The 57185-nt window shown below is 61.7% G+C and carries 55 protein-coding genes and 2 riboswitches (2 of these 57 cut by a window edge); of the genes, 36 read left to right on the top strand and 19 right to left on the bottom strand.

Annotated features, from left to right (window positions below; translation table 11 throughout):
• Nucleotides 1-1121 carry the 5' portion of a DNA recombination protein RmuC gene (gene rmuC / locus ESZ53_RS13355; RefSeq protein WP_129073273.1) on the bottom strand. It extends 193 nt beyond the left edge of the window, so the window shows 1121 of its 1314 coding nt (coding positions 1-1121); the start codon lies at nt 1119-1121; its stop codon lies off the left edge, out of view.
• 168 nt (nt 1122-1289) lie between these two features.
• On the opposite strand from rmuC, the gene ESZ53_RS13360 reads away from it, so the two are divergent.
• From ESZ53_RS13360 to ychF, 3 genes are all read left to right on the top strand, one after another.
• Nucleotides 1290-2210: a LysR family transcriptional regulator gene (locus tag ESZ53_RS13360; RefSeq protein ID WP_129073274.1), complete on the top strand. Its 921-nt coding sequence runs from the start codon at nt 1290-1292 to the stop codon at nt 2208-2210.
• A 131-nt stretch (nt 2211-2341) separates the two neighbouring features.
• Complete coding sequence (locus tag ESZ53_RS13365) at nt 2342-3838, top strand: CoA-acylating methylmalonate-semialdehyde dehydrogenase (protein ID WP_129073275.1); 1497 nt, start codon at nt 2342-2344, stop codon at nt 3836-3838.
• A 73-nt stretch (nt 3839-3911) separates the two neighbouring features.
• The gene (gene ychF / locus ESZ53_RS13370; protein ID WP_129073276.1) at nt 3912-4988 is read left to right on the top strand and encodes a redox-regulated ATPase YchF; all 1077 of its coding nucleotides are present in this window, start codon (nt 3912-3914) and stop codon (nt 4986-4988) included.
• A gap of 54 nt (nt 4989-5042) precedes the next feature.
• On the opposite strand, the gene ESZ53_RS13375 is transcribed toward ychF, so the two are convergent.
• Entirely contained in the window at nt 5043-5999 is a 957-nt protein-coding gene (locus ESZ53_RS13375) for a class II glutamine amidotransferase (protein WP_129073277.1), read from the bottom strand.
• A gap of 131 nt (nt 6000-6130) precedes the next feature.
• Nucleotides 6131-6583: a GNAT family N-acetyltransferase gene (locus ESZ53_RS13380; protein ID WP_129073278.1), complete on the bottom strand. Its 453-nt coding sequence runs from the start codon at nt 6581-6583 to the stop codon at nt 6131-6133.
• Between the two features lie 56 nt (nt 6584-6639).
• On the opposite strand from ESZ53_RS13380, the gene ESZ53_RS13385 reads away from it, so the two are divergent.
• The 4 genes from ESZ53_RS13385 (at nt 6640) to ESZ53_RS13400 (ending at nt 9010) form a co-directional block, all read left to right on the top strand.
• Nucleotides 6640-6873, top strand: coding sequence for a type II toxin-antitoxin system ParD family antitoxin (locus ESZ53_RS13385; RefSeq protein WP_129073279.1), 234 nt, complete (start codon nt 6640-6642; stop codon nt 6871-6873).
• Nucleotides 6870-7160, top strand: a complete 291-nt coding sequence (locus ESZ53_RS13390) for a type II toxin-antitoxin system RelE/ParE family toxin (RefSeq protein WP_129073280.1) — start codon at nt 6870-6872, stop codon at nt 7158-7160. The genes ESZ53_RS13385 and ESZ53_RS13390 overlap by 4 nt, the downstream gene beginning before the upstream one ends.
• Before the next feature lie 97 nt (nt 7161-7257).
• Complete coding sequence (locus ESZ53_RS13395; protein WP_129073281.1) at nt 7258-7932, top strand: SDR family NAD(P)-dependent oxidoreductase; 675 nt, start codon at nt 7258-7260, stop codon at nt 7930-7932.
• Between the two features lie 55 nt (nt 7933-7987).
• Nucleotides 7988-9010 (top strand): hypothetical protein, encoded by a 1023-nt coding sequence (locus tag ESZ53_RS13400; RefSeq protein WP_129073282.1) that lies wholly within the window; start codon nt 7988-7990, stop codon nt 9008-9010.
• 98 nt (nt 9011-9108) lie between these two features.
• Here ESZ53_RS13400 and ESZ53_RS13405 read toward each other — a convergent pair whose 3' ends face one another.
• The gene (locus ESZ53_RS13405) at nt 9109-9693 is read right to left on the bottom strand and encodes a nitroreductase family protein (protein ID WP_129073283.1); all 585 of its coding nucleotides are present in this window, start codon (nt 9691-9693) and stop codon (nt 9109-9111) included.
• A gap of 182 nt (nt 9694-9875) precedes the next feature.
• Between ESZ53_RS13405 and ESZ53_RS13410 the strand changes: the two genes are divergently transcribed.
• The 6 genes from ESZ53_RS13410 (at nt 9876) to ESZ53_RS13435 (ending at nt 13798) form a co-directional block, all read left to right on the top strand.
• A complete protein-coding gene (locus ESZ53_RS13410; RefSeq protein WP_129073284.1) occupies nt 9876-10235 on the top strand; it encodes a zinc ribbon domain-containing protein YjdM in 360 nt (119 codons plus the stop codon).
• Between the two features lie 120 nt (nt 10236-10355).
• Complete coding sequence (locus ESZ53_RS13415; protein ID WP_129073285.1) at nt 10356-10844, top strand: heme-binding protein; 489 nt, start codon at nt 10356-10358, stop codon at nt 10842-10844.
• Between the two features lie 67 nt (nt 10845-10911).
• Nucleotides 10912-11916, top strand: coding sequence for a Ppx/GppA phosphatase family protein (locus ESZ53_RS13420; protein ID WP_129073286.1), 1005 nt, complete (start codon nt 10912-10914; stop codon nt 11914-11916).
• The gene (locus tag ESZ53_RS13425; protein WP_129073287.1) at nt 11913-12950 is read left to right on the top strand and encodes an LLM class flavin-dependent oxidoreductase; all 1038 of its coding nucleotides are present in this window, start codon (nt 11913-11915) and stop codon (nt 12948-12950) included. Before ESZ53_RS13420 ends, ESZ53_RS13425 begins: the two co-directional genes overlap by 4 nt.
• Nucleotides 12951-13094: 144 nt before the next feature.
• On the top strand, nt 13095-13277 hold the full coding sequence (locus ESZ53_RS13430; RefSeq protein ID WP_129073288.1) for a DUF4177 domain-containing protein: 183 nt from the start codon (nt 13095-13097) through the stop codon (nt 13275-13277).
• A 5-nt stretch (nt 13278-13282) separates the two neighbouring features.
• A complete protein-coding gene (locus tag ESZ53_RS13435; protein ID WP_129073289.1) occupies nt 13283-13798 on the top strand; it encodes a DUF2165 family protein in 516 nt (171 codons plus the stop codon).
• Between the two features lie 108 nt (nt 13799-13906).
• Here ESZ53_RS13435 and ESZ53_RS13440 read toward each other — a convergent pair whose 3' ends face one another.
• Nucleotides 13907-15253: an MFS transporter gene (locus ESZ53_RS13440; protein ID WP_129073290.1), complete on the bottom strand. Its 1347-nt coding sequence runs from the start codon at nt 15251-15253 to the stop codon at nt 13907-13909.
• A riboswitch (TPP riboswitch) is annotated at nt 15244-15353 on the bottom strand. Its footprint overlaps the gene before it by 10 nt.
• Before the next feature lie 188 nt (nt 15354-15541).
• Here ESZ53_RS13440 and ESZ53_RS13445 point away from each other — a divergent pair.
• The 4 genes from ESZ53_RS13445 (at nt 15542) to ESZ53_RS13460 (ending at nt 19385) form a co-directional block, all read left to right on the top strand.
• Complete coding sequence (locus ESZ53_RS13445) at nt 15542-16738, top strand: iron-containing redox enzyme family protein (RefSeq protein ID WP_246837325.1); 1197 nt, start codon at nt 15542-15544, stop codon at nt 16736-16738.
• A complete protein-coding gene (locus ESZ53_RS13450; RefSeq protein ID WP_129073291.1) occupies nt 16735-16941 on the top strand; it encodes a CDGSH iron-sulfur domain-containing protein in 207 nt (68 codons plus the stop codon). The genes ESZ53_RS13445 and ESZ53_RS13450 overlap by 4 nt, the downstream gene beginning before the upstream one ends.
• Nucleotides 16942-16961: 20 nt before the next feature.
• Nucleotides 16962-17351 (top strand): PPOX class F420-dependent oxidoreductase, encoded by a 390-nt coding sequence (locus tag ESZ53_RS13455; RefSeq protein WP_129073292.1) that lies wholly within the window; start codon nt 16962-16964, stop codon nt 17349-17351.
• 288 nt (nt 17352-17639) lie between these two features.
• A complete protein-coding gene (locus tag ESZ53_RS13460) occupies nt 17640-19385 on the top strand; it encodes a VWA domain-containing protein (protein ID WP_246837326.1) in 1746 nt (581 codons plus the stop codon).
• Between the two features lie 10 nt (nt 19386-19395).
• Here ESZ53_RS13460 and ctlX read toward each other — a convergent pair whose 3' ends face one another.
• Nucleotides 19396-20388: a citrulline utilization hydrolase CtlX gene (gene ctlX, locus ESZ53_RS13465; protein WP_129073293.1), complete on the bottom strand. Its 993-nt coding sequence runs from the start codon at nt 20386-20388 to the stop codon at nt 19396-19398.
• Nucleotides 20389-20394: 6 nt separating this feature from the next.
• On the bottom strand, nt 20395-21426 hold the full coding sequence (locus tag ESZ53_RS13470; protein WP_129073294.1) for an ornithine cyclodeaminase: 1032 nt from the start codon (nt 21424-21426) through the stop codon (nt 20395-20397).
• Nucleotides 21427-21557: 131 nt separating this feature from the next.
• Between ESZ53_RS13470 and ESZ53_RS13475 the strand changes: the two genes are divergently transcribed.
• The 5 genes from ESZ53_RS13475 (at nt 21558) to ESZ53_RS13495 (ending at nt 28827) form a co-directional block, all read left to right on the top strand.
• Nucleotides 21558-21989, top strand: coding sequence for an Lrp/AsnC family transcriptional regulator (locus ESZ53_RS13475; protein WP_129073295.1), 432 nt, complete (start codon nt 21558-21560; stop codon nt 21987-21989).
• Between the two features lie 115 nt (nt 21990-22104).
• Nucleotides 22105-22226: riboswitch (glycine riboswitch) on the top strand.
• 139 nt (nt 22227-22365) lie between these two features.
• Nucleotides 22366-23523 (top strand): glycine cleavage system aminomethyltransferase GcvT, encoded by a 1158-nt coding sequence (gene gcvT, locus ESZ53_RS13480; RefSeq protein ID WP_129073296.1) that lies wholly within the window; start codon nt 22366-22368, stop codon nt 23521-23523.
• Nucleotides 23524-23525: 2 nt separating this feature from the next.
• Nucleotides 23526-23897, top strand: a complete 372-nt coding sequence (gcvH, locus tag ESZ53_RS13485; protein WP_100389727.1) for a glycine cleavage system protein GcvH — start codon at nt 23526-23528, stop codon at nt 23895-23897.
• Nucleotides 23897-26821, top strand: a complete 2925-nt coding sequence (gene gcvP / locus ESZ53_RS13490; RefSeq protein WP_129073297.1) for an aminomethyl-transferring glycine dehydrogenase — start codon at nt 23897-23899, stop codon at nt 26819-26821. The genes gcvH and gcvP overlap by 1 nt, the downstream gene beginning before the upstream one ends.
• 257 nt (nt 26822-27078) lie before the next feature.
• Entirely contained in the window at nt 27079-28827 is a 1749-nt protein-coding gene (locus ESZ53_RS13495) for a VWA domain-containing protein (protein WP_168187253.1), read from the top strand.
• Nucleotides 28828-28855: 28 nt separating this feature from the next.
• Here ESZ53_RS13495 and ESZ53_RS13500 read toward each other — a convergent pair whose 3' ends face one another.
• The 6 genes from ESZ53_RS13500 to ESZ53_RS14410 form a co-directional block, all read right to left on the bottom strand.
• Nucleotides 28856-29278 (bottom strand): VOC family protein, encoded by a 423-nt coding sequence (locus ESZ53_RS13500; protein WP_129073299.1) that lies wholly within the window; start codon nt 29276-29278, stop codon nt 28856-28858.
• Between the two features lie 44 nt (nt 29279-29322).
• Nucleotides 29323-29799 (bottom strand): GyrI-like domain-containing protein, encoded by a 477-nt coding sequence (locus ESZ53_RS13505; RefSeq protein WP_129073300.1) that lies wholly within the window; start codon nt 29797-29799, stop codon nt 29323-29325.
• A 139-nt stretch (nt 29800-29938) separates the two neighbouring features.
• Nucleotides 29939-31501, bottom strand: a complete 1563-nt coding sequence (locus tag ESZ53_RS13510) for an APC family permease (protein ID WP_129073301.1) — start codon at nt 31499-31501, stop codon at nt 29939-29941.
• Entirely contained in the window at nt 31501-32385 is an 885-nt protein-coding gene (locus tag ESZ53_RS13515) for a universal stress protein (protein ID WP_129073302.1), read from the bottom strand. Before ESZ53_RS13515 ends, ESZ53_RS13510 begins: the two co-directional genes overlap by 1 nt.
• Before the next feature lie 219 nt (nt 32386-32604).
• Nucleotides 32605-33393 carry a CPBP family intramembrane glutamic endopeptidase gene (locus ESZ53_RS13520; protein ID WP_210403901.1) on the bottom strand — a complete coding sequence of 263 codons (789 nt, stop codon included), beginning with the start codon at nt 33391-33393 and terminating at the stop codon, nt 32605-32607.
• The gene (locus tag ESZ53_RS14410) at nt 33390-33791 is read right to left on the bottom strand and encodes a thiol-disulfide oxidoreductase DCC family protein (RefSeq protein WP_129073304.1); all 402 of its coding nucleotides are present in this window, start codon (nt 33789-33791) and stop codon (nt 33390-33392) included. The genes ESZ53_RS13520 and ESZ53_RS14410 overlap by 4 nt, the downstream gene beginning before the upstream one ends.
• 249 nt (nt 33792-34040) lie before the next feature.
• Here ESZ53_RS14410 and ESZ53_RS13530 point away from each other — a divergent pair, with 249 nt between their 5' ends.
• The 7 genes from ESZ53_RS13530 to ESZ53_RS13560 all read left to right on the top strand — a co-directional run bounded on the left by ESZ53_RS13530 (nt 34041) and on the right by ESZ53_RS13560 (nt 44049).
• Complete coding sequence (locus ESZ53_RS13530) at nt 34041-35648, top strand: ABC transporter substrate-binding protein (protein ID WP_129073305.1); 1608 nt, start codon at nt 34041-34043, stop codon at nt 35646-35648.
• Nucleotides 35649-35786: 138 nt separating this feature from the next.
• The gene (locus ESZ53_RS13535) at nt 35787-36716 is read left to right on the top strand and encodes an ABC transporter permease (protein WP_129073306.1); all 930 of its coding nucleotides are present in this window, start codon (nt 35787-35789) and stop codon (nt 36714-36716) included.
• On the top strand, nt 36706-37665 hold the full coding sequence (locus tag ESZ53_RS13540; RefSeq protein WP_129073307.1) for an ABC transporter permease: 960 nt from the start codon (nt 36706-36708) through the stop codon (nt 37663-37665). Before ESZ53_RS13535 ends, ESZ53_RS13540 begins: the two co-directional genes overlap by 11 nt.
• Complete coding sequence (locus ESZ53_RS13545) at nt 37662-39413, top strand: ABC transporter ATP-binding protein (RefSeq protein WP_129073308.1); 1752 nt, start codon at nt 37662-37664, stop codon at nt 39411-39413. The genes ESZ53_RS13540 and ESZ53_RS13545 overlap by 4 nt, the downstream gene beginning before the upstream one ends.
• Nucleotides 39414-39518: 105 nt before the next feature.
• Nucleotides 39519-41321: an ABC transporter family substrate-binding protein gene (locus tag ESZ53_RS13550; RefSeq protein ID WP_246837327.1), complete on the top strand. Its 1803-nt coding sequence runs from the start codon at nt 39519-39521 to the stop codon at nt 41319-41321.
• A gap of 222 nt (nt 41322-41543) precedes the next feature.
• Nucleotides 41544-43451, top strand: a complete 1908-nt coding sequence (gene typA, locus ESZ53_RS13555; protein WP_129073309.1) for a translational GTPase TypA — start codon at nt 41544-41546, stop codon at nt 43449-43451.
• Between the two features lie 136 nt (nt 43452-43587).
• A complete protein-coding gene (locus ESZ53_RS13560; RefSeq protein ID WP_129073310.1) occupies nt 43588-44049 on the top strand; it encodes a hypothetical protein in 462 nt (153 codons plus the stop codon).
• 9 nt (nt 44050-44058) lie between these two features.
• Here ESZ53_RS13560 and efeB read toward each other — a convergent pair whose 3' ends face one another.
• From efeB to efeU, 3 genes are read right to left on the bottom strand one after another with little or no spacing between them, the layout of a single operon-like run.
• Complete coding sequence (gene efeB / locus ESZ53_RS13565; protein ID WP_129073311.1) at nt 44059-45327, bottom strand: iron uptake transporter deferrochelatase/peroxidase subunit; 1269 nt, start codon at nt 45325-45327, stop codon at nt 44059-44061.
• A 43-nt stretch (nt 45328-45370) separates the two neighbouring features.
• Entirely contained in the window at nt 45371-46546 is a 1176-nt protein-coding gene (efeO, locus tag ESZ53_RS13570; RefSeq protein WP_129073312.1) for an iron uptake system protein EfeO, read from the bottom strand.
• Nucleotides 46546-47403, bottom strand: a complete 858-nt coding sequence (gene efeU, locus ESZ53_RS13575; RefSeq protein WP_129073313.1) for an iron uptake transporter permease EfeU — start codon at nt 47401-47403, stop codon at nt 46546-46548. The genes efeO and efeU overlap by 1 nt, the downstream gene beginning before the upstream one ends.
• Before the next feature lie 116 nt (nt 47404-47519).
• Between efeU and ESZ53_RS13580 the strand changes: the two genes are divergently transcribed.
• From ESZ53_RS13580 to ESZ53_RS13595, 4 genes are all read left to right on the top strand, one after another.
• Nucleotides 47520-48644, top strand: coding sequence for a PIG-L family deacetylase (locus tag ESZ53_RS13580; RefSeq protein WP_129073314.1), 1125 nt, complete (start codon nt 47520-47522; stop codon nt 48642-48644).
• Nucleotides 48641-48976, top strand: a complete 336-nt coding sequence (gene fdxA / locus ESZ53_RS13585; protein WP_129073315.1) for a ferredoxin — start codon at nt 48641-48643, stop codon at nt 48974-48976. Before ESZ53_RS13580 ends, fdxA begins: the two co-directional genes overlap by 4 nt.
• Nucleotides 48976-50082, top strand: coding sequence for a succinyldiaminopimelate transaminase (dapC, locus tag ESZ53_RS13590; protein WP_129073316.1), 1107 nt, complete (start codon nt 48976-48978; stop codon nt 50080-50082). The genes fdxA and dapC overlap by 1 nt, the downstream gene beginning before the upstream one ends.
• A 99-nt stretch (nt 50083-50181) precedes the next feature.
• Nucleotides 50182-51477, top strand: a complete 1296-nt coding sequence (locus tag ESZ53_RS13595; protein ID WP_129073317.1) for a citrate synthase — start codon at nt 50182-50184, stop codon at nt 51475-51477.
• Between the two features lie 76 nt (nt 51478-51553).
• Here the strand turns inward: ESZ53_RS13595 and ESZ53_RS13600 are convergent, their stop codons facing one another.
• Complete coding sequence (locus tag ESZ53_RS13600; RefSeq protein WP_129073318.1) at nt 51554-52867, bottom strand: hypothetical protein; 1314 nt, start codon at nt 52865-52867, stop codon at nt 51554-51556.
• A 37-nt stretch (nt 52868-52904) separates the two neighbouring features.
• On the bottom strand, nt 52905-53846 hold the full coding sequence (gene dapD / locus ESZ53_RS13605) for a 2,3,4,5-tetrahydropyridine-2,6-dicarboxylate N-succinyltransferase (protein ID WP_129073319.1): 942 nt from the start codon (nt 53844-53846) through the stop codon (nt 52905-52907).
• A gap of 26 nt (nt 53847-53872) precedes the next feature.
• Here dapD and dapE point away from each other — a divergent pair, with 26 nt between their 5' ends.
• The 3 genes from dapE to ESZ53_RS13620 all read left to right on the top strand — a co-directional run bounded on the left by dapE (nt 53873) and on the right by ESZ53_RS13620 (nt 56449).
• Nucleotides 53873-54970 carry a succinyl-diaminopimelate desuccinylase gene (gene dapE, locus ESZ53_RS13610; RefSeq protein ID WP_129073320.1) on the top strand — a complete coding sequence of 366 codons (1098 nt, stop codon included), beginning with the start codon at nt 53873-53875 and terminating at the stop codon, nt 54968-54970.
• Nucleotides 54952-56181: a mannosyltransferase family protein gene (locus tag ESZ53_RS13615; RefSeq protein ID WP_129073321.1), complete on the top strand. Its 1230-nt coding sequence runs from the start codon at nt 54952-54954 to the stop codon at nt 56179-56181. The genes dapE and ESZ53_RS13615 overlap by 19 nt, the downstream gene beginning before the upstream one ends.
• Before the next feature lie 94 nt (nt 56182-56275).
• Nucleotides 56276-56449 (top strand): DUF3117 domain-containing protein, encoded by a 174-nt coding sequence (locus tag ESZ53_RS13620; protein WP_129073322.1) that lies wholly within the window; start codon nt 56276-56278, stop codon nt 56447-56449.
• 96 nt (nt 56450-56545) lie between these two features.
• On the opposite strand, the gene uvrA is transcribed toward ESZ53_RS13620, so the two are convergent.
• On the bottom strand, nt 56546-57185 hold the 3' portion of the coding sequence (gene uvrA / locus ESZ53_RS13625) for an excinuclease ABC subunit UvrA (RefSeq protein WP_129073323.1). Its footprint extends 1838 nt past the window's final position; only the last 640 of its 2478 coding nucleotides appear in the window; its start codon lies off the right edge, out of view — the gene reads right to left on this strand; its stop codon occupies nt 56546-56548.

Raw genomic sequence — 57185 nt, forward strand, 5'->3', positions numbered from 1 at the left:
ATCGAACGACGCAGTTTGTCGGCGTGCTCGGCGAGCGTCGCGAGGCGCTGGTAGAGCTCCTTACTGAGGTCGAACAGCGTCTTGGCTTGATCTGTGAGCACGTCTTGCTGCCACGAGAACGCGACTGTCTTGAGCACCGACCACAGGGTGACGGGTGAAGCGAGAGCGACGCGCTTGTTGAAGGCGTAATCCATGATCGAGGGGTCAGCTTCCATCGCCGACGACACGAGGGACTCACTCGGAATGAATGCGATCACGAGCTCGGGGGAGGCATCGAGCCCGGCCCAGTAGGCCTTGCTCGCGAGAGTGTCGATGTGGCCCCGCATCACCTTGACGTGCTGCTTAATAAGGGCTTCGCGGCGCGCACCTTCTTCTCCCGTTGCAGTGACGGAGATCTGGCTCGCCTCCAAGAAAGCGGTGAAAGGCACCTTGGCGTCGACCGCGATGTTCTTACCGCCGGGAAGGTGAACGACCATGTCGGGGCGGCCGGCACCAGCATCCGACGTGATGCTCGATTGCACATCGAAGTCGACGCGCTCGATGAGGCCGGCAGCCTGCACGACGTTGCGCAACTGGGTTTCGCCCCAGACACCGCGGGTGGAATTATTGCGCAGGGCCGACGCCAACGACTCGGCGGTGCTACGCAGGCGCTCTTCGGATTCCGTGGCCGACTTGAGCTGCTGGCTCAACTCGCCGTGCTGCAGACTCCGCTGCGATTCGAGCTCGGTGACCTTGTTTTGCATGGTGCGCAGTGTTTCTTGCACGGGAGTAAGGGCCTGCAGCACCTTCGACTCGCGGCGCTCGCGTTCGGCAAGAGCCGCTGCCTCGTCACGCTGGCGATCGAGAGTTTCGCGGTACTGCAACTGCAGCGACGCAACCTGCTCGTTCAGCGCATCCGCTCGGGCGGACACGGAGGCCAACTCCGCCGCCAGTCGAGACTGCTGTTCGCGCTCGGCGGCGGTCACGTTCGCGATCGCGGCTTGATGGCGGGCTTCGAGAACCTCGGGCGGCACCTGGCCGGAGGGCGCAGTCGCCCGCACGCGAGCAATCAGCAGGCCGATAACAACACCGAGCACGGCACCAACAAGCAGGCCAACGACGAAAGCAACAACAGGATCCATGCCGTCAGTGTGCCAGCCAGCAACGACATTGTCGGGAGGACAGCGCGAGCGGGGCGGAGAGCAGCGCTCGCGCGGCGCGGAGGGTTACGGGCCACGAACGCGATCCACGAGTGCGAGCGCGAGCCACGCTCGCAGTGCTCATCCCCAACCGCCCCTACAGTTAAGGGCATGGCCAGCGACTCCGTGCATCCGCTCGATGTGAGCACCGACGATCTGCGCTACCTCATTGCCGTGGCGCGGGCCGGCCGGATGGTGTCGGCAGCCACTTTGCTCGGCGTCGACCACACCACCGTGCGTCGCCGCATCGATCGCCTTGAGGCTGCCCTCGGCGTGCGCCTGCTCGACCGCGGTGCCGATGGCTGGGAACTCACCGCCATCGGTAAAGAAGTAGCCACTCGCGCCGCGGGCCTCGAGAACATTGTCGAAAACGTTGTCGGGGCGACTAGCGGCAGCGCCGACGAGGTGCGCGGCACCGTGCGCATCGTGGCGCCCGACGGCTTCGGGGCCACGTTTGTCACCGCAGCGCTCGCAGCGGTGCAGGCGGAGCATCCGGCGATCAGAGTTGAACTTGTCACCTCGACTCGACCGCTGAGTCTGCGCGGTGCTGGCTTCGACCTCGCGATCACGATCGGTACCACGGCGACCTCGCGCCTCGCATCCGAACCCCTTGCCGCCTACGCGCTGCGCCTGTATGCCTCGCCCGGTTATGTGGCTTCTCATCCAGCGATCCGTTCGGTGGCTGACCTCGACGCGCATCCGCTGGTCTTCTATGTGGATGCCCTGCTCACGGTTCGCGAGCTCGACCTTGCTCCGGTGCTCGGCGGTATGCGCGTGGGATTCGGTTCCACGAGTGTGTTTGCGCAGCTCGAGGCCACGCGTCAGGGAGCCGGAATTGGGCTGCTGCACGCCTTCATGGCCGAGCCCGAACCGGGCCTCGTGGCCGTGCTGCCCGAGGAGGTCAGCTTCCGTCTGGAATTCGCGCTGTCAGTGCGCAAAGAGGCCGCGGATATTGAGGCAGTTCAGCTGGTCAGAGCCGCTTTACATCGCGAAGTTGCGCGTCGCAGTTCGGAGTTATTGCCCCTCGAATAGTGCGGCGCTAAGCCGGCCGATGGGGCCCCCGCACGGTCTGTGCGTTTTTGCAGATTGCCCGTGCACTAATAGGTCTTGATTGCAGATTTCAAAGGCTGCAGACTGGGGCTAATTCCGACGAAAGTAGGCCCATGTACTCCACGATTCCCCACTGGATCAACGGCGCCGCTACCGAGGGCGACTCGCCCAACCGTGGCGATGTCTTCAACCCCGCAACCGGTGCTGTCGCTCGCACGGTTCCGCTCGCATCCGTCGCTGACGTCAACGCTGGTGTTGCCGCTGCGAAGGCCGCGTTCCCCGCCTGGGGAAACACCTCACTTGCTAAGCGCACCGCCGTGATGTTTGCCTTCCGTGAGCTCTTCAACGCTCGCAAGGATGAGCTCGCTGCCATCATCACCGCCGAACACGGCAAGGTTCTTTCGGATGCTGCTGGCGAGATCGCTCGTGGCCTCGAAGTTCTCGACTTCGCCTGTGGCATCGCTCAGCTCAGCAAGGGCGAGTACAGCGAGAACGTGTCGACCGGTGTTGACGTGTACTCGTTGCAGCAGCCGCTTGGTGTTGTCTCGATCATCAGCCCCTTCAACTTCCCGGCCATGGTGCCGATGTGGTTCTTCCCGATGGCTGTTGCCGCGGGTAACACCGTTGTGTTGAAGCCCAGCGAGAAGGACCCGTCCGCATCGCTCTGGATGGCAGAACTCTTCACTGAGGCTGGCCTTCCCGATGGTGTCTTCAACGTGGTTCACGGTGACAAGGTCGCCGTTGACACTCTTCTCGAGCATCCGGATGTCGCTAGCGTTTCGTTCGTTGGTTCCACCCCGATCGCTAAGTACATTTACGAAACCGCTGCCCACCACGGCAAGCGCGTTCAGGCTCTCGGTGGCGCCAAGAACCACATGCTGGTGCTTCCGGATGCCGACCTCGACCTCGTTGCCGACTCTGCCGTCAATGCCGGTTTCGGTTCCGCTGGCGAGCGCTGCATGGCAGTCTCGGTCGTCGTAGCTGTTGAGCCTGTTGCTGATGAACTCATTGCCAAGGTCAGCGAGCGCATGGCGACGCTGCGTACCGGTGACGGCACGCGCGGCTGCGACATGGGCCCGCTCATCACGGCCCAGCACCGCGACAAGGTTGCCAGCTACATCGAGATTGCGGAGACCGACGGCGCGACGGTTGTTGTTGATGGTCGCGGCATCGAGATCGATGGCGACGCTAACGGCTTCTGGCTCGGCCCGACGCTGATCGACAACGTATCGACCGACTCCGACGTCTACAAGCACGAGATCTTCGGACCGGTACTCAGCGTCATTCGCGTCGCCACCTATGAAGAGGGTCTCGAGCTGATCAACTCCTCGCAGTACGGGAACGGCACCGCGATCTTCACGAACGATGGCGGAGCGGCTCGTCGCTTCCAGCGCGAAGTTGAGGTCGGCATGGTCGGCATCAACGTTCCGATCCCCGTTCCCGTGGCGTACTTCTCCTTCGGTGGCTGGAAAGACTCCGCGTTTGGTGACACGAAGGCCTATGGTCCCGACGCCATCCGTTTCTTCACGCGTCAGAAGGCTGTCACCAGCCGCTGGCTCGACCCCAGCCACGGTGGAATCAACCTCGGCTTCCCGCAGAACAACGGCTAATAACTAGCCTGCTTTACCTTCGCGATGGCGGTCCCGTTCCTCGGGGCCGCCATCGCCGGTAGGATTGACTCCCGTGGCTCTCACTATTGCAATCGTTGGACTCCCGAATGTCGGCAAGTCCACCCTCTTTAACGCTCTGACCAAGAACTCGGTGCTCGCCGCGAACTACCCGTTCGCAACCATCGAACCTAACGTGGGCATCGTCAACCTGCCCGACCCGCGCCTTAAGGTGCTTGCGGGCATCTTCAACAGTGAGCGCATTCTGCCTGCTCCTGTTTCCTTCGTTGACATCGCCGGCATTGTGCAGGGCGCCAGCGAGGGCGAAGGCCTGGGCAACAAGTTCTTGGCGAACATCCGCGAGGCTGACGCTATCGCTCAGGTCGTGCGCGGCTTTAGCGACCCGGATGTTATTCACGTCGACGGCAAGGTTGATGCGGCATCCGACATGGAGACCATTAACACCGAGCTGATCCTCGCCGACCTGCAGACCCTCGAAAAGGCTGTCGCTCGCTACGAGAAGGAACTCAAGACCAAGCGTGTGGAGCCCGCCGTTCTCGAGGCCGCGCTCGCTGCGCAGGCGTTCCTCAACGAGGGCAAGCCGCTCTCTGAGGCCACCAAAATTGAACTGGAGCTGATCCGCGAACTGGGTCTGCTTACTTCCAAGCCGTTCATTTACGTTTTCAACGTGGATGAAGCGGTGCTGGGCAGCACCGAGAAGCTCGCCGAATTGGCGGCCCTGGTTGCCCCCGCGAAGGCCATCTTCCTCGACGCTAAGTTGGAGGCCGAACTCATCGACCTCGACGACGAGGATGCCGCGGAGCTTCTCGCGAGCACCGGTCAAGACGAGAGCGGTCTCGACCAGCTCGCCCGCATCGGCTTCGACACTCTCGGTCTGCAGACCTACCTCACGGCCGGACCGAAAGAGACTCGCGCCTGGACGATCCCGAAGGGTGCCAAGGCACCTCAGGCTGCCGGCGTCATCCACACTGACTTCGAAAAGGGCTTCATCAAGGCCGAGGTCATCGGCTTCGACGACCTCGTCGAGACCGGCTCTATCGCGGAGGCTCGCTCCAAGGGCAAGGCTCGCGTCGAGGGCAAGGAATACGTCATGAGCGACGGCGACGTGGTGGAGTTCCGCTTCAACAACTAGGGGTTTTCGTCTTCCGTCACGCCAAGCTGGTCACAATCTCCGTGAGAAGAACACCTAGCGCGCTGAGACCTTCAGCGTGTTGGTGGTTCTGGTGATGCGCTCCCCGTCGTTCTCGAGGAAGACGATCTCGCCGAACTCGAGAAGCGACCAGTCGTCACCCTCGGTCAAGGGCTCGGAGGCGAATATGACACCGGTCGCGTCATCCTCGCTGCTCTCCTCAAAATCGTAGGTCGTTGCGTCGTCCTCGAAGTTGCGCCCCATCAGTAGGTACATCGGTTCGAGGAGCATCGAGAGCGCGAAGTCGTCACTGTCGGGGGCTGACTTCCGCAGCTCCTTCCAGTCACCAGCGGGGTTGGACTCACCGTGGTGACCGAGGCCGACGTTGACACCGATGATGCGGTCGGCTGACACGAGGGCCATTTTCAGCTTGGTCAGAGCGCCAAGGTCGAGGTCCTTCATCGCCTGGGCGATCAGCTCGATGAGCTTCTCGATCGCTCGTTGGACGTCCTCGTTGCTGTCTCCCTCGAGCAGCGAGAGGAGTAGCACGTAGATGAACTCGGTGTCCGTGTTTCCGCGCATCTGTTCGAGATGCCGATCCTCGCAGTGCTGCAGCAGCTCGCGCTGCAGGAGCTGCCAGTTCGGCAGGTAGCCATTTTGGGCGACGATCCACGGGGTCTCCTCGAAAGAGAATGGGTGGCAGTTCTCGTCGACCATCACGACCTTCGAGTCGTACGCCGCGGCTCGCACATGCGCCAACATCGTGCTGGCCTGGAGGCTGGGGATCATCCGGCTGGCGTTGTCGTCGTAAAAGGCCGCCATGGGTCGGCGGTAGATGAAGGGTTCTTCGGGCTTCAGCAGGTGCTCGCCCCAGATCCCGAATCCCCATCCGGCCAGCTGGAGCTCGGGGTGCCGTTCGGGGTCGAGTGCCTGGTTAATCAGGCTGTTCTCTGGCTTGAGGAGGAGATTCTCCAGTGGTGTCTCAGGACCGAGGTAGGCGAGCACGCGGCACATATATCTCCTTCGTTGGGCTCCTGCCATTCTATTGTCGTTGCACTGAGTCGGTGCTGGTAGCAGTGGCGGTCCGCTCCAACAACTAGCCGCGCCTCAGCCTTTGATCCCGCGGTCTCGCGGTCGCTGCAGGGTCAAGCGAACTTCGTGAAAACCGAGGTTCGGTGCTCAAGGTTACGCACCTCGGTAAACCCCATCGCGCGGTAGAAGGCGATCTGTCCCGGCTCGTCATCCGTGACAAGAAGTTTTTGCCGCACGTCTCCAAATGGCTGGAAGACTCGAAGGAAGAGTTCGCGACCGATTCCGCTGCGGTGGTACTCCGGCACGACCAGAATGTCTTGCAGGTAGACAATCGTCAGCCCGTCGCCGACGACACGTGCGAGCCCGACTAACTGGATGCCATCCCAAGCGGTCACGACTCTTAGCGATGCGGCGATGGCGGCCATGAGCCGATCGGGGTCGAGGGTGTAGGCCGTCCACTGCACTGCGGCGTACAGATTGATGATTGCGTCGCGACCGAGTGGCGCGTCAACACGGTAGGTGGTGCTCCTCCCGCGATCATAGCTGCGGAGGCTAACCGCGTTCATAAGCAATTGCTCACATCGCAGCGCGCAGAATTACCAATCCTTGGTACTCTGACCACATGGCTCAAAACACTTCGATCAGTCTGGATGACCACTTCGCGGAGTTCCTTTCTCGCGAGGTCGAAACCGGACGGTACCGCTCTGCTAGCGAAGTCGTTCGTGCCGCTCTGCGATTGTTGGAAGATCAAGAGACCCAGATGGCCGGGTTGAGATCAGCGCTCGTGGCGGGTGAAGACAGTGGCGAGCCGCGAGAATTCGACTTCGACGCCTTCGTTGCCTCGAAGAAGCAGTGACGGGCTATCGCCTCACCCCGGCAGCCCAGCGAGACCTGTCCGCGATCTGGGACTACACGCAGGAGCGCTGGGACGCGACACAAGCGGAGACCTATCTATTCGAGATGAGGGCGGCGATCGAGAGAATCGCCGCTGACCCTCAGCGCGGACGTACATGCGACGACATTCGCGAGGGCTACCGCCGCTACAGCATCGGTAGTCACCTGATTTTCTATACCCAAGGATTCGACAGCGTGGACGTGATCCGCATTCTCCATCAGCGGATGGATCCGACGCGGCACTTCTAGAAACGTCAACGGTGGCCTAGTCATGGTCACTGATTTTCGGTGCCGGTAGGATTTTCACACAGCACGGCCCGCCGAACGCTTCGATCGAAGGAACTTCATGCCCGTCATCGCCATCATCGGAGCAGGCCCAGGACTCGGCGCAGCAGTCGCCCGCAGGTTCGGACGCGAAGGTTTCGCGGTTGCGCTCATCTCGCGGGATCAGTCGAATCTCGATGCGCTCGCCGCTGAACTCGCGGCGGATGGCGTCAGCGCTCGCGGTTTTGCCGCCGACGTGCGCGAGCCCGCCCAGCTGGAGGCCGCTCTCACCAGTGCCGCGTCCGAGCTCGGGCCGATCACGGCTGTGCAATACAGCCCGCTTCCGTCGCGCGATTATCTGAAGCCAGTGCTCGATCTGACTCCCGAACTGGCACAAGAAGCGCTCCAGTTCTCTGCGCTCGGCCTCATCCACACCGTACGCACGCTGCTGCCCGCCATGCGCGAGGCAGGTCACGGCAGCATCATCCTGATCAATGGCGGCACCTCGGTGAAGTCGCGCGCCGGTTTCGCGGGGACATCGCTCGCCTTCCCCGCCGAGAGCGCGTACGGGGAGATGCTGCACGAGGCGCTCGAAAGCGAGGGGATCCGCGTTCGTCAGCTGGTCATCCCCGGCGGCATCCCGAAGCTTCAGTTGCCCAACGGCATCGACGACGTCGCGTCACGCATCTGGGACATCCACGCTGCAGAAGGCGAATTCCGCACCATGCTCATTCCGCTCGAAGACGGCCGCGAATAACGCGCTGCTCCGCTCTTAGCGACACCACCCGATGCCTTCGAAAAGGACCCGATTCGTGACTGCAGTAGACGACTACCTCCGCGACATCCCCGCCGGCCATCGCGCGGCGACCGACACCATCGCGGCCAAGCTGTCGCTGTGGACAGCCGATCTCGACGCCGAGCTGCAGCAGGTGGTGTTTCGTCACAACCATGCGAATCATCCCGTGTTCGACGATGCCGCCCAAGTGTTCGAGGATGCCGTCGAGCAGCTGCTGTTGGCGGATGCCCCGCGAACCCACGAGGTGCCGCTGCTGTTCGTCGGCTACCACGCCATGAATCGCTTTACTCGCAAGCGCCAAACGATGGGTTTTCTGGTGACCGACCAGCGGCTTATCGTTCAAGAAAACTTCGGGGGAGTCTTCGGCCGGGAACTGCCGAACTACCGGATGCTGCCCCTCACTTCTGCAGATCCGGTCGCCGCGAGCCACGCCCTGACAGCCTCGGTGGCCAGCGCCTATGACTGGTCAGACCTCGTAAAACTCTTCGGCACCGAGTCAGCGGAAGGCCACTCGCCAGAGTTTCGGCTCACCCAGCTGCTGACGGATGCGGTCACGAGCGTCGTGCAACTCTCGCAAGCGCTCGGGCTTGCTGTTGCCGGCGCACCAGGCGCCGACGAGGAAGAGGAGAAGTCGACCGCCGCGGAGTTGGTTCCCCGGCTGGCCGAGCTTGGCATCCGGAGCGAAGTGATGTTGGCGGATGACCCGCGTCTCGCGAAGATGCTCAAGAAGTTTGGCCCGAAGGTTGGCCTCGGCGGCGACGAGACGATTGCGTTTGCCTCGCTCGATAAGACCTTCGCCGGGGTGTACGGCATCGTGGTAACCGACATCGCTGTTCGTTCGTGCGACCTCATGGAAGAGCCGATCGTATCGCTGCGGAGCGCGATTGATCCGGCCGCGATCAAGCTCGACGAGCAGGCGAAGGCGATCATCACCGAACCCGGCGTAGCGCACGTTCTCGTCTCGCACCTATCGGCCGACGTGAAGGGTGGGATCGTGACCGCGATGCGCGAACTGATCGCGGGCGACGTCACGCCGTAGGGAGGGTTCTTGCCACCGGGCAGCTCGCGTGCAAGCCCTGCGAACGCGCGATGTGGGGCCCGCGTATCGAATGAGCAGACCCCGCACCGCATCAGGCGCTAAGCGTTGACGAGCACCGATTCGGCAGCGGCGCGACGAGCGCGGGGCGCCGTTTCGCGCTCGCGGATGACATCCGTCATCTCGACGGGGTCACCCAGAGTGCCTACAGCCATGACGGTGGTGGGGGTGAAGCGGGGGTCGATCTCGAGGGCTGCGGCTGCGGCATCCGGGTCGAATCCTGACATCTGGTGGCTGAACAGTCCGTGGCTCTGAGCCTGAACTGTGAAGTAGGCAACGGCCTGGCCGAGGTCGTACGATGCCATGGCCTGCGCCCGGCCCTCTTCATTGTGGTGCTCGGCAACGAACACAATCAGAGCGGATGCGGAGGGAGCCCACGTCTGGTTGAAGCCACTGAGGGTTGCCACGATTGCCTCGTGCTGCGCGGTGCCACGGCGGGCGATAACGACGCGCCACGGCTGGCTGTTGTAGGCCGAGGGCGCCCAACGAGCAGCCTCGAGAGCGTTCTGCAGTGCCGCCTCATCGAGAGGTGCGGTGGCGTCGAAGTGGCGGGGGCTCCATCGCTCGGCGAGCACATCAAGAATGGGGGAGTCGGTCGCGGCGAGGCGGTCGTGAAGCACGGTCATGGAGAGGGCCTTTCAAGAGCTGAACGGAGTCGATCTGCGATGTCGCTGGATGCAACCGTGCTCTGGCTGAACCTATTCCGAGATTGCGAACCAATCTACGACCGCGCGATCGCGTAAAATTGACGATCAGCGACTAGTTCAGCGCTGCGTCAGCCCGATTGGCGCCTAGCCGAAAGTGCCTTATGTCTGACGCTCTGCCTCTCTGCCCGAATTGCTCCAGCGACCTCGCCTACGAGATGGGCTCGCTGCTGGTGTGTCCCATGTGCGCGCACGAGTGGTCGCCGAGCGAAGCGGATGCCGCTGCCGAAGCCGAGCAGAACGCATCCGTCATCAAGGACGCGTTCGGCACGCCACTCGCCGATGGCGACACGGTGAGCATCATCAAGGACCTCAAGGTCAAGGGCAGCCCCACGTCGATCAAGGTCGGAACGAAGGTGCGCAACATCCGCCTCGTCGATGGTGTTGGCGACCACGACATCGACTGCAAAGTTGACGGTTTCGGCCAGATACAGCTCAAGTCGAGCGTCGTCAAAAAGGCCTAAGCCTGAGATTGCGTGCTCGAGATCGCATCCGGGTTGTCGCGCGCGCAGCACGTGCGTCGCAGGCCCGCCGCACGGCGAACCGTCAGGCTCGTCCAAAGCCCACAGGCGTAGGGTGACGGCATGACCGAAAAGCAGCCGTACACCGTGATTTCTGAGCATGATGGTTACGAAGTGCGGCTGTATCCCGCGCACATTCTGGCGCAGGTCGAGGCCGATGGGTCGTTTTTCGAAGCCGGCAATCAGGGCTTTCGCCCGCTCATCCGGTACATCAGTTCCTCCAATATTTCGATGACCGCGCCGGTTATTCAAGCGCCGGGCGAATCGAAGAAGTACACGGTGAGTTTCGTGATGCCGGCGGGCGCGACGAGCGTTCCTGCTCCGCGCGACGCCACCGTGCGCACCACCGATGTACCCGAACAGCGGGTGGCCGCTCGCCGATTCAGCGGCGGCTCCAACGAAGAGAAGTACCAACAGAATGCGGATGCTCTGCTTGCCGCCCTCATGCGTGACTGCGTCGCGCCCCAAGGTGCCGTGTACTTCGCTCGCTATGACCCGCCGTGGAAGCCGGGATTCTTGAAGCGCAACGAAGCCCTCGTCGTCGTTCGCTAGCCCCACCCGCTAGCCGCGCCCGCTAGCCCCACCCGCTAGCCCCACCCACCGCACTTCAGGAGAACCCATGACTCGCGTCGCTGCCATCGATTGTGGAACCAACTCGATCCGCCTGCTCATTGCCGACCTCGACGGCCACGGTGGACTCACCGATGTCGTGCGCACCCTTGAAGTGGTGCGCCTGGGGGAGGGCGTCGATCGAACAGGCATGTTCAGCCAAGGTGCCCTTGATCGTACGCTCGCGGCCGTGCGTCGCTACGCCGAACTGTGCAGTGAGCACGGCGCCGAGCGCATACGGTTCGTTGCGACCTCTGCCACGCGGGATGCCGCCAACCGTGCCGAGTTCACCGACGCGGTCTTCGCGATTCTTGGTGTGCCGGTCGAAGTGATTCCCGGAACAGAAGAAGCCGCCCTGTCGTTCCGCGGCGCGCTCACGGCGCTGCCCGCATCCGACCCTGACGGCGCCACCAGTACCGCACCGGCACCCCAACACCTCGTCGTCGACCTCGGCGGCGGCTCCACAGAACTCGTCATCGGTGGCCACATCCCCGAAGCGGCATATTCGATGGATGTCGGCTGCGTGCGACTGGCGGAACGCAACATCACCACCGACCCGCCCTCCGATGCAGAACTCGACGCCATCCGCAGCGATGTCAGCGCGGCTCTCGATTTCGCGACGGCGACGGTCGATCTCTCGAAAGCCACCGAAGTCATCGGTGTCGCCGGCACCGTCACGACAATCACCGCGCATGCCCTCGGCCTCACCAGCTACGACCCCGTCGCGATCAGCGGCAGCCGGCTGCCCCTCGCAGTGGTGCTCCGATCCTGCGAAGCGCTCACCCTCATGCCCCGCGCCGAACGCGAAGCGCTGCCCTATATGCACCCCGGTCGCGTCGACGTGATCGCCTCGGGTGCCGTCATCTGGGCTACCGTACTGCAGCGAGTGGCGGACGCCGCGACTGCAGTGGGCCACCCGCTCGAGTGGGTCACGACCAGCGAGCACGACATCCTCGACGGTGTCGCCCTCTCGCTCGGGAATAGCGTGAACGAGCCACCGGTTTCGCCCGTATGACGAAAATCGGGTTCCTCTCCTTCGGGCACTGGCACGACGTCGAAGGGTCGCGCACCCGCACCGGGGCTGACGTGTTGCTGCAGGCAGTGGAACTTGCCGTTGCGGCTGAAGAAGTTGGCGTCGATGGAGCGTACTTTCGAGTGCACCATTTCGCGCGTCAGCATGCATCGCCTTGGCCGTTGCTCGCCGCGGCGGCTGCCCGCACTAGCACCATCGAACTCGGTACTGGCGTCATCGATATGCGGTACGAGAACCCGCTAGCGATGGCGGAGCTCGCTGCGCAAACAGATCTCATTTCCGCGGGGCGGCTACAGCTGGGCATCAGTCGAGGCTCACCCGAAACAGTGATGGACGGATGGCGCGCGTTCGGTCATACGCCGGCAGCAGGCGAGAGTGATGCCGACATGGCGCGCACTCACACGGACAAGTTTCGCCGTGCGATCGACGGCGAAGGGCTCGCTCCCGGCAACCCTCTGATGATTGGCACGAGCGCTCTGCAGCCGATTCAACCGCAAGCGCCCGGACTCAACGAACGCATCTGGTGGGGCGCAGGTACTCGTGCCACAGCTACTTGGACGGCTGAGCAAGGGATGAACCTGATGAGTTCCACGCTTCTCACCGAAGACACCGGAGTTCCCTTCGATGAGCTGCAGGCCGAACAGATTTCGATGTTCCGCGAGGCGTGGGCGAGTGCCGGTCACGACCATGCGCCACGGGTCTCCGTGAGCCGCAGCATCCTGCCCATCATTGACGATGAGACCGAGTACTACTTTGGTATCCAGGGGCAGGTCGAGCAGCGCGATCAAGTAGGCATGCTCGGCGGTTCCCGCTCGCGTTTTGGCCGCTCCTATATTGGAGCACCCGACGTCATCGCCGCCGAGCTTGCGCGCGACGCGGCGGTTCAGTCGGCCGACACCCTGTTGGTAACCGTGCCCAACCAGCTCGGAGTCGAGTTCAATACGCGTATCCTCGAGGCGCTCGTGAAGCACGTGATGCCCGTAATCGACGCCGAGGTTGCGCCCTCGATCGCGTAGATCTCCACCGGTGCTCGCTGAGCGGCCTCACCTCAACTCTGAAGTGGTCTACTTCCTATAATCAACTTTGATTACGGGGCAATGTTGGCGCTAGAGTGACGGCGAGATCTGCGGTCGGGCGTGAGCGAACTGTGAAGGTAATTTATGCGTAAATACACATTTGTCAGCGTGCCTATTAGCCGCCGCCGAGAGGGCCTCTCGCAGGCTGAGGACTATCAGGAGATAATCCGCACTCACGCAGCGGACGGTTGGAAGTTCGTCCAGGCGATCTCGTTCGAACAACACGTCGATCCTCGCATCGACCTCGTATTTACACGGAAAGACTAAATTTCATGAAGCACCCTCTTCGCCTTCTTCAGGCTCTCACTCTGTTCTTAGCAGGCACCTTTGGGCTGTTCGTTTTCGCGGGCAACTTGATGGACTACGACTCCAACTTCCAGTTCGTTCGTCACGTGCTCTCAATGGACACCACCTTCGAAGGCAACGCGCTCATGTGGCGGGCTATTGAAAGCCCAGTAATCCACCACATCGCCTACATCGGCATCATCATCGCCGAGGGCCTCTTTGCGGCCCTCGGCGTCATCGGCGGTGTGAAGTTGTTCCGCCTTCGCGACGCATCCGTTGCCGCGTACGACAAGGCGCGCATCTGGGGCTACGCCGCGTACGGCCTGGGGTTCCTCATCTGGTTCGTCGGGTTCATCATCGTCGGTTCCGAGTGGTTCGCCATGTGGCAGTCGTCAATCTGGAACGGCAAGGACACCGCGATGGGCATCAGCACGCTCTGGGCCGGCTTCGCTGTGCTCCTCGCCATGAACGAGCCCGCTCCGGTTGCCGAGAGCAGCAAGTAACAGCAACTAACTCTGGACCGTCCGGATGCCGGTCGCGCGAGTATTACTCGTCGCGCGACCGGCATGTGGGCGGTCTTCGCTTATTTCCGCACTGCACGGGGCGAAGGTCTACGTGAGCGCCGAGCCGCTAGCGTCCAAATCAACCCGCGCCGTCTCGGGCCCGAGGAACGCCCCGACTGCGATCAACACTCCGCCGAGCGCGAGTAGCGCAGCCACGGCACCCTGCTGTCCGAGCACACTCTGCAGCGCGGGCAAGTAATAGGGATACAGCGCCGGGATCACAATCGACAGGCTGTACCCCACGCCATACCCGCTCGCCCGCACCGCGGTGGGGAAGCGCTCGACCAAGTACGCGCCGACTGGCCCGTACGCCGACACCGTTACGACTTGCAGCACGACGATTCCCAGCACGAGTTGCCCAAGACTGGGGGCCGCAAACACTGCAAGAAAGGCGAGCGGCCCGCCCACAGCGGTCAGCACCCCGAATCCCATAAAGAAACGCCGCCGCCCGGTGAACGTCGAAAGATGCCCGCACGCTGCCATAGTGAGAGCGGATGCCGCGGTGCCGATCATCATCGCGAATGACAGTGCTCGGCCATCCAGAGCACCGCTCGCACCCAACGCCCCCGCGCCGGAACCAAGCTGCCCGGCCAGCACTGGAATCGCCATGTTCGTGAGCAACCAGAGCCCGCTCATCATGATGAACACCTGCCAGAGCGCACGACGGTGGCGACCCACCAGAATTTCTTTCAGCGGATTCGCGCGCTGCACCGGTCGTTGCCATTGCGGCGATTCCTCGACGCGCGCACGGTAGTAGAACAGCATCGTGAACGCGAGCAGTGATCCAAGCACGAAGAGCGTTCGCCAGCCCCACTGGTTATAGGCGGCGGCATCGAGCACGCTCTGCAGCACGAACACCAGGCCCGCGATCGAGGCGTTGGCCCACGGCGACATCCACATGATGAGCCCGCTCACGAGTCCCCGTCGTTCGGGCCGCGACCACTCCATGGCGAGCGGGATCGCGGAGGTGTATTCGCCGCCGAGGAAGATGCCGCCGACAAACCGCAGCAGCAGAATTGCGGCCAGAGTTCCACCGCCCAGCACGGTGTGATCGGGAACGAGCGCGATCAGCAGCGTCGTGAGGGCAACACCGAGCAGGGCAACTTTGGTGGTCGCGGTTCGCCCAATGCGGTCAGAGATCGACCCGAAGATCGCGGCACCGACGGGCCGCCCCAGAAGAGTCGCGACGAAGATCAGCCCCGCGTTGCCGATGAGGTTGTCCGAACCAAAGAGCTGGGCGGATGCCGGGGCCAGCGCGATGACCGGCAAGAAGATATCGAACTGGTCGACATAGTTGCCGAAGATGCCGCCGCGCACCGCACGTCGAGTGCCGAGTGGTGGCTTGGTTGCGACAGCGATGTTAGACGCACCAGCGTGCGAGTGAGATGAAGCCATAGACCGTTCTTCCTTCGCCGGCATTACCCGGTAGGTTCAACGGTCGAAGCTGCGTCAGCTTCCTCTCAGCCCGTGCCAGCGGGCTCCCGTGGGGACACGCAACAACTTAGCATCTGCCACTAGGCCGCCCAGTTGAACGTTCTCAGTGAGCTTACTGAGAAATATTTGGGAGCCCGGCAATTGCGTTGACGACCGTGTGCGCTGTTGGCAATATTGGTTCACTCACGAAGTTGATCAGGCAATTTGGGTGCCTGATCCGAAGACTTCGGATGAACTGGAGAGGTCATAATGCACCCCACGGAGAACTCTCCCGCGCGCGATGCTGTTCCCCACAATGGAGGAGCTCACGACGCAAACAGCGCCACGCGACTGTGCGAGAACTGGCATGACGAAGAAATCGAACCGCGCGGGCCTATTAGTTCGCTGCTGATCCCTGCGTTCGCCAGCGCGTCGGCACCACACACCATTGAGGGGCTCGCCGACGAAGTTGCTGCAGCCATCGCGAGCGGGCGCGACCTTATTCGCGACGACGACGTGCAACTCGCTCTCTACCTTCTCTACGGTCTGTATTACGGCAGGGTCGTCGACAACGGCGATCAGTGGGAGTGGCACGTCGATACCATTGCGGCCCGGCTAGATCTAGAGCGGGCTTTCGAAGCCCAGCTTCGCGCTCTGGTTCCCGCTTCCGAACTTCCTAACGCCGCCGCCGAAGACGTGGCTCAAGCGCTTTTCGCTCTCACGGCGCCTGATCCGGATGCGGGGCCAAGCCTCTCGCGCCACGTCGCGAAAAACCTCACTCAGGAACAAGCTGTCGAGTTCATGGTGCAGCGCTCGATCTACACGCTGAAGGAGGCTGACCCACACTCGTGGGCGATCCCGAGGCTGACAGGGCGCGCGAAGGCGGCGCTCGTCGAGATCCAAGCTGACGAATACGGCAATGGTCGACGAGAACGGATGCACTCAGAGCTGTTCGCGCGCTCGATGCGTGGCATTGGTCTCGACTCGCGCTATGGCACGTACGTGAACTTCGTCCCGGCCATCACGCTCGCCTCCTTCAACATGATTTCGCTGTTCGGTATGAACCGTCGTCTCCGCGGCGCCATCGCCGGGCACCTGGCCGCGTTCGAAATGACGTCGTCGATCCCCAACGGACTTTACGCTCGCGGCTTCCGCCGTCTTGGTTTCGATGAGAACGTCACCGAATACTTCGACGAGCACGTTGAAGCGGATGCCGTGCACGAGCAAATTGCCGCCCGCGACCTCGCGGGTGGGCTTGCCGAAAGCGAACCTGCGCTGCTCAGCGAGATCTTCTTCGGAGCGCGTGCGTGCCTGCTTATCGATGATTGGGTGGGGGAGCACATTCTCGAATCGTGGGTGGCTGAGAAATCGTCCCTGCGTAAGCCGTTCCCCTTTGAGGCGGTGCTGGCCGGCCGCGACGAAGGCGAGGAGAGTTCGGCGGGCGCTGAGGTGGGGGCAGGCCGATGACGGCTTCAGGCAACACAGACGACGTCGAAATCACGGCGTGCACGAACGGTCCGCTTCTAGTGCGTGGGGAGATCGACCTTCGCTCGGCCGATGGCGAACCTATCGAGCAGGTCCGCAATACGGTCGCCCTCTGTCGGTGTGGCGTATCGGCGATCAAACCGTTCTGCGATGGCACCCACAAGCTCATCAATTTCAAGGCTTAGCGCCGCGGGATAATGGAGTCATGACCGCCGCTAACTTTTCCACGCTCGCCGCCGAGACTTACGTTTTGGTCACCACGTTCCGCAAGTCGGGGGAGCCGGTGTCGACTCCGGTCTGGGCGGTGGGCGTCGGCGATCGATTGCTGGTGACGACGGCGCCCTCGTCGGGCAAAGTAAAACGCATCCGCCACACCTCGCGAGTGGAGATCACTCCGTGCGACATGCGCGGCAATGTTTCTGAGGGTGCAATTGCGGTGCGAGCGACGGCCGCAATTCGCAATGACGAAGCGACGTTGGATGCCATGGATGCCGCTCTGAAGCAAAAGTACGGTGCCAAGTACGCGGCCATTCGTCTCGCACAAAAAGTTCGTGGCACCGCAGGGCAATCCGTGGCGGTCGAAATCCGTCTTTAGGATCGCTGATACCGGCGCACAGCGCTGGCGGGAGGTTGCGCGCACGGGAACAAGCGGCGCCTTAAGCGCTCGCGAATGGCGGAAAACTTCGTAACTCTTTCTTGCTCATTCGTCTGATTTCGAGCGTGTTTTTGTGGGTTGCCTCAGTTTTTCGTCGCAAAAGTGAGAAATTCCTGTGCACACCCGTTTCATTGACGCGAAATTGTGTCAGTATTGTATAAGCCCCCGAAAGGGGGTCAACTCTTGGTTCCCCCGAAGCTGAGAGCACCCGTGATCGATGGAGTTCCCGTGACCCGACCTCGCCACCGTTCCAGAACGCTCAAATCCTGGTTTATACGTGCAAGCACCCCTGTCCTCGCTACCCTGCTCACCCTGTCCCTCGCTGGCGGTGGGGCGCTCGTCGCGCTCGCAGCTCAGAACAAGCTCGATGATTTCGTCGCTCAAACTTTCGGCTGCCCGAACGCCACCGAGCTCGCGGTAGTGACCGATCCCACTATTTCTTCGACCGTTCAGACGGTGGCCAACGCTTTCAACGCGGAGCATGTCGGGCAGTGTCTGGCCGTGAAAATCGTCACCCAGAATTCTGCTGACACCGCCGCTTTGCTCGCCTCCGGAACCTCAACCGGTGCGGATGCGTGGATCCCCGATTCGCACGTCTGGCTCAACCGGGTAGAGAGCACAGCGACAGCGCTCGGCCGCGAAGTGCCCGCGACGCAGGAGTGGGACTCGATCGCCACGAGTCCGCTGGTACTCGCGACCCCGGCCGTCAAGGTCGCAGAGTTCGAGGCTGCCGAGGTGGGATGGGGAGCCATCCTTGCTGGCCGCTATCGCACGCTGCTTCCCGACCCTGAGTCATCCGCATCGAGCATGATCGCGCTGGCGACCCTCAACGACCTTTCGGCGGAGGGCGACCCGAGCGACTTTGACCAGGTTCTCACCAACCTTGGGCGGTCCATTCCCGACTCGACAAAGGCTGCGTTTGCCGAGCTCCAAATCTCGGACTCACGAATGGTCGCTCTCGCTACTGAGCGTGAGATCGTCGAACACAACGCATCGAATCCCGACGAGCCGCTCGTCGCGCTGTACCCCGCTGAAGGAACAGTCGCCCTTACCTACCCCTTCGTCGTCGTCGAGAACTCGACTGTCACCGAGGTCGAACTATCACGAATGACCGACGAAGAGCGCGCTGCCGTCGAGGATACAGAGACGACGCGCACGACTCTGCTTGAAGAGTTCGCAGACCTTGTTCGCGGTTCCTCGCAGGTTCTTAATGCGGAGGGCTTTCGTGACAACGCGGGAGAGGGCGAGATTCTCGCCTCGGGCGTGATCGCGGCCCCGGTCGAGACGAAGAGCGTTGGAGATACTGATGAACTCGTCAGCATCCTGCGTAACTGGAACGCGCTGAACCTGCGCTCGCGCATCCTTACCGTCGTCGACGTTTCGGGATCCATGCTCGAGCGAGCATGGGATGGTCAGCGCCGCATCGAGATGTTCCAAAACTCGGCAGAAGATGCATTCAGCACGCTCTCCGAAGATGACGAGCTCGGAATGTGGCTCTTCTCCAAGGAGCGAGTGGGTACGGAAGACTGGGAAGACGTCGCGGGTATTCGCTCGATGAACGACCCCGAACACGTCGAAAATCTGCAGGCGATCATCGACTCCTTGCCCTCGCGAATCAGTGGCTACACCGGGCTCAACGATTCTGTGTTGGCCGCCGTGACGCACGTTCGCGAGGACTACAACCCTGACAAGGTCAACTCAGTAATGCTTATTACTGACGGTCGCAACGAAGACGACAACGGCATCTCTCTCGAGAAACTCCTCGAAGAATTGACCGTCATGATCGATGCAAACCGAGACGAGCCTGTTCCCGTGGTGCTCGTTGGAATTGGTCCAGACACCGACGTCGAGGCGATGCGCAAGATCGCCCAGGCCACCGGCGGAACGGCGTACCAAGCAAACAACCCCACCGAGCTCAGCAACGTGATGCTCGAGGCGTTGTCCCAGCGCGACTGCCGCCCGAACTGCAGCTAGCGAGACGCTCTTAGGCTCCTGCCGTCGGGGCTGTTTCGGCAGAACCGGCGGCGGGCACGCCTGCCGCAACATCCGCGGCCATGCGTGAGCGGCGATCCAAGTGGATGCCCGCCACCATGCAGCGCACCGAGCCGCCAGCCAGCTCGATTGTCGGAATATCGAGAGGCACAATCTCGCAGCTCGCTTCGATCACCGATCGCTGAGCGGGCGTCAGGCTCTTCAGCGCCCGGCTCGAAAGTGCCAAGATGCGACCGTTGGTGCCCTTGAGTTCGAGCGCATTGCCGGCGAAGTTCGCAATCTGATCGGCCGTGAGGTCGATCAGGGTGCGGCCGGGGGCTGTCAGGCGCTCCGCCATCTCCATTCGGCGGTCGCCCGACGCGATCAGGTCGAGCCCGATCATGGCGAAATCCGTGGCGATGCACATCATGACGTTGGTGTGATAAATCGGCACCCCGTGGCTATCGCGTGCTTCGAACATCATCGGCTCGTAGCCAAACGATGCACAGAAACGCTCAAGCGCGAGCGGGTTTGCCCGGTGTGATTCCGCCGCGTACGCCACCCGGTTGGTGTGGTCAATGACCATCGCGCCGGTGCCCTCAAGGTAGATACCGTCGTGCTCAAGTCCGGAGTAGTCCACGACATCCTGCACTCGAAAGTCGTGCTTCAGCATCTCGATTACGTCGGGGCGACGTTCAGTGCGACGATTCGGCGCATACATCGGGTACACCGCAACACGGCCGCCACTGTGCGTGGAGAACCAGTTATTGGGGAACACGCTGTCGGGGCGCGAGCTCTCGGTATCTTCGAACACGTGGATGTTCACGCCGGCGTCACGCAGAGTCTCGGCCACCTGAGTGGACTCGTCGTACGCGGCGCGAGCAATCTCATCCGGTGTTCGCGTGGGGTCAGTCGACTGGAAGGCGTTGTCGCCCGCGGTCTGGCTGTTCGGCGTGAACCGGTGCGGGCGGATCAGTACTGCGGCGGAAGGCGCCTGAACGCTCATTGACGGTTACGCGGTAAGCGCGGGAGCGCGGGAGACGAGAGAGAACAGGTCTTTCGGGTCAGCCGGGTCAGCGATCAGATCGAGATCAGTCGCATACTCGGTGCCGCGAACCGCGTCGAAAACGTAGCGCAAGGCAGAGAAGTCTTCGATCGCGAAGCCGACCGAGTCGAAGAGCGTGACTTCGTCGGCGGAGCTGCGGCCAGTTGCGCTGCCCGCGAGAACTTCCCACAGCTCAGTGATGGGGGAGTCCGCGTCGAGCTGCTGAATTTCGCCCTCGATACGGGTCTGCTCGGGGAACTCCACGAAAACGGTCGCGTTCTGAACGATCGCCGCTTCGAGTTCAGTCTTGCCGGGGCAATCGCCGCCGATGGCGTTGAGGTGCATGCCGGGTTCGATCATGTCGGCGGTGAGGATCGTCGCGTTCTTCTTGTCGGCGGTGCACGTCGTGACGATGTCGGCACCGGCCGCAGCATCCGCGGCGGAGGTGGCGCGCACGATGTCGAAGCCGAGCGGCTCAACGTTGCGAATGAACTTGTCCATCGCAGCAGGGTCGGTGTCCCACACGCGCAGGCTCGTGATGCCAAGGCCAGCGCGGAAGCCGAGAGCCTGGAATTCGGATTGCGTACCCGTGCCGATGAGGGCAAGCACGCTGGAGTCGGGGCGGGCGAGTGCGCGGGCGGCCAAGACCGAGGTTGCCGAGGTGCGCAGTGCCGTGAGCAAGGTCATCTCAGAGAGGAAGGTGGGGTAGCCGTTGTCGACGCGGGCGAGCATGCCGAGCGCGGTGACGGTTTGGAAGCCGAGCGCGGGGTTAGCGGGGTGACCATTCACGTACTTAAAGGCGTACGTTTCGCCATCACTCGTGGGCATGAGCTCGATGACACCCTCACTGGAGTGGGCGGCCACGCGCGGGCTCTTGTCGAACTGGGGCCACTTGGCGTAATCCTGCTCGAGATAGCTGACGATGCCCATGATGATCGGTTCGATGCCGGTGTCGGCGATCCAGCGGCGCATGTTCGGGACGTCTACGTAGTGAACCATGTTCACTCCTTTCGTTGCAGTATTGCTGGTTCCCACGTTACGAATGTGCACTATGTATTCACAACTCTCAGTCAACGCTATTTTCGGCTAATAACTATGCATAATGCGGGGCTAAAATATACACTTTGGTCATGCCCAATCTCGATGACCTCGATCGTCGCCTCCTCGCTGCTCTTCGGGCCGATGCGCGCGAGTCGGTCGCAAGCCTGTCGCGTCGCCTCAACGTCACGCGGGCGACTGTCAACAGCCGCATCGATCGCCTCGTGAGTAACGGCACGGTGCTCGGTTTCTCCGTCAGAATTCGCGAGGATCGCGACCCTTCGTTCATTCGCGCGATCGCCTTCGTCGAGGTAGAAGGGCGATCGACGGATGCTGTCATCAGTCAATTGCGAGGCCTGCCCGAAATCCACGAACTCCACACCACCAACGGCGGCTGGGACCTCGTGGCCGACATCCGCACCGACAGCCTCAGCAACTTCGACCGCGTGCTCGCCCGCATGCGCAACGTCGAGGGCGTCGTGAACAGCGAAACGAGCCTGCTGCTCAGCTCCGCGCTGCTGTAGACCACCCGAGCACCACTCGGCCGAAAGGCAGCGAATTGCCTGTTCGCAGCGTGCTCATCGGCGCGCGCATCCGCCCCGCATTGCTATGCTGAACTCACAACTGAACATCGGGCCGCAACACAATGCGGGAGAGCCGGGAACCCAGCGTGAGTCAACAGAAGTTGGCAGGCGCTAGGCCGGCACCGAAGGAGCAAGCCTCCCCGCCAATCTCTCAGGTTCATGTACCGCATCGCACTGGCCACTCTGGAAAGAGAACCTCGCATCACCCTGAGGTTCCGCCGACGGTGAAAGCTCACTAGATTCTTGGTGTGTGAAGCTCTCAGGCTCATCACAGAGGGGGAGTTCTATTCACTAGCCCCTGCGCCAGGAGAACTCCGTGTCCGATGAATCACCCTCGTCAACGTCAATCGCTGACTCTTCGCCCGCCGCGGTGAAGTACTCGCCGCTGCACAGCATCCACGAACAGTTGGGTGCCACCTTCACCGACTTTGCTGGGTGGATGATGCCGGTGCGCTACAGCTCCGACCTCGCCGAGCACCATGCTGTGCGCACCGCCGCCGGCATCTTCGACATCTCGCACATGGCTGAGATTCACGTGCGTGGCGTCGACGCCGGGGCGTACCTTGATTTCGCGCTCGCCGGAAAGCTCTCGGGCATCGCCCTCGCGCAGGCTAAGTACAGCCTGCTGCTCAACGAGGCCGGTGGCATCATCGATGACCTCGTCACGTACCGTCTTGCCGACGACCACTTCTTGGTGGTTGCTAACGCCGGAAACCGCTTCGCAGCAGCGACGGCGCTGACCGAGCGCGCCGTCGGCTTCGACGTGGTAGTCACCGACGATAGCGACGACTACGCGCTTATCGCCGTGCAAGGCCCGGTCTCCCGCGCCATTCTCGAGGCCACTGCCGGTCTCACCGACTTCGCAACGCCCCTTAACGAACTCAAGTACTACCGCGAAACCGTGGCAACGTTCGACGGAACCGACCTCATCATCGCTCGCACCGGATACACGGGTGAAGACGGTTTTGAGCTCTACATCCACGTGGATGCCGCAGCCGCCCTGTGGGCAGCGCTCACGGTTGCCGGCTCCCCGCTCGGTCTCGTTCCCGCCGGACTCGCCTGCCGCGACACTCTCCGCCTCGAAGCGGGCATGCCGCTGTATGGACACGAGCTCAACCTCACCACCTTCCCCGTGCAAGCCGGGCTTGGCCGCGTTGTGGCGCTCAGCAAAGAGGGCGACTTTGTCGGCCGCAGCGCCATCGAAGAGGGCCCGGATGCCGGTGCCCGTGTGCTCGTTGGTCTTGCCGCCGAAGGTCGTCGCGCCGGCCGCGCTGACTACCTCCTCTTCCACGGGGACAAAGAAGTTGGCGTCATCACCTCGGGGGCGCTTTCGCCTACCCTGGGCCACCCGATCGCTATGGCTTACGTCGATCCTGACGCGAGTGAGGTCGGCACCGAGCTTCATATTGATGTGCGGGGCAGTCGCATTGCTGCATCCGTTGTTTCCCTACCCTTTTACAAAAGAGAGGCCTGATCATGGCTGAGAAGAGCGAACTGCAGTACACCGCCGAGCACGAGTGGGTGCTGGTTGACGGAAACGTCGCGACCGTGGGAATCACCGATTTCGCCGCAGGCAAGCTCGGCGACATCGTCTTCGTTGACCTTCCCAAGGTGGGCGACACCGTCACCGAGGGCAAGATTGTCGGCGAGATCGAGTCGACCAAGTCCGTGGGCGAACTTTTCGCTCCCGTTGCCGGAACCGTCGTCGAGTCCAACGACGCGGTTGCCGACAGCCCCGAACTCGTCAACAGCGACCCCTTCGGTGAAGGCTGGCTCGTGAAGATCGAATTCTCCGAACTCCCGTCGATGCTCAGCCTCGACGAGTACACCGCACTGACAGGCGAATAATGCCCAACCCCTACCTCAGCGGTACCTTCGCTGACCGCCACATCGGAACGGATGCCGCAGCCCAGGCCAGCATGCTGGCCGCGGTCGGCTACGACAGCCTCGAAGCGCTCGTGGAGGCCGCGGTCCCGCCGGCCATTCACCAGACTCCGGTCGAAAACTCGTCCATCCCGGCTCCCGCCTCGGAGCGGGAAGCGCTCGCCGAACTGCGCGCACTCGCTGGCGCGAATAAGGTTCGCCGCAGCATGATCGGTCTCGGCTACTACGACACCATCACGCCCGCCGTCATCAAGCGCAACGTGCTGGAGAACCCGAGCTGGTACACGGCGTACACGCCATACCAGCCCGAGATCTCGCAGGGTCGCCTTGAGGCGCTCATCAACTTCCAGACGATGGTGGCTGACCTCGCGGGTATGACCACCACGAACGCATCGATGCTCGATGAGGGCACCGCGGCTGTCGAGGGAATGCTCCTCGCTCGCCGTGCCGCTCGCGTCGAGTCGCCCGTTTTCATCGTGGATGCCGACACGCTTCCGCAGACCAAGGCCCTGTTGGCGAACCGCGCAGAGGCTCTCGGGATTGAGCTTGTCGAGCTCGACCTGGCCACGTTGGGGGCGAACCCCGAGCTGCCGGAGTGCTTCGGCGCGCTCATCCAGTACCCGGGTGCAACCGGTCGCGTGTGGGATTCCAGCGAGGTTATCGCTGCGGTCAAGGCTCACGGCGGACTCGCTGTCGTCGCCGCCGACCTGCTCGCTCTCACTATTCTCAAGTCTCCGGGCGAGCTCGGCGCCGACGTTGCCGTGGGCACCACGCAGCGCTTCGGCGTTCCGATGGGCTTCGGCGGACCGCACGCCGGCTACATGTCGGTGCGCAAGGGTCTCGAACGCCAGCTGCCTGGTCGTCTCGTTGGGGTCTCTCAGGATGCCGCGGGCAACCCCGCCTACCGTCTCTCCCTGCAGGCACGTGAGCAGCACATCCGCCGCGAGAAGGCGACCTCCAACATCTGTACCGCTCAGGTGCTGTTGGCGGTCATGGCATCCATGTACGCCGTGTATCACGGACCGCAGGGGCTCAAGCGGATCGCTCAGCGCATCCACCACGACACCGCCAAATTCGCCGCGCGCTTGACCGCTGCCGGCTTCACGGTCGAGAACGAGACTTTCTTCGATACCCTGACGGTCACGAAAAAGGGCCAGGCTCAGGCGATTGCCGCCAAAGCGCTCGAGAGCGACATCCTGCTCTATGTAGTGGATGCCGACACCGTACGTCTGAGCTTCGACGAAGTATCGACGCAGCCCTACGCCGGAATGCTCGCGGCGCAAGAGAACGATCTCGCCGATGCCTTCGGGCTGGAGGGCGGTTACACGACGCCGCTCGACGACGCCAGCATCCCTGAGGCCCTCAACCGCACGAGCGAGTACCTCACGCACCCCGTCTTCAACACGCACCGCTCGGAGACGAGCATGATGCGCTACCTCAAGTACCTGGCTGACAAGGACTACGCGCTCGACCGCGGCATGATCCCGCTTGGCTCGTGCACGATGAAGTTGAACGCTGCGACCGAGATGGAAGCGGTGAGCTGGCCGGAATTTGCGGGCATCCACCCCTTCGCTCCTGCCGAAGATGTCTCGGGTTACCTCGTCATGATTTCGCACCTCGAATCATGGCTCACCGAGGTCACCGGGTACGACACCGCATCGCTGCAGCCGAACGCGGGCAGCCAGGGTGAGCTTGCCGGTTTGCTCGCCATCCGTGGCTACCACCGTGCAAACGGCAACCCGGAGCGCACCATCTGCCTGATTCCGTCGAGCGCGCACGGCACGAACGCCGCCAGCGCGATGCTCGCCGGAATGCGCGTGGTTGTCGTCGCCTGTGATGATCTCGGCAACGTTGACCTCGATGACTTGCGCGCCAAGATCGCCGAGCACGCGAGCGAAATCGCCGCCCTGATGATCACCTACCCCTCCACCCACGGTGTTTACGAGCACGAAGTGCGTGAAATCACGCAGGCTGTGCACGATGCGGGCGGTCAGGTCTACGTTGACGGTGCCAACCTCAACGCCCTGCTCGGTTACGCGCGGTTTGGCGACTTCGGCGGCGACGTCAGCCACCTCAACCTGCACAAGACCTTCTGCATCCCTCACGGTGGTGGCGGTCCCGGCGTGGGGCCCGTCGTCGCGAAGGCGCACTTGGCTAAGTTCTTGCCCGGTCATCCGATGGCTCAGAGCCAGCATCATCCCGCGTTCGACATGCAGACCGGTGCTGCGGGTCCGTATGTTCACGCTGGGGGAGCGGTCAGCGCTGCACCCTACGGAAGCCCGAGCATTCTGCCCATCACGTGGGCGTACGTGCGCATGATGGGATCGGCGGGCCTCAAGGCTGCCACCGGTGCTGCGGTGCTCTCGGCCAACTACGTTGCAGTACGCCTGCGCGAGCACTTCCCGGTGCTCTATGCCGGCGATAACGGCTTGGTTGCTCACGAGTGCATCCTCGATCTGCGTCCGCTTAAGGAGGCGACCGGCATCGACAACAACGATGTCGCCAAGCGCCTCATTGACTACGGTTTCCACGCGCCGACGATGTCGTTCCCGGTATCGGGCACGCTCATGGTCGAGCCCACAGAGAGCGAAGACCTCGCCGAGCTCGACCGTTTCATCGACGCGATGATTGCGATCAAAGAAGAGGCGGATGCCGTAGCAGCCGGAAAGTGGCCAGCCGACGACAACCCCCTCATCAATGCCCCGCACACAGCGCATTCGGTGATCGCTGGTGACTGGGAGCACTCCTATTCGCGGGAGCAGGCGGTTTACCCGTTGAGCTCGCTCGTTTCAGGCAAGTATTGGCCCCCGGTTCGTCGCGTTGACAACGCGTATGGTGACCGCAACTTGGTCTGCTCGTGCCCGCCTATTGAGGCCTTCGCCCAGTAGTTCACAGAGGGCGAACCCGCTAGTTTTCTAGCGAAAAACGGCGCGTGCACAGTCGATCCAGTTCGACGGTGCACGCGCCGTTTGTGTGTCCCCATAAAGTGGGACACCAGTGTTCTATTGGGCGCGCTGCGAGAACGCTCAACTTTCCGTGGCCGCGGCTGGATATTGTCGTACCAGTTGTTGTAGTGTGCGTTTGGTGTATGGCGAGTGGTCGACCCGACGATCTCATATCGCTTTCTCACCGACTGGAGACCTCAGTGACGACACGACGGCACCGCCACCGTAAGACATTTTGGCAACGCTGGAAGAAGCGTTGGTGGCTTGTACCCATCGCTCTAGTTTCCATTGCTTCTCTTGCTCTCGCCGGCATTCAGTTCGGTGCGATCGGGTGGATTACCAATGCTGTGACGCCGTTTGCGGGCGGCTGTAGCGACACCCGTCCCGTCGTCATCGCTGCTGATCCGTCGATAGCTCCCACGCTCACGGCGGTTGCCGCAGATTTCGACGCTGCGGAAGGTAACTGCACGTCCACCGAAGTGCGCTCCTTGCTGTCGGCCGACACGGCTGCGCTCTTCGCCTCGGGTGCTTCGGGCGATCTCGATGCGTGGGTTCCTGACTCGGCTGCGTGGCTTGACCGCGTCGAGTCGATGGCGTCGTCATTGGGCCGCACCGCTCCCGAGCTCGAAATCACGGATTACGTAGCCAGCACGCCTGTCGTTCTTGCGACGTCAGCGGCTCAGGTCTCAACTCTGGGCGACGAACCCCTGTCGTGGGGATCATTGCTTTCCGGCACAGTAGCAACGCTGCTGCCCGATCCCGAAGCTTCTACGGCCAGCCTCGCTGGTTTAGCGCAACTGAAGTCGGTGTCCTCTGCCGAGGATCCGCGCCAGTTCGCCGGCGCCATGCTCGCCATCGGAAAAACAATCCCGCAGTCGACTGAGGAAGCATTCGAGCTCGCCGCAGAAGCCGCGGTACCGACCGTGGTCATCACGACCGAGCGCGAAGTGGCGGCGTACAACACGGCATCGCCGTCCTCGCCAGTCGTTGCGGTCTATCCTTCAGACGGCACCGTCGAGCTCACCTACCCCTTCGTCGAAATCGTGGGAGCGGGAAGTGACGCGGATGCTGCTGGGGCAGCGGGCACCGATGCATCCTCTGCCGTGGCCGCCGACTCGGCCGAGACGGATGACTCCAGCAAGCTCCTCACCGCTTTCGCCGCAGCGACGCGATCGTCAGTCGAGCTGCTGGCGGGTGAGGGTTTCCGTGATGCTGATGGCGGGGGAGCCCTGCGTGTAACGGGGGTGCCTGAGGTTGCCACTGAGGCCAAGCCGACAGCGGATGCCGCGGTGCAGATCGAGATTCTGCGTTCGTGGAGTGTTCTGACGCTCCGTTCGCGACTGCTCGTGGTGATCGACGTTTCCGGTTCCATGCTCGATCCAGCCAACAACGGGCTGCGTCGTATCGATGTCTTCCAACTGGCTGCGGGCGAAGCGCTCTCGAAATTCTCGGGAGAAGCCGAGCTCGGGGTGTGGGCGTTCTCGCAGAACCGTATCGGAACCCAAGACTGGGAACCGCTTTCTCCGATCGAGCCTCTCTCTGACCCGGCTCACGTAGCGCAGATTAACGGTGTCGTCGCGTCGTTGCCTGATCAGATCTACGGCTACACGGGCTTGTACGACACGATCCTGGCGGCGGTAAAACACGTCAAGGAAGATTATGACCCGTCAAAGATCAACTCGGTGTTGCTCATTACTGATGGCTACAACGAGGACGATGACGGCATCAGCCTCGACGCTCTCTTGAAGAGCTTGAAGGAGCTCGAAGATCCCACGCAGCCGGTTCCGGTGATTCTGATCGGGTTCGGTCCTGACACCGACTTGGAGTCGATGACGGAGATTGCTCAGTCAACGGGCGGTGCCGCCTATTCGGCGACGGTTCCCGAAGACCTCGGCAAGGTGCTTGTGGATGCGCTGAGTCAGCGTTCGTGCCGACCTAACTGCACCTAGCCGCTGGGGCGGCCGGATTCAGTCGACGTCAGCGGGTCTCGTTGTCGTCACTGATGCTGACGATCCAGTTAACCGCGTAGCGGTCCGTGACCATTCCGAAAATGCCGCCCCATACGGCGGGTTCAAGCGGCATGTCGATAGTGCCGCCGTCGCAGAGTTTTTCCCAGTAGCTCTCAACCGCTGCTTTTTCGCTGAGGAAGCCCCCAATCGAGATCGATATCGATCCGCCGGGGGTGTATTCCATGCTTTTTGGGGTGTCCGCCATCATGAGCGTGAGCCCTGCTGGCGACTCAAGTTGCCCGTGCATGACCCACTCTTGTTCTTCCGGAGTTTCGTTGGCCTGAAAATCAGCGAACGTATGAATTTCCGTGGTTCCGCCGAACACGGATTGGTAGTAGGCAAGCGCTTCGCGGGCGTTGTCGCGAAAACTGAGGTAGGGATTGGACTTCATGGTCGTTCCTTCCAGAGGGAGCGGTGTGTACGAAAAGTGTGTTGCTAAAAACTGGCGAGAACGACGGGAAACTCGATTCGCGTCAGTAGCTGATCCTCGGCGACATCTGCCGGACTGTTGAGGTATATCTCACGGGGTGCCCCGGCATATGTGTGGCCGTGCTCCGCAAACCAGTCGAAAATGGCGCTGTAGGTGGCTTTGAGGTCGGTGTAACTGCCGGCGTGAGTCGCAGTCGCGACAACACCACCCGGCAGTTCGTGCGAGCGGAGAGTCGGATGCTCGACGAATGCTTCAGCGACGGGAACACACACTTCGCACGCCCAGGGGAGGTTGGGTCTCATCTCCTCGGCGTACACGGCGATTATCGGCCCCGTGGTTGCGAGGTGAGCGTCAGCGGTGCGGGCCCTGAGATCATCGATCGCGGCAGCCATATCCGCAGGCAGCGTTGCTGTTGTGGTGGCAAAATCTAGTCCCGCCACCAGTTGCGTGGCCACGGTCTCAACAGTGATTTTCGGTGACATACGAGACACTTTACGATCTGCTCGCGCTCGGCGATACTCAAAGTTTCGCAATGGCGGATGCCGCCGCAGCCGCAATTGCCTTGCGGTCTACGTGTCGTCGTCGCTCTGAGCTATCGCAGGGCTTGGGGTCTCAGAAAGGTCAGCGTTTGCGGCCCCGATGGCTGGGGGGAGCATCCATGGACAAAGTTTCTCCGCGAAAGAACTGGGGACTCTTGACGGCCTGCCAGATCATCACGGCAATGCCAACAACGATAACCGTGAGACCGAGCAGGAAGACCAACCCGATCCCGCCGATGCTGGACCCGCTGCCATAGTTCGGGTCCATGCTGTCGATCAGGGTGATGAAGAACAGGGCGGCGAGAATCATGCCACCCACCAGTGGGAAGAGCAGCGTGAAGAATACGTTGCGAATGGAATCGAACCACTGGTGCCGGAAGTACCAGACGCACGCAAAGGCGGTGATGCCGTAGTAGAACGAGATCATCATGCCCAGTGCAGTGATCGTGTCCCAAAGCACGTTTTCACTGACGAATCGCATGACAGCGTAGAACGTTGATGCCACCACTGACGAGACGATTACTGCGTAGCCCGGGGTAAGAAAACGTGGGCTGACGGCAGCAAACTTCTTGGGCAGAGCGCCGTAGTGCCCCATGGCCAGCAGGGTGCGCGCAGGCGACACAAATGTCGACTGCAGCGACGAGGCGGAACTAGTGAGTACCGCCAACGACACCATAAAGGCGAGAGGCCCGAGAATGGGCGCAGCGAGGGCGAAGAACACGTTGTCTTGAATGTCGGGGTTGCCGAGGCCGAACTCGCCCGTGCCGGTCCCGGCAAACATCAGAAGAGAAATCGCCAGCAGCAGATAAAGGGTCACGATGAGCACGACGGTCAGCGTGGCGGCCCGGCCGGGCGTGCGGTCGGGGTCTTTCGTTTCCTCATTCATCGTGAGGGTGACATCCCATCCCCAGAAGATGAAGATCGACAGCGAAAGGCCCGCGGCGACGGCGCTGAACGATGTCACGGCGAAGGGATTGAACCATTCCCAGCTGAGCGCCGAGGGGTCGAAGCCGTTGCCATTTGCCACGGCAACGATGGCGGTGCCGGCGAAAAACAACAGAACCAATAGTTGAAAGCTGACGAGAAAGTATTGCAGCCGCTGGGTGGTCTGCATATCGCGATAAGAAATGAGGGTCGCGCCCAGCATGAAAAGCAGGCAGACCAGGACATTGACGAATGGATTCGTTGCTAGGTCGGCGATCTCGGGCTTGCCGGCAAGCTGCGCGATGAGGAGGAAAAGAAAGTCGACGGCGATCCCGGCAAGATTCGACAAGACCAGGATGGTGGCAGCGATAAGCCCCCACCCCGCCATCCATCCCACCCAGGGACCGAACGCGCGGGTGGCCCAGGTGAAGGAGGTTCCCGAGTCCGGCATGCGATTGTTGAGCTCGCGGTACCCGAAGGCCACCAAGAGCATCGGAATAAAGCCGATCAGGATGATCGCGGGTACTTGAAAACCGACCGCCGAAACAGTCGGGCCGAGTGCTGCGGTCAAGGTGTAGGCGGGCGCGATGCACGAGATGCCAATGACAACGGCGCCGATTAACCCCACCGTTCCTTGCGATAGTCCCTTGGAGCTGATGCCGCGGTTGTTCTCCGAACCATCGGAGGTAACCGGTGCGGCGCTATTGTCTGCGGCACTCATCACTGAGATTCTTTCGCTAGGGAGTTTCGGGGAACGACAATCATGGGAACGGTTAGTTCGTGGAGCATCTTGGCCGCGGTGGAACCGAGAAAGAGGCGTCGCCGACGGGCGAGGCGGCTAGAGCCGACCATCGCGATTTCGCCGGGCTCCCATTCCAGATGCTGCACCGCATCCTCGATGCTGGTGCCGCGCGCGACAACCGCCTCGGCTGCGATAGCGGAGGGTAGTGCTGCTCGTGCACTGGCTAACACATCGTCGGCGTGCGCAGCCCCGGTGATGCGGATAACTCCGGTGTCGACCGAGGGAGGTAGGTCGACAGTGACGAGCGACAACAACCGCAGGCGTGCCCCGGTTGCCGAAACCAGCGCGAGTGCTTCGTTCATCAGCGCTCCGGCGCCGGGTCGTGTGCCAACGGCTGCCGTGATCCGCGTTATGCCGACGGAATCATCAGTGTTGCGCGATCCCTCCGGTGCGAGCACGACCGGGATCTCGGCAGAGTGGAGCAACGTCGTTGCTACCGTTCCCAAGCGGTGACGGCCGAGCCTGCCACCGCCCGCCGTGCCGATCACGATGTGGGTCGCCTTCAGATCTTTCGCTGCCGCCATGAGCCCTTCGGCGAAAGACTCACCGAATCGGATGTGGGTGTTGCTAGTGATAGCCGGATTGATTGTTGCGGCGGCATCGCTAAGCCACTTCTCGGCAGTGTCGAGAAGGTAGCGGTCATAGCCGGCATCAGACGGATCGATCACATTCCTGCCGTTGCCCGGCAGAATGAGCACGACATCCAATTGTGCCCCGGATGCGACAGCGAGTCGTGCTCCGAGAGCGACGGCATCTAGGCCGGCGTTCGTTGCGGTGTAGCCGACGACAACGCGGCCGCTCATGAGGCGGCCAGCACGTCGTTTATTCCTGAAGGTTCCGCACGCATTGTTGCGGGACTATGCCTGATCTCCAGCATCTCGACTCCTCTGTCTACCCCGAGAGTACAGCCAGTTCTTGCTTCCCATTGTCAACGACGGCAACAAAGTTTCGGTCGACGAGAGAACGCTTGCCGAGCGCTGTTTATTGATGCTCATTCGCGCGCACTGCGCACGTTGATTGCGTTACTTGCTGGGGGCGGAGCCGAGGAGTTCCGGGAAGGTAGCTGCCGCCCAGCCGTAGCCCACGAAGATGGCGGCGTCGATGAGGGTGTGAGCAATGACGAGGGGGAGTACGCGACGATAACGGGTGTAAAGCCAGCCGAAGAGTAGCCCCATGGCAATGTTGCCGATGAAGGCTCCAATGCCCTGATACAGGTGATAAGTGCCGCGGAGCACGGCGGTCGACAGAATGATTTGCCAACGGCCCCAGCCAAGGTCGCCCAGCCGGGCGTACAAGTACCCGATCACGATTACCTCTTCGGTGATCCCGGCTCGGAGCGCAGAAAGAAGCAGCACGGGCACCGTCCACCAGTACTGGTCGAGCGCTGCAGGAACAACGTTGACCGTCACGCCGAGCGCGCGCCCTCCGAGGTAAACGGCGATGCCGGGGATTCCGATCACGAGGGCGAGTGCTAAGCCGCTCATTCCGTCGCGAAGTGGGCGAGTGAAGTCGATTCCCAAGCGAGAAAGCCGTGGTTTCTGAGCATTCCAGAGGAGAAAAGCAACGAGCGCTACCGGCGCTAGGTCGAACGTGATGCCGAGCACTTGATAGATCAGATCGAACGTCGGGCGAGCGCTAAGCGAGGAGTTGAGAGTCGCAGTCTGTTGTGAAAGCGCCTCAGTGCGGGTGAGCCGATTGGTGATCGAGACGATCGAGTACACCGCGGATGCTCCGAGCGAGAGCGCAAGCACGAGCGAGATTTCGCTCCAGATTCTGCCTCGCGAGGCGAGAACGGGCGGTGCTGAGCTCACGCGGCGGGGCGCGTTGCGCAGGCCGGTGTTCCGCCAGGCAGGCGGTGGCGAAAGCGCGCGACGAAACGGTAGCCGAGCGCAGCGATAGTGCTGAACGGCTCGGTTGCGATGAGGTGCCCGAGGAAGCGCCATCCGAATGTCGGTTGGCTCCGCAGAAGCAGGGAAAATGCGAGGTGGCCGGCGAACTGTCGAGTAGGAGTCACGAACCACGCTGCTGTATCGACATCATCTTGGCTGAGTGCGTAGTCGTCGAGATCGATCCATTGCCAGGGTGTTGTGGCGGGAAAAGTGGGGAGAAGAGCCTCAAGGCGATTCACCCAGAGCGTGCAAAAAGCACAATCTCCGTCGAAGATCAGAACGGGTTCTGCGGGGCTCAAAGTCGGGCTCGAATGCGACATGCAACGATGTTAACTCACGATGCTGAGCGCGAGTCCCGCGGTGTTTGCGCACCATTTCTGTGAATTACATTCTTTGTGCGCGAAATAACTGCAAAGTCTGCACATAATCTTCACGGGCGTTACCGCTGTGTAACGTTTGGCTTTACAGTTTTGATTGGGGTACCCCCCCGATTTAGGGTGTGAACTATCAAGCGCGGTGCGGCGCCACAATTTCCGTGCCGTTAGCGCAATTCTGCACAGGAGGAAACATTGAAGAGATCACGCATAGGCATCAGTGCAGTCGCACTGCTGTCAGCCTCAGCACTCGCACTCGCGGGTTGCTCGGCGAGCGAGGCGCCTGCCGAAGGCGACAGCGCCGCGATCATCACAACAAACGGTAGCGAGCCACAGCAGTCGCTCATTCCGACTAACACCACCGAAACCGGTGGCGGCAAGATCATCACGTCGATCTTCGCCGGACTCGTCTCGTACACCTCTGACGGTGACGTCGAGAACGAGGTAGCGAAGTCCATCGAGTCCGAAGACGGACAGGTATGGAACGTCACCCTCAACGATGGCTGGACCTTCACTGACGGTGAAGCTGTCACGTCTGACTCCTTCGTGAAGGCATGGCAGTACGGCGCGTTGCTCAGCAACGCGCAGAGCTCGTCATACTTCTTCGACAACATCGAGGGCTTCAGCTACGACGAGGATTCAGAACTCACGGGTCTCGAGGTCGTCAGCGACACCGAGTTCACCGTTTCGCTGATCAACCCTGAGGCTGACTTCCCGCTGCGTCTCGGCTACTCGGCATTCATGCCGCTGCCCGAGTCGGCTTGGGAAGACCTCGACGCCTTCGGCGAGGCTCCCATCGGTAACGGCCCCTACATGGTTGCTGAAGATGGCTGGCAGCACAACGTTCAGATCGACCTCGTCGCGAACCCTGACTACAACGGTGTTCGCAAGGCTGTCAACGGAGGCGTCACGATCGTCTTCTACACCAGCCAAGATGCGGCATACGCTGACGCTCTCGGTGGCAACCTCGATATTCTCGACGCTGTTCCCGACTCGGCATTCGCAACCTACGAGTCGGACTTCCCGGGTCGTTCGGTGAACCAGCCTGCAGCTATCTTCCAGGCGTTCAACATGCCGTACTACCTCGAGCACTGGTCGGGCGAAGAGGGCAAGCTGCGTCGTGCAGCTATCTCGATGTCGATTGACCGCGCAGAGATCACGGATGTCATCTTCCAGGGCACTCGTACCCCCGCGACCGACTTCACCTCGCCGGTAATCGCTGGTCACTCCGACAACCTCGCTGGCGCTGAAGTTCTTGACTTCAACCCCGATGAGGCCAAGAAGCTCTGGGCAGAAGCCGACGCAATCGCGCCGTACGGAGACACCGTCTTCGACATCGCGTACAACGCTGATGGTGGACACCAGGCATGGGTTGACGCTGTAGCTAACAGCATCAGCAACTCGCTCGGCATCGAAGCTGTGGGCAAGGCATACCCGACATTCGCAGACGCGCTCAACGACCGTGACGCTAACGCGCTCACCGGTGGAACGCGTGCTGGATGGCAGGCTGACTACCCGTCGCTGTACAACTTCCTCGGACCGCTCTATGTAGATGGAGCTGGCTCGAACAAGGAAGGCTACTCGAGCCCTGAGTTCGAAAAGATCCTTTCTGAGGGCGCTAGCGCATCCTCGGTAGAAGAGGCAACGGCGAAGTACCAGGAAGCTCAAGAAGTTCTCTTGGTCGACCTTCCTTCGATCCCGCTGTGGTACTCGAACGTCACTGGCGTCTACTCAGACTCCGTTGACAACGTTGTATTCGGTTGGGACTCCGTCCCGCTGTACAACGAGGTAACCAAGGGCTAATTAGCTCTTAGCTTTACCCAGTTTCCACTCTCAACGTGTGATGCCCGGGGCTCCTTTAGGCCCCGGGCATTACACTGAGTACCCTCATTCAGTGATTGTGACTCTTATGCTTATCCGTTCCTTCGAGGGAACCATCTGATGTTTTGGTACGCAGGCAAGCGTTTCCTCCAGATGATCCCCGTGTTTTTTGGCGCAACATTCTTGATCTACTTCATGGTGTTCGCGGTCCCCGGCGATCCGATCGCCGCGTTGTACGGCGACCACCCGCCAGCTCCCGGTGTTATCGAAGCGATTCGTGCCGAATACAACCTGGATAAGCCCTTTATCGTTCAGTACCTTCTGTACATCGGTGGACTGTTCCAGGGCGACCTGGGAACGACGTTCTCCGGCCGACCGGTGATCGATGTCATGGCTCAGGCCTTCCCGATCACCGCTCGCCTAGCTGTGCTTGCCCTTGCGATCGAAGCCTTCTTCGGCATCATCGTGGGTCTCATTGCTGGTCTGCGCAAGGGAAAGCTCTTCGACGCTTCCGCTCTCGTCGTCAGCCTGCTGCTGATCTCGGTGCCAACCTTCGTCGTCGGTTTCGTGCTGCAGTTCGTTTTCGGCATCCAATTGGGGTGGGCAAGAACCACCGTGAGTGGTGCGGCTCCCTGGGGCGAGCTCCTCTTGCCGGCGATAGTTCTGGCCTCAGTGTCATTCGCCTATATCGTGCGGCTCACTCGTGCCAGCGTGGCCGACAATCTCGGTGCAGACTTCGTGCGCACTGCCACTGCCAAGGGCCTTTCTCGCCGTCGAGTAGTGACGGTGCACGTGCTGCGCAACTCTCTTGTTCCCGTCGTCACCTACCTGGGAGTCGATATTGGTTCACTCATGGTCGGTGCGATTGTGACCGAGGGAATCTTCAACATCAACGGTGTCGGTGGAACCGTCTACCGAGCAATCCGGCTAGGGGAGGGACCAACCGTGGTCTCCTTCGTCGCAGTGATGGTCATCATCTTTGTGCTTGCCAACCTGCTCGTCGACCTGCTCTACGCCGCGCTTGACCCAAGGATCCGTTATGCCAAGTAACAACACTGGTCGGCCTCGTCCCGGCCAAGAACACTTCATCGCGTCGCTTGCAGAGACTCCGGTCGCTGAAGTCGATCAGGTGGATGAATCGGGTAAAGCCCGCAGCACTTGGACAGATGCGTGGGAAGCCATGCGTCGTCGTCCGATGTTCTGGGTATCTGCCAGTTTGATCTTCGTGATCGTAATCGTGGCGGTATTCCCGGGGCTCTTCGCTAGCGCGGACCCCCGCGAGTGCTACCTCAAGTTCAGCAACGGAGATCCTCAGGCTGGTCACCCGCTCGGGTTCAACCGCCAGGGCTGCGACGTCTATTCGCGAATCATCTTCGGAACCCAGGCGTCAGTGACAATCGGTCTGCTGACCACGGTCATCGTGACGCTATTCGGCGGCGTTATTGGGGCCCTCGCGGGCTTCTATGGCGGATTCCTCGACTCCTTCGTTTCGCGCGTCGGCGACGTCTTCTTCGCTGTTCCCACCGTTCTCGGAGCAATCGTTCTGTTCTCGGTAATCTCCGTTCGTGACGCGCTTACGGTGTCGCTCGTGCTCTCCTTGTTTGCGTGGCCTCAGATTGCGCGCATCATGCGTGGTGCTGTTTTGTCGGCCCGAAATTCGGATTACGTCACAGCTTCCGCGGCCCTGGGTGTTTCGAGATTCAAGACGCTGGTTCGCCACGTGATTCCCAACTCGATTGCTCCGGTGATCGTTGTGGCTACCGTGTCGCTCGGTATCTTCATCGTGGCCGAAGCGACTCTCGGATTCCTTGGAATTGGTCTCCCGCCCACCGTCATGTCGTGGGGTAACGAGATCAACCAGGCTCAAGTTACGGTTCGAACGCACCCGCAGACTCTTCTGTTGCCGTCGGCTGCGCTTTCGATCACCGTGCTTGCCTTCCTGATGTTCGGCGACGTAGTTCGCGATGCCCTTGACCCGGAAGCGAGAGCACGCCGATGACCAATCCAGAAACAGTTCCTGTGTCGCCTGAATCCTCAAACGAGGAAGTTCCGCTGCTCAAGATTCGCAACCTCGAAGTTGGGTTCGAAACCCAGCGTGGTCTCGTTCCCGCCGTTCGCGGGATCGATCTGACCCTGTATCAGGGCCAGTCACTCGCGATCGTGGGGGAATCCGGATCGGGTAAGTCCACTACTGCGCAAGCAGTGATCGGTCTGCTACCGGGCGCCGGCAAGGTCTCGGGCGGATCGATCGAGTTCGAAGGTCATGACCTGACCACGTTCTCAGACGCTCATTTCGCTGAAGTGCGCGGTAGCCAGATTGGTTACGTTCCTCAAGACCCGATGTCGAACCTCAACCCGGTGTGGAGCATTGGCTTCCAGGTTGAAGAAGCGATCAAGGCGAATGGTATTGCTCAGGGCAAAGAAGCACGCCAGCGCACCATCGAGGTACTGCAAGAAGCAGGTCTCGGCGACGCAAGCGAGCGCCTCAAGCAGTTCCCCCATCAGTTCTCGGGCGGAATGCGCCAGCGCGTTCTCATCGGGATCGGTCTCTCGGCTCGCCCGAAGCTCCTGATCGCCGACGAGCCCACCTCGGCACTCGACGTGACGGTTCAGCGCCAGATCCTCGATCACTTGCAGTCGCTCACACGCGACTATGGCACCTCGGTGCTGTTCATCACTCACGACCTCGGCCTCGCCGCGGAGCGTGCCGAGCAGCTCGTGGTCATGTACAAGGGCAAGGTCGTTGAATCGGGTCCGTCTCGGGCGATCCTGGAAAACCCGCAGCATCCCTACACGCAGCGTCTTGTAGCTGCGGCTCCGAGCCTTGCCTCGCGTCGTATTCAGTCGATCAAGACCGCAAAGCCCGAAGATGACAGTGTGCGTATCTTCGCGGAGGGGTCGCTCGACAACACTCTCATTGCTCGTGCGGCGAGCCGCGAGGCTGGGTCGGATGAAGACTTGATCAAGGTGAGCAACATCACCAAGGTCTACGAAATCCGCAAGCAGGGCTTCCGCAAAGACAAGCTCCTCGCCGTCAACGACATTTCGTTTGGCGTCAAGAAGGGCACCACTACCGCGCTGGTAGGGGAGTCCGGATCGGGCAAGTCCACGGTGGCCAAGCTCATCTTGCAGCTGGAGTCGCTCACGAGCGGGACCATCGAGTTTGATGGCAAAGATCTCGCGGGTATCAAAGGCCAAGAGCTCTTGGAGTTCCGTCGCCGTGTTCAGCCGGTCTTCCAAGACCCCTACGGTTCGCTCGACCCGCAGTACAGCGTCGGCAACACAATCGCGGAGCCGTTGCTTGCTCACAAGCTCGGTACGGCGAAGGAACGCTACAACCGCGTGAGCGAACTGCTCGATCAGGTGTCGCTTCCGCAGGCAGCCCGTCACCGTTACCCCGGCGAACTTTCCGGTGGTCAGCGTCAGCGTGTTGCTATCGCTCGGGCGTTAGCTCTCAAGCCTGAGGTTCTCGTGCTTGACGAGGCAGTCTCCGCGCTCGACGTACTCGTTCAGGGGCAGGTGCTGAACCTGCTTACCGAGTTGCAGACCGAGCTTGACTTGACGTATCTCTTCATCACTCACGACCTCGCGGTGGTTCGCTTGGTAGCCGACAACGTGTGTGTCATGCAGGGAGGGCGCATCGTTGAGGCTGCGACGACGGACGAGGTGTTCGAGAACTCGTCGAACCCGTACACGCAGGAACTGCTTGAAGCCATTCCGGGCGCCAATATCAAGCTAGGCGCTTAGTTTATTGAGTCAGAAGGGCCGTTCCCCCTCGGGGAGCGGCCCTTCTGACTTAGACTCGTTTCTAGCGTGCCACCGCGCGCTGCGAGTCCGTGTGCAGGAGGTTCAGTGAGCGCCACAAGAATCATGGCGACCCTGGCCATCGCGGCTGCCACAGCGATCGCCCTTGCGGGGTGTGTGCCGCAAGCCTCGCCGACGATCGATGGCTCCGAGCTCACGATCGCGGTCACCCAGCCCTACACCTCTGGCAATCCAGTGACAGCCTTCGGCGCTGGCGAAACCAACACCACTATCGCCTATGCCACCGGCACTGGCTTTACCTACTTCAATGACGAGTCTCAGCTGGTTCGCGATGAGTCCTTCGGCCACTTCGTCAAGGTCTCGGACGATCCGCTTGCCGTGACCTACACCGTGGCCGACGGCGTGCGCTGGTCGGATGGCTCCGCGGTCGACGCGGTTGATTTGTTGCTCGAGTGGGCGGCAACATCCCGCGCACTCAACGCTACCGACGCGGATGCCGCGAGCACGGTCGACCCCGAGACGGGCGCTCCGATCGATCGTTCTGACCCTCGTGTTCTCTTCGATTCGACGGCCGGTGACGACACTGGAATTGCGCTGGTTACAGAGCTTCCCCAGATGAGCGATGACCGTATGTCTCTCACTCTTGTCTTTGACGAGCCGACAGCCGACTGGCGAACGGCGTTCTTCGGCCCAGGCTCGTTCGCTAAGCCCGCGCATGTGGTCGGCATGATGGCATTCGCGAGCGACAATGCCATCACGGCCAAGGAGCGCGTTTTCTCTGCGATAAGCGAGGGCAACGAGAAGGATCTCGCAGCGATCGCGCGCACGTGGAACACAGTGTTCAATTTCGAAGGTATGCCCGCGAATAAGAGCCTTCTGGTCTCAAGTGGACCGTATGTGGTGTCGGAGTACGTCGCGAATCAGTACGTCACGCTTCGCGCGAATGAGAACTACAGCGGAATGCGTGAGGCGACGTTCCAAGAGATCCGGGTGCGGTTCATGAGCGATCCGCTCGCTCAAGCTCAAGCTCTTCTCGTGGGCGCAGTGCAAATTGCGGTGCCGTCGATGAACAGCGATGTGCGTGATGCCCTGGCCACCATGGATGCGACCATCCGCGACGGCTACACCGACAGCTTCGAGCATCTTGACCTGCAGTTTGCGGAGTCGAAGAGCGGCGTCTTTGACGACGTGCTCGTGCGGCAAGCGTTCTTGAAGACTGTTCCGCGTGCCGAGATCGTTGCGACGGTGTTCCACGACGCATACCCGCGTGCGACCACCAGGGACTCGTTCCTATTCGCCCCGGGCGACGCGGAGTACCGCAGCGCACGATCTGCTAACGGCTCGGCCGGCTACGGTGAGCCAGACATCGAGGGCGCAAAAGACTTGTTAGCCGAGGCCGAGGTCTCGAAGCCAGCTGTCTGTATCCTCTACGACGCGGATGACGCGATGCGTGAGGATGAATACGCCCTCATCAAAGAGTCTGCCGCCAAGGCTGGTTTCGTGGTGAGCGACTGCTCGAGCGAAGATTGGCAGCAAACTCTCGGAACGCCAGAGGCGTATGACGCAGCGCTCTTCAGCTGGCAGAGCGCGCGCCCGGGCGTAGGGGTAGCGCCAGCAGTGTTCGGCACCGACGGCTTCGCCAACCTCAACTACTTCTCAGACGCCACGGTGGACTCGCTACTCAGCGAGGCGAGCGCGGTTTCGATCGACGCGTCCGAGCGGGATGCTCTACTGCTAGAGGCTGATGCTGCACTCTGGGCATCCGCGTATGGAGCGCCGTTGTTCCAGAATCCGGTCACGATTGCGTTCGATCAAGACAGAGTAGAGAACGTCTCGCTGTCGTCGCTCAGCCCCGGAGTATGGTGGAACGTGTGGGAGTGGAGTCCCTGACTCGCGCGAGTTTTGCCCGTAAGAACGGCCCCCTGAACGGGCGGCTGCGATAAATCTTGTCAAACAGGGTAAACTGGTGGAGCAGGATACTCTGAAAGATCTTCTGCACCCTCCCAAGATCTTAACCCGGTGGCATTCGGCCGCCGATCTGCTGCCGAGACTTTCTGTGCAGCGACTGCGGTGAAAGTCCGCACAGCCTCCAATGAATTAAGGAATATTGCTATGGCTATGGCCACTCGCAGCGACTTGCGCAACGTAGCAATCGTTGCCCACGTTGACCACGGAAAGACGACTCTCGTTGACGCGATGCTTCGCCAGACGAACTCCTTCGAAGCGCACGCGCACCTCGAAGAGCGCGCAATGGACTCGAACGAGCTCGAGCGCGAAAAGGGAATCACGATTCTCGCAAAGAACACCGCGATCTCCTACAACGGCAAGTACGCCACTGAGGGTCCCATCACGATCAACGTGATTGACACCCCGGGCCACGCCGACTTCGGTGGCGAGGTTGAGCGTGGGCTCAGCATGGTTGACGGCGTTGTGCTGCTGGTTGACGCCAGTGAGGGCCCGCTTCCGCAGACCCGCTTCGTTCTCCGTAAGGCACTCGAAGCCAAGCTGCCCGTGATCCTCTTGGTCAACAAGACCGACCGTCCCGATGCTCGCATCGACGAGGTTGTTGCCGAGAGCCAGGACCTTCTTCTTGGCCTTGCTAGCGACATGGCGGATGACGTTCCCGACCTTGACTTGGACGCCATTCTTGACGTTCCTGTTGTCTACGCTTCGGGCCGTAACGGCGCTGCAAGCTGGAACAAGCCCGACAACGGTGCGCTGCCCGACAACGACGACCTCGAGCCGCTGTTCGACGCGATCCTCAAGCACGTTCCTGCTCCCTCGTACGACGACGAGCACCCCCTGCAGGCGTGGGTCACCAACCTTGACTCCTCGCCCTTCCTCGGTCGCCTCGCCCTCCTTCGTGTCTTCAACGGCACGATCAAAAAGGGTCAGACCGTTGCCTGGGTCAAGCACGATGGAAGCGTCGCAAACGTTCGCGTAACCGAGCTCATGATCACAAAGGCTCTCGACCGTTACCCGGCCGAAAGTGCGGGCCCCGGCGACATTGTTGCTGTTGCCGGCTTTGAAGACATCTTCATCGGTGAAACGCTCTGTGACCCCAACGACGTTCGCCCGTTGCCGACCATCACGGTTGACGATCCCGCGATCTCGATGACTATCGGAACCAACACCTCGCCGGTTATCGGCAAGGTCAAGGGCCACAAGCTCACCGCTCGCATGGTCAAGGACCGTCTCGACCGCGAACTTGTCGGTAACGTTTCGCTGAAGCTCGTCGACATCGGACGCCCGGATGCCTGGGAAGTTCAGGGTCGTGGAGAGCTCGCTCTCGCCATCCTCGTTGAGCAGATGCGTCGCGAAGGCTTCGAACTCACTGTCGGCAAGCCGCAGGTTGTTATCAAGAAGGTTGACGGCAAGGTTCACGAGCCCTTCGAGCACCTCACGATCGATGCTCCCGAGGAGTACCTCGGCGCTATCACTCAGCTCCTAGCTGCTCGTAAGGGTCGCATGGAAGGTATGGCAAACCACGGTACCGGCTGGGTTCGCATGGAATTCATCGTTCCTTCGCGTGGTCTCATCGGTTTCCGCACCGAGTTCATGACCATCACCCGCGGTGCTGGAATCGCCAACGCCGTCTCGCACGGCTACGAGGCGTGGGCTGGCGAAATCCTCACGCGCGTCAACGGTTCGATCGTTGCCGACCGCGCTGGTGCGGCTACCCCGTTCGCGATGGTTGCTCTGCAGGAGCGCATGTCGTTCTTCGTTGAGCCCACGCAAGAGGTCTACGAAGGAATGGTTGTCGGCGAGAACTCGCGCGCTGACGACATGGACGTCAACATCACCAAGGAAAAGCAGCTCACCAACATGCGCCAGTCGACCTCGGACTCGTTCGAGCGTATGACTCCCTCGCGCAAGCTGACGTTGGAAGAATGCCTCGAATTCGCTCGCGAAGACGAGTGCGTTGAGGTAACTCCTGAGTTCGTGCGCATCCGCAAGGTAGAGCTCGATGCCAACGCTCGCGCTCGCAGCACGTCGCGTATGAAGAAGCAGAACGCCTAACCTCACTCTCGCAGCGGGCTCACATGAGCCAGCAATCTGCACGGAGTACGATGCAGCCACGGTCATTTGATCGTGGCTGCATCGTTGGTTAACGACCCGTGCGGCCGTAACCACCTCGTCGTTTTCTGGAGTTGTCATGTTGAGCGCACGCCACAGTGTTAGCGCATCCGTAGCCCTCGTTCTCGCTCTGGCGGCGACGCCGGCGCTGGCGGGCTGCTCGGGGGAGAACCCTATCGGCGGCATCGTGGAACAGGCCACCGGCGGCAACCTCAGCCTGGGCGGCACGGAGATTCCGGAAGGCTTCCCCAGTACGGTTCCTTTGACCGAGGGGGACGTGCAGTTTGCGATCGCCGCGGGAGAAGGCGACAGCCGCGGGTACAACATCACCATCGCTACCGGTGCGCAGTCGCCACTCGATGCGATCGAGGACGATTTTGCGGCTGCCGGCTACGAATCGCAAGTGCAAGCAAGCGGTTCCGATGGCGCGGGCTCGGTGATTTTTTCGAGTGACGACTGGAACGTGGCCGTAATTGTCGCGAGCACCGACGACGGCTACACCGCCAATTACACGGTAGCGCCGGCAGGGACCGCCAACTAACAACGTCGCTTAGGCGAGGTCGAACATTCCCGCGCCAATGAAGCTCGATGACGATGCTCCGGGCGGCACCGCGAAGATTGCCGAGCCAACGTAGCGCACGTACTCGTTCATGAGGTCGTTGCGCGAGAGGGCGAGCTGAATTGGCACGAACTGCTTCTCGGGATCGCGCTGGAAGCTGATGAAAAAGAGTCCCGCGTTGAGGCGGCCGAGTTCGTCATTGCCATCCACGAAGTTGTAGCCGCGACGCAAAATCTGGGCGCCACCATGAGTGTCAGGGTGGGCGAGCTTCACGTGCGATGCGTCATCGATCAGGGGCGCGTCGTCGCGACCGGTCTGCTCGAAATCGGGATCGGTGAACTCGCTGCCGCCGCTGAGCGGAGCACCCTCGCCCTTGGTGCGACCGAAGATCGTCTCTTGTTCGCGCAGCGAGGTACGGTCCCACGTTTCGATGGTCATGCGAATCTTGCGGCTGACGAGATACGAGCCGCCGGCCATCCACGCTGTTCCGTCTCCGGATGCTGCCCACACGTGTTCGTTGACGCCGGCGGTGTCTTCGGCGCGGAGGTTGGCGGTGCCGTCTTTGAAGCCGAAAAGGTTGCGGGGCGTCTTTTGGGCCTGCGTCGTGGACGACGTGCGGCCGAAGCCGAGTTGCGACCAGCGCAGGGTTGCGCGACCGAACGCGATACGCGACAGGTTGCGAATAGCGTGAACAGCCACCTGGGGGTCGTCGCTGCAGGCTTGGATGCAGAGGTCACCGCCGACGAGTTCGGGCAGCAGAGCGTCGCTGGGAAACTTAGGGAGGTCAATGAGCGCTGAGGGTCGCTTGCCAGCGAGGCCGAAGCGGTCATCAAACAGGCTGGGGCCGAAGCCGAAGGTGATGGTGAGGCCGCCGGGCGGAAGGTCGAGAGCTTCGCCAGTGTCGTCTGGTGGAGCGTCGTACGGGCCACCGGCAGGGCCGTACTCGCCAGCAGCCTGGCCTGCCGTCATCCGTGCCGCGGCGTAGCTCCAATCGCGCAGCAACTCGATGAGTTCGTCGCGAGAGATGTCGTTGACGTCAAACGCGGCAAAGTGCAGTCGATCCTGCGCCGGGGTGATGATTCCCGACTGGTGGTCTCCGAAGAACGGGTACGTCGATGCCACATCGTTGCTGGTGGATGACGCTCCGCCGCCCCCGATCGCGAACGCACCGCCGACGCCGAGACCGGCACCCACGACTCCGGCGCCGGCGAGACCGAGCAGGCCGCGGCGAGAGAGTCCCCTGGTGTCATCTGTTGGCATGGCGTTACTTTCGTGAGTGATGAGCGGATGGACGCGACTGCGTCTAGAGAACGAGAACGGCGGTGAGGCGAGAGAGTGGTTCGGCGAGGGCGTTCACCTGATCGGAGAAAGCGCGGATTTCAGTGGTGGACAACTCCGTGTAAAGGCGAAAACCATCGCCTTCCTTTTGAGCGTCGAGCAGGACCTGCAGTTGTTCGAACTCCTTATCGAGAGTCGCGGCGAGGTCAGCATCTTTCTCCACGAGGATGTCGCGAACACCGTCATAGAGCACGCGTGCGCCATCGATGTTGGCTTGGAAATCCCAGAGGTCGGTGTGCGACCAGAATTCTTCTTCGCCCGTGACCTTGCCACTGGCGACCTCATCGAGAAGACCAATGGCGCCGTTGGTCTGCTGGTCGAGCGTGAACTCGAGCTCCTGAACGTTGGCATAGAGCGTGTTGGTGTCGGCGACGAGCTGCGACGCTAGCGCTTCGCGCTTGGGCTGGTCGTAGGCTTCGAAGCCGGCTTCGGCATCCGCGGGCCAGAGATCTTTCTCGATGGCGTGCCAGCCCGTCCACTCTTGGCCGTCTTCGAGGTCTGCTTCACGCAGGTCCATGCGCGGGTCGAGGTCTCCGAAGGACTCGGCGACCGTCTCGACGCGTTCCCAGAACACGCGAGTGGGGGCGTAGAGCGAGCGGGCGGTGTCGTCATCGCCGGCGATGTACGCGGCGGCGAAATCTTCGGTACCGACTACGAGATTTTCGATCTGGTCTTTGACGTAGCTCTTGTAGTTGGCATTGGCCGTCTCGACTTGAGCGGCGATGTCTCCGCTGAACGAGAGGTCGGTGCCGGAGTCTGTCACGGTGAACGGAGTCGTGCCGATGCCCTCGCCGACCATTCCTGGCTTGCATACGGTGAAGTAGTCGCCAGGCTGCGCCAAGACCACGAGGTCGCGGGTGATTCCCGGCCCGATGTTCTCGACCTCACCGACGATGCGTAAGCCGTCATCCGCGAGCAAATAAAACTCGGTTACTTGGTCGCCGGAGTTGGTGACGGAGAACACGAGGTTGCCGCTGGGCGCCTCACTCGAGCTAACGGCGCAGTCGGTTGCACTGCTCTCGACGCTGATGGTGTTGCCGGATGCCGTCGTGCTGACGTTGTTGGGAACGCAGCCGGCGAGGGCGAGAACCGCAACGGTGGCGACGGCGGCGTAGCCGACGCGGGAAGAGCGGGTGGTCATCAGGCTCCTTGAGTGCCGAGAGGTGAAGCGGGAACGAAGGACTTGTCTGCGCGAGCGTTGCCGCGAACAGTGCGGACAAAGATCGTCATGACAGTGCCGACATAGGCCGACCAGACACCCGCCTCGAACCACGTGGTGGCGGGCGAGAAGTTGAAGACGCCCTTGAGCAGCGTTCCGTACCAGCTATCGGGCGGGATGACCGCGCTGACGTCGAAAGCGAGAGCGTTGAGTCCGGGCAAGACACCCGCCTCTTGCAGATCGTGCACGCCGTAGGAGAGTACTCCCGCGGCAACGATGATCAGGATGGCGCCGGTCCAGGTAAAGAAGCGCGTGAGGTTGATGCTCACCACTCCGCGATACATGAGGTAGCCGAGCACGATCGCGGCGGCAATACCAAGGGCTGCCCCGGTGAGGGGGAGCGTGGTGGACCCGCTGGCTTGAACGGCGGCCCAAATGAAGAGAGCAGTTTCGATTCCTTCGCGGCCTACGGCGAGGAAGGCCACGAGGACGAGGCCCCAACCGGCTCCCGTAAGGTGCGAGTCGACTTCACTGCGCAATTCGCGGCCGAGACCGCGGGCGGCGCGAAGCATCCAGAAGATCATCCACGTGACAAAAGCGGTCGCGATGATCGAGAGGATGCCGCCGATCAGCTCTTTTGCCTGAAAGGAGAGTCCGTAGGCGCCGAAGGTCAGGCTCGCGCCAAGCCCGAGGGAGAGAACAACGGCGATGCCGACACCGAGCCAGATGCGGGGGAGCACATCGCGGCGGTCGATCTTGTGAACGTACGCGATAAGAATGCCCACGACGAGTGCAGCTTCGAGGCCTTCTCGCAGGCCGATCAGGAAGTTTGCGAGCACGGAACTCTCTTGTCAATCGAAATTCTGGGTGGATTGGTAAGCCTAACCTAATCAACCATAATCGGGCTACCTGTGTCTATTCTGTTTACTGCAGAAAGAATGGTGGAGGAACGGCCGTGAAAGATCGTGCACAGCGGGTGCTGGTTATCGCTGCGCGCCCAGAAGATGAAGCCTATGTTTTTGGGGCCACCATCGCGACACTCGTTCAGCGCGGCACTGAGCTCATAGTGCTCAGTTGCAGCAACAACGCGACCGCCGCCATCGCGGCGAGCCCCGCCACCGGCGGTGTCCCGACCGTGACGGCCGAGAACGCGTTCGCGCCGGCACCCGCCACCGCCACCTCCGACAATGATGTCTCCGCGGTTTCAGAAGAGCCCGCGGCGTCTGTCGATGACATCGTGCGTGAAATTTTGGGCATCACCGCTCACCACATCCTTCGCGAAGATAACGGGCGTCAGTTTCGTACCCTCGACGCCCGCGCTCTCGCCTCCGACATCGCCGCAGCGATCACCGCGCTGAAGCCGGATGTCGTTGTCAGCTACGCCAAAGAGTCCAGTGGAACGGCGCGCGGCGACGAAGCGCTGCTCGTGCACGAGGCCACTGCTCTCGCCACCGAGCTCGCGGGGGTTCCTTTTTATACGGCATCCGCTGTTCCCGTTGATCGGGGCGTTGCGGTGTCGTCGGCAACAGCGTTGGCGTTCAAGCGTCGCGCCACCGAGATCTACCGCAATGAGATTCCGGTAGGCGAAAGCATCTCGACGCCCGTGGAGTATTTGCGTCGGCTGCGTCGTCGTGAACTGGTCATTGGCGAACGAAGCCGTGGTGAGCGCGCAATTCTGGCGATGGTTTCGCTGGTGCTGGGCGCTCTCGTTGGTGTCGTGTTGACGGCGGTGCACCAATCGAGCTTCGCCCTCGGCGATGTGCGCATCCCGTGGGGAGTTGTCGTCTCTGTCACTCTCGTCACGGCGTTGATTCTTGGTTTGCGCCTTATTTACGACACTCGAGTGGCTGCTGGCTTCGCTTCACTCGGCGTCTTGTTCATGTCAGCGGTGCTCGCCAGCGTCATGCCGGGAGGAACGATCCTGATTCCGGCCAACACCGCGGGGTACGTCTGGACCTTTGCGCCCGTGCTCGTCGTACTCATTGTGGTGGGCTGGCCTCGGGTCAACCGTCAGGTTGCATCGGCGAGCCGCGCTAACATTGAATTGAACTCTCCCGTGAAAGGTGCGGATATCTCGTGACATATGTCATCGCTCAGCCCTGTGTCGATCTGAAGGATCGCGCGTGCGTAGACGAATGCCCAGTCGACTGCATCTATGAAGGCGACCGCATGCTCTACATCCACCCGGATGAGTGCGTTGACTGCGGCGCCTGCGAGCCCGTCTGCCCGGTCGAGGCCATCTACTACGAAGACGATCTGCCTGATAAGTGGGCCGACTACTACAAGGCGAACGTCGAATTCTTCGACCTCCTAGAAAATTCTTCGCCCGGCGGCGCAGCGAAGGTCGGGGTTCTTCCTCTGGATCACGCTCTCATCGTTGCTCTTCCCGAGGGTGGCGGGTCCTCCGACTAATGACGCGCACGCCGTTGGTTCTTCCCGACTTCCCGTGGGATTCCCTTGTGCCCTTCGGCACCATCGCGCGTACGCATCCTGATGGGATCGTCGATCTCTCCGTCGGGTCGCCGGTAGACCCGACTCCCGACGTTATTCGCGAAAGCTTGGCGACGGCGACGGATGCTCACGCCTACCCCACGACAATCGGTACCGTTCAGCTTCGTGAAGCCATCGTCGATTGGTTCGAGCGACGCCGTGGCGTGACCGGGCTCACGGTTGACCACGTTCTTCCCACGGTTGGTTCAAAAGAACTCGTGGCGCTACTGCCGCTGCTGCTCGGCCTGGGCAAAGACGACGTGGTCGTTCATCCTTCGGTTGCATACCCGACCTACGCCATCGGCGCTGCCATGGTTGGTGCTACGGCAATTGCCTCTGACGAGCCTGCAGAGTGGCCCGAGAACACGGCGCTCGTGTGGCTCAACAGCCCGGGTAACCCCGACGGCCGCGTGCTTGATGTCGAGCAACTGCGCGCTGCGGTCGCGCGCGCTCGCGAGCTTGGTGCGGTTATCGCCTCAGACGAGTGCTACGCCGAGCTCAATTGGAACGGCGCTGACCCGACTCCCTCCATTCTTGACCCCGAGGTCATTGGCGACGATCGCTCGTCGGTTCTGGCCGTATATTCGCTCAGCAAGCAATCGAACCTCGCCGGCTACCGTGCTGCATTTGTGGCCGGATGCTCGCAGCTGATTGCTGAACTTCTCGAGGTGCGTAAGCACGCCGGACTCATCGTTCCCGGCCCCGTGCAGGCGGCGATGGTTGCGGCGCTCAAGGACGAGGCCCACGTTGCGCAGCAACGCGAGCTCTATCGCGCCCGTCGGGCGAAGTTGCTTCCCGCTCTTGAGCACGCCGGGTTCCGCGTTGACGACAGCGTTGCGGGGCTCTACTTGTGGGCCACAAAGAACGAGGACTCGTGGCAGACGGTCGGCGACCTGGCTCAGGCCGGCATCCTCGTTGTTCCGGGCTCCTTCTACGGCGAAACACCACCGCACCATGTGCGTATCGCGCTCACGGCGAGTGACGCGACGATCGCCGATGCTGTCGCACGCCTCGAGTTGCTCGCTTAAGTGCACTAATCGGCTGAGGCCTTGTGTTCGACCTCTAAAAGCCCCGTCGTTCGGTTGGCGGGTGTGACAGTGGCTATCTAAGCCTTGTAGGCTGTAACGGTGAATGAAGCCCCTCAAGACCCAGAGAAGGCCACCCTCCATTTTCCGGGCGGTGCTGCTGAATTTCCCATTATCCGTGGGGTCGATGGTCACAACAGCATCGATATCTCCACCTTTATGAAGCAGACCGGTTACACGGCGCTTGATCAAGGATTTGTGAACACTGCGTCAACCCGCAGCGAGATCACCTATATCGATGGAGACCGCGGCATCCTGCGTTATCGCGGTTATGCGATCGAAGACGTTGCGGCAAACTCGACGTATCTCGAGGTTGCCTGGCTGCTGATCTACGGTGAGTTGCCGTCGAAGTCGCAGTTGGAAGAGTTCGACGAAAAGATTCGTCGCCACACTCTGCTTCATGAAGACCTCCGTCGATTCTTCGACGCCCTTCCGCATAGCGCGCACCCCATGTCGGTGCTTTCTAGCGCGGTGTCGGCGCTCTCGACGTACTACGAAGACTCGCACGATGTGCGCGACCCGGAGCAGGTCGAAATCTCAACCATTCGCTTGCTGGCAAAGCTGCCGGTTATCGCGGCGTACGCTCACAAGAAGTCGCTCGGTCAGGCACTGCTCTACCCCGACAACTCGATGAGTTTCGTCGACAACTTCTTGAAGCTCAACTTCGGCAACATGGCGGAGGAATACCAAGTCAACCCTGTGTTGAGTAAGGCACTCGACCGCCTCCTCATCTTGCACGAAGACCACGAGCAGAATGCCTCCACCTCCACGGTGCGCCTCGTTGGTTCGACAGAAGCGAACATTTTCGCCTCGATTTCCGCCGGAATCAACGCTCTCTACGGCCCGCTTCACGGTGGCGCCAACGAAGCCGTACTCAAGATGCTGGGCGAGATCCAGGAATCGGGCGACGGCGTTCAAAAATTCGTTGACCGCGTAAAGCGCAAAGAAGACGGCGTGCGCCTGATGGGCTTTGGCCACCGCGTGTACAAGAGCTTCGACCCGCGTGCACGTCTGGTGAAAGAGAGCGCGGATGAGGTGCTTGCCGATCTCGGAATCAGCGACCCACTGCTCGACATCGCTCGTGAGCTCGAAGAGGTCGCGTTGGCCGATGACTACTTCATCGAGCGCAAGCTGTACCCCAACGTCGACTTCTACACTGGCGTCATCTACAAGGCGATGGGCTTCCCGCCGCGCATGTTCACGGTGCTCTTCGCTATTGGTCGACTGCCGGGCTGGATCGCCAACTGGCGCGAGATGAACGAAGACCCCAAGACTAAGATCGGTCGCCCGCAGCAGCTGTACACGGGCCCTGCGCCTCGGGACTGGCCTCAGCGCTAGACCGCACCATCCTTAAAGCGAACGGCCGGCATCCCCTCGGGGAAGCCGGCCGTTTCGCTTGCCGTGGGTGTGGCAGCTAGTCGAAGGCGGGAACGTCGAGGCGGTACACCTCGGCGTCCATGCCGCACGAGCCACCGTCGGAGTTAAAATACACGTGGGTGAACGATCTGTTGACGACGGCGTGAGTTTCGGTCCAGTAGTCCTCGCCGCAGTTGTAGGTATGGGCGAGGTTGAGGATGCGGCCGCCGTCGAGCTCGATAGCCATCACCTTTTCGCAGGTCCACGCGCCCTCGGCGCTGCAGTTGTAGGTGGAGACCACGACCCAGCCCGGCTTGTCGTAGCCCTTGCCGGAGATGTGCATCGAGGTGTTGGCATCGTCGTAGGCATCGAAGAGCGTGGTGCGTTCGAGCGAGTCCATGTCGACCGAGGTCAAGAAGCCCGCTGTTTCGCTCGCGGAGTTGAAGTCGATGTAGACATAGGCATCCCGGCCGTCTGCTGAGAGGGCGATGTCGCTGTGCTCGCTAGCCTCGGTCAGCAGGCGTTGATTGGTGAGGTCGGCGTCATAGACATAGGTACCGGACTCGGCGGAGGCCACGACGTATTTTCCGGTGGGGGAGGCGCTTACCCAGTCTGTGTCGGCGGGGAGCTTACTGGTGCCGAGCACCGAGTTGGAGGCGAGGTCATAGCTAACCATGCCGAGCGGTTCCTCCGCCGCGTTGTAGACGATCCAGGCATATCGGTTTCCGTCACTGCTCGGAGAGCCCTCGCTGCGATCTTTCATGTAATCAGCGCCCGGGAATGCCGCGATGATCGGGGCGGTGAGGTCGGCGATGACCGTCGACTTGCCGGTCGTCACGTCAAGTTCGAAGAGGGTGAGATCGCCTTCGGACGAGTTGGGGCCGGCTAGGTAGCGAATACTACGGGGATCGGTCGGATGCCACTGTGGCTCGGCATCCGGGTGAATATCGAGGGTGCTGACGAGGGCCGCGTCAATGGTGGAGTACACGTGGTACTCGGCATCACCGTGGTACGTAAAGAACATCGAGCCATTGGCGTTCTCGGCCTGGCGGCGGCTGTAGCTGTTGCGGTCAAAGCGAGTGCCTTCCGCCGAGGTGACGCGCTGAATCGTCGTGCCATAGACCGGATCCGACGTCACTGCGCCGAGCGCCGGCTTCTGCCACGAGCTATCGGGCTCCGTGGCATCCATTCCCCACGTGAGGGTGTCGGCGTTAGCCGCGGGCGAGGCTACGGGTGACGCCGCGGAGGTGGGCGATAGCAGCGGCTCAGCGCCCGTACACGCCGTTAGAGCAAGAGCGGCTGCAACGAACACTGCGGCGGCGCGATAGTGGCGCAGCCGCAGTGTCGGGCGGGGAACAGTGAGATTGTTCATGCTGAACTTCCTTTGCTTCCCCCGATGGATAGGGGCCTTAGGCGTGCAGCGCCGCGTTCAGCTCAACGCCGGTTCCACTGCGGGGCAGAACTTCGACCGCGCCGGTGACCGAGTTGCGGCGGAACAGCAGCCCGTTGACGCCGCTGAGCTCGACCGCCTTGACGCTGCGCGGGGTAGCTGAACCATCAATGATGGTGACCTTGGTGCCGGCCGTGACATAGAGCCCGGCTTCAACGACCGTGTCGTCGCCGATGGCGATTCCGATTCCCGAGTTGGCTCCGAGCAGAGCGCGCTCGCCGATGGAGACACGTTCGGTGCCACCGCCGCTGAGGGTTCCCATGATGGATGCGCCGCCACCGATGTCGGCGCCATCGCCCACGACGACACCCTGAGAGATGCGGCCCTCGACCATCGAGCTACCGAGAGTGCCGGCGTTGAAGTTGACGAAGCCCTCGTGCATGACGGTGGTTCCGGGGGAGAGGTAGGCGCCGAGGCGCACGCGTGAGGCATCAGCGATGCGCACGCGTTCGGGCAGAACGTAGTCGAGCATCCGAGGGAACTTGTCGATGCCGGTCACGATGATGCCGTGGCGCTTGAGCGAAACGCGAAGCTCGCGGAAGTCGTCGGGGTGCACCGCTCCGGCGTTGGTCCAGACGACGATGGGCAGGGCGCCGAAGAGGCCGTCGAGGTTGATGCTGTTGGGTTGCACGAGCAGGTGGCTGAGCAGGTGCAGACGCAGGTAGGCGTCGGCGACGTTCTGTGGTGCGGCATCCAGATCGATCTCAACGGTCACGAATTCGGTACGCACGCGGCGACGTTCGTCGTTGCCCAAGTGCTCTTCGAGGTCGGCGGGTGTGTAGTGCGGGTCGGTGCCCTCGGGGATTGATCCCAGGTGCGGAGCGGGGAACCACACGTCAAGTGTCGTTCCGTCGCTAGCGATTGTTGCGAGTCCGTATCCCCATGCTGTGCGCGAAGTCATACATCAAGGTTACTTACACTGGGTGCATGCCTGCGACCGATAACACCGTTCCCGTGCTCGATCTGACGGCCTCGAGCCCCGAACTCACCCGCCAGATCTGCGATATCGAGTCGGTCTCCGGCAACGAGCAGCGCATTGCGGATGCCGTCGAGACGGCCCTGAGCGCGTTCAGCCACCTTGAGGTGATTCGGGATGCGGATGCCGTCGTTGCTCGCACGAACGGCGGCAAGGGGCAGCGCGTCGTGATCGCGGGGCATCTCGACACCGTTCCCGTGAATGACAATCTGCCGACAACGCTCGAAATGATTGACGGCGAGGAGCACCTCGTTGGCCGCGGCACCGTCGACATGAAGGGCGGCGTCGCGATTGCCCTCAAGCTTGCGGCAGAACTCACCGATCCTGCGGTCGATGTGACCTGGATTTTCTACGACCACGAAGAGGTCGCTGCTGATCTCAACGGACTCGGTCGTATCGCACGCAACCGCCCTGACCTGATGGCAGGCGATTTCGCCATCATCGGGGAACCGTCCAACGCGACGGTCGAGGGCGGCTGCAACGGCACCGCTCGCATTGACATTTCGCTCACGGGATTACGGGCGCACTCTGCCCGCGCCTGGATGGGCGAAAATGCGATTCACGCTGCGGCGCCCGTGCTGGCGATTCTGGCAGCGTACGAGCCGGAGTCGCACGAGGTCGACGGCCTCGTGTATCGCGAGGGGCTCAACGCGGTAGGAATCACGGGCGGCGTTGCCGGCAACGTGATTCCGGATGCCGCTACCGTCACCGTGAACTTTCGCTTCGCTCCCGACCGCAGCACTGATCAGGCCATCCAGCATCTGCGTGAGGTCTTCACGGGCTTCGACTTTGAGGTGACCGACCTTGCCGGTGGCGCGCGCCCCGGCCTTGACGCCCCGCTGGCCAAGAACTTCTTGGCTGCGGTCGGCGGCACCCCGGCGCCCAAGTACGGCTGGACCGATGTTGCTCGTTTCGCGGCGCTCGGAGTGCCCGCCGTGAATTACGGCCCCGGCAACCCCCTGCGGGCTCATGCCGACGACGAACGTGTTGCGACGAGCGAAATTGTGGCCTGCGAGCAGGGGCTGCGGGCGTGGCTGACAGCTCGCTAGTTTCGGCAGCACGCCGCGCGACTGCGGCCATTCTGGCTCCCGAGCGTTGGTGGCTTGCGGTCATTGCGATTTTCGTGGCGTCCCGCGTCGTGACGACGTCGCTGCTGTTGTGGTTCGCGTCGATTCAGGGCCAGAACGCCTGGACGGGACCACGCCCCGACTACTTCTCGTTTGCCAAGATCTGGGATGGTCACTGGTACTTCATCATCTCGCTCGCGGGGTACCCGAGTGAACTACCGCTAACGGAGGCCGGTGAGGTCGGCGAAAATGCGTGGGCATTCATGCCGGCGTATCCCGCTCTCGTTCGAGTGGTGATGACGCTCACGACGCTCGACTTCGCCGTGGCCGGCGTGCTCGTCTCCGTGGCCTGCTCTCTGGGCGCAGCCCTCATGCTGTATCGCGTGATGCACCTCGTGCTCCCTGCCGGCTCGGCACTCTTCGCTGTTGCAATCTTCTGTTTCGCCCCGCTCTCGGCCATTCTGCAGGTCTCGTACGCCGAATCCATGTATCTGTTCTTGCTGATCCTCGCGCTGTTCTGGCTCATGAAACGTCAGTATTGGATGCTCCTGCCGGTGATCGCGGTCATGTCTGTAACGCGGCCAAGCGGGCTCGCCTTCGCGCTCGCGCTCGGCCTGCACGTTGTCTATCGCTGGTGGATTCGCCGGCGCGAAGAGTTTCCCCTTCGTGAGAGAGTCGCCGCGATCGCCGCAACTCTCTTCAGCCTGATGATGGGTTTCGCGTGGCTTCTCATCGCCGCGGCGGTCACGGGATCGCTCACGGCTTACACCGACACCGAGCTGGCGTGGCGGGCGTCCTATATCGGCTACGGCGAACTGATTCCGTTCACGGCGTGGTTTCAAGGGGCCGAATTCTGGGCAGGCTGGTGGCACCTGCCGCCGTGGTTGCTTATCGTTCTGCTCGTCGCCGCAGTGATTGCCTTCTTCGCTTTTCTTCTCACGAAGCCCGCGAGACATTTGGGGGTCGATCTCCGTCTTTGGGTAGCGAGCTATGCGCTTTATCTGCTGGCAGTGTTCTTTCCCCAGTCGAGCACTTTTCGCCTGCTCATGCCGCTGTTCCCGCTTGCCGGGGTGTTGGCTCTACCGCAGTCACGGTGGTACCGCGCGGCGCTTCTGGCGGCGTGCGTCGCCGGTCAATGGGCGTGGATCCATCTCGCATGGTGGGTTGACGGCTACGACTGGACGCCGCCCTAAAGAAGTGCACAGCGGGTGAATGATTCGACAGAGTTTCAGTATCGGCAGTTTTTGCTGGATAATAGAAGCCAGTACCGATGAAAGGGGACTATCGATGGCAGCAATGAAGCCGAGGACCGGTGACGGGCCAATGGAGGCTGTCAAAGAGGGTCGACTCATCGTCGTTCGTGTACCTCTCGAAGGCGGCGGCCGTCTCGTCGTTTCAGTGAACGACGCCGAAGCAAAAGAACTGCACGACGCTCTCGCGGGTGTAGTCGCTCCGGCCTAGAGCGCCTTCTCGGCCTTAGCCGGCAGCTCACGTCACCGCACGGAGCCTGCCGACACTCAGCACCGAACACGATCATTTCGTGTTCGGTGCTTGTGTTTAACGCGCGGTGGAGGTCTCGAGCCATTCGTTGAGGTACTTGGCGGTCGCGCCGGGGCCAGCGGCTACCTCGCGCGGGGTCCCGGTCGCGACGATCGTGCCGCCCTGGTCTCCGCCGCTCGGGCCGAGATCGATAACCCAGTCGCTGGCGGCGATAGTAGCGAGGTCGTGTTCGACGAGCACGACGGTGTTTCCGGCATCCACGAGTTTCTGCAGCTGTGCAAGCAAGAGCGCGGTGTCGGCGGGATGAAGCCCGGCCGTTGGTTCATCGAGAAGATACAGCGCGTGGCCGCGACGGGCTCGTTGCAGTTCGGTCGCGAGCTTGATGCGCTGCGCTTCGCCGCCGCTGAGTTCAGTGGCGGGCTGACCGAGCCGGAGGTACCCGAGGCCGACGTCGCGCAGAGTGTCAAGGCTGCGCAGCGCCGACGTTGATTCGGCGAAGAACTCGGCTGCGGTGGCGACGGTCATGCCCAACACGTCAGCGATCGTTGCGCCGAGGTAGGTGACTTCGAGCGTTTCGTCGTTGTAGCGCGCACCGTGGCAGGTGTGGCAGGGCGCGTAGGTTCCCGGCAGGAACAGCAGCTCGACCGAGACGAACCCTTCGCCGAGGCACGTTTCGCAGCGCCCACCGGCCACGTTG

It is taken from the genome of Salinibacterium sp. UTAS2018, assembly GCF_004118935.1.
Classification (GTDB): Bacteria; Actinomycetota; Actinomycetes; order Actinomycetales; family Microbacteriaceae; genus Rhodoglobus.

Coding starts and splice junctions, on each gene's coding strand:
- ESZ53_RS13360 (WP_129073274.1), top strand. CDS start 1,290: ATGGCCAGCGACTCCGTGCATCCGCTCGATGTGAGCACCGACGATCTG.
- ESZ53_RS13365 (WP_129073275.1), top strand. CDS start 2,342: ATGTACTCCACGATTCCCCACTGGATCAACGGCGCCGCTACCGAGGGC.
- ESZ53_RS13375 (WP_129073277.1), bottom strand. CDS start 5,999: ATGTGCCGCGTGCTCGCCTACCTCGGTCCTGAGACACCACTGGAGAAT.
- ESZ53_RS13380 (WP_129073278.1), bottom strand. CDS start 6,583: ATGAACGCGGTTAGCCTCCGCAGCTATGATCGCGGGAGGAGCACCACC.
- ESZ53_RS13385 (WP_129073279.1), top strand. CDS start 6,640: ATGGCTCAAAACACTTCGATCAGTCTGGATGACCACTTCGCGGAGTTC.
- ESZ53_RS13395 (WP_129073281.1), top strand. CDS start 7,258: ATGCCCGTCATCGCCATCATCGGAGCAGGCCCAGGACTCGGCGCAGCA.
- ESZ53_RS13405 (WP_129073283.1), bottom strand. CDS start 9,693: ATGACCGTGCTTCACGACCGCCTCGCCGCGACCGACTCCCCCATTCTT.
- ESZ53_RS13410 (WP_129073284.1), top strand. CDS start 9,876: ATGTCTGACGCTCTGCCTCTCTGCCCGAATTGCTCCAGCGACCTCGCC.
- ESZ53_RS13415 (WP_129073285.1), top strand. CDS start 10,356: ATGACCGAAAAGCAGCCGTACACCGTGATTTCTGAGCATGATGGTTAC.
- ESZ53_RS13420 (WP_129073286.1), top strand. CDS start 10,912: ATGACTCGCGTCGCTGCCATCGATTGTGGAACCAACTCGATCCGCCTG.
- ESZ53_RS13425 (WP_129073287.1), top strand. CDS start 11,913: ATGACGAAAATCGGGTTCCTCTCCTTCGGGCACTGGCACGACGTCGAA.
- ESZ53_RS13430 (WP_129073288.1), top strand. CDS start 13,095: ATGCGTAAATACACATTTGTCAGCGTGCCTATTAGCCGCCGCCGAGAG.
- ESZ53_RS13435 (WP_129073289.1), top strand. CDS start 13,283: ATGAAGCACCCTCTTCGCCTTCTTCAGGCTCTCACTCTGTTCTTAGCA.
- ESZ53_RS13440 (WP_129073290.1), bottom strand. CDS start 15,253: ATGGCTTCATCTCACTCGCACGCTGGTGCGTCTAACATCGCTGTCGCA.
- ESZ53_RS13445 (WP_246837325.1), top strand. CDS start 15,542: ATGCACCCCACGGAGAACTCTCCCGCGCGCGATGCTGTTCCCCACAAT.
- ESZ53_RS13450 (WP_129073291.1), top strand. CDS start 16,735: ATGACGGCTTCAGGCAACACAGACGACGTCGAAATCACGGCGTGCACG.
- ESZ53_RS13455 (WP_129073292.1), top strand. CDS start 16,962: ATGACCGCCGCTAACTTTTCCACGCTCGCCGCCGAGACTTACGTTTTG.
- ctlX (WP_129073293.1), bottom strand. CDS start 20,388: ATGAGCGTTCAGGCGCCTTCCGCCGCAGTACTGATCCGCCCGCACCGG.
- ESZ53_RS13470 (WP_129073294.1), bottom strand. CDS start 21,426: ATGGTTCACTACGTAGACGTCCCGAACATGCGCCGCTGGATCGCCGAC.
- ESZ53_RS13475 (WP_129073295.1), top strand. CDS start 21,558: ATGCCCAATCTCGATGACCTCGATCGTCGCCTCCTCGCTGCTCTTCGG.
- gcvH (WP_100389727.1), top strand. CDS start 23,526: ATGGCTGAGAAGAGCGAACTGCAGTACACCGCCGAGCACGAGTGGGTG.
- gcvP (WP_129073297.1), top strand. CDS start 23,897: ATGCCCAACCCCTACCTCAGCGGTACCTTCGCTGACCGCCACATCGGA.
- ESZ53_RS13500 (WP_129073299.1), bottom strand. CDS start 29,278: ATGAAGTCCAATCCCTACCTCAGTTTTCGCGACAACGCCCGCGAAGCG.
- ESZ53_RS13505 (WP_129073300.1), bottom strand. CDS start 29,799: ATGTCACCGAAAATCACTGTTGAGACCGTGGCCACGCAACTGGTGGCG.
- ESZ53_RS13510 (WP_129073301.1), bottom strand. CDS start 31,501: ATGAGTGCCGCAGACAATAGCGCCGCACCGGTTACCTCCGATGGTTCG.
- ESZ53_RS13515 (WP_129073302.1), bottom strand. CDS start 32,385: ATGAGCGGCCGCGTTGTCGTCGGCTACACCGCAACGAACGCCGGCCTA.
- ESZ53_RS14410 (WP_129073304.1), bottom strand. CDS start 33,791: ATGTCGCATTCGAGCCCGACTTTGAGCCCCGCAGAACCCGTTCTGATC.
- ESZ53_RS13535 (WP_129073306.1), top strand. CDS start 35,787: ATGTTTTGGTACGCAGGCAAGCGTTTCCTCCAGATGATCCCCGTGTTT.
- ESZ53_RS13540 (WP_129073307.1), top strand. CDS start 36,706: ATGCCAAGTAACAACACTGGTCGGCCTCGTCCCGGCCAAGAACACTTC.
- ESZ53_RS13545 (WP_129073308.1), top strand. CDS start 37,662: ATGACCAATCCAGAAACAGTTCCTGTGTCGCCTGAATCCTCAAACGAG.
- typA (WP_129073309.1), top strand. CDS start 41,544: ATGGCTATGGCCACTCGCAGCGACTTGCGCAACGTAGCAATCGTTGCC.
- ESZ53_RS13560 (WP_129073310.1), top strand. CDS start 43,588: ATGTTGAGCGCACGCCACAGTGTTAGCGCATCCGTAGCCCTCGTTCTC.
- efeB (WP_129073311.1), bottom strand. CDS start 45,327: ATGCCAACAGATGACACCAGGGGACTCTCTCGCCGCGGCCTGCTCGGT.
- efeO (WP_129073312.1), bottom strand. CDS start 46,546: ATGACCACCCGCTCTTCCCGCGTCGGCTACGCCGCCGTCGCCACCGTT.
- dapC (WP_129073316.1), top strand. CDS start 48,976: ATGACGCGCACGCCGTTGGTTCTTCCCGACTTCCCGTGGGATTCCCTT.
- ESZ53_RS13600 (WP_129073318.1), bottom strand. CDS start 52,867: ATGAACAATCTCACTGTTCCCCGCCCGACACTGCGGCTGCGCCACTAT.
- dapD (WP_129073319.1), bottom strand. CDS start 53,846: ATGACTTCGCGCACAGCATGGGGATACGGACTCGCAACAATCGCTAGC.
- dapE (WP_129073320.1), top strand. CDS start 53,873: ATGCCTGCGACCGATAACACCGTTCCCGTGCTCGATCTGACGGCCTCG.
- ESZ53_RS13620 (WP_129073322.1), top strand. CDS start 56,276: ATGGCAGCAATGAAGCCGAGGACCGGTGACGGGCCAATGGAGGCTGTC.